This is a genomic window from Amycolatopsis sp. NPDC034160 (assembly GCF_055575355.1).
Genome location: NZ_JBVISU010000005.1, coordinates 114,483 through 170,515 on the forward strand (window position 1 = coordinate 114,483; position 56,033 = coordinate 170,515).

The 56,033-nt window shown below is 68.5% G+C and carries 55 protein-coding genes and 1 pseudogene (2 of these 56 cut by a window edge); 28 read left to right on the plus strand and 28 right to left on the minus strand.

Annotated elements, in window-relative coordinates:
• Window positions 1–842, plus strand: the 3' portion of a protein-coding gene (locus ACZ54P_RS13970) for a YihY/virulence factor BrkB family protein (RefSeq protein ID WP_465461902.1). The gene continues 148 nt to the left of window position 1, outside the view; the window shows 842 of its 990 coding nt (coding positions 149–990); its start codon lies off the left edge, out of view; its stop codon occupies window positions 840–842.
• A gap of 9 nt (window positions 843–851) precedes the next feature.
• On the opposite strand, the gene ACZ54P_RS13975 is transcribed toward ACZ54P_RS13970, so the two are convergent.
• The 4 genes from ACZ54P_RS13975 to ACZ54P_RS13990 form a co-directional block, all read right to left on the minus strand.
• On the minus strand, window positions 852–1,292 hold the full coding sequence (locus ACZ54P_RS13975; RefSeq protein ID WP_465461903.1) for a DUF4383 domain-containing protein: 441 nt from the start codon (window positions 1,290–1,292) through the stop codon (window positions 852–854).
• Between the two features lie 289 nt (window positions 1,293–1,581).
• Window positions 1,582–3,918, minus strand: coding sequence for a chitobiase/beta-hexosaminidase C-terminal domain-containing protein (locus tag ACZ54P_RS13980; protein ID WP_465461904.1), 2,337 nt, complete (start codon window positions 3,916–3,918; stop codon window positions 1,582–1,584).
• Between the two features lie 140 nt (window positions 3,919–4,058).
• Window positions 4,059–6,407 carry an ATP-binding protein gene (locus ACZ54P_RS13985; protein ID WP_465461905.1) on the minus strand — a complete coding sequence of 783 codons (2,349 nt, stop codon included), beginning with the start codon at window positions 6,405–6,407 and terminating at the stop codon, window positions 4,059–4,061.
• A 364-nt stretch (window positions 6,408–6,771) separates the two neighbouring features.
• Window positions 6,772–7,158, minus strand: coding sequence for a hypothetical protein (locus ACZ54P_RS13990; protein WP_465461906.1), 387 nt, complete (start codon window positions 7,156–7,158; stop codon window positions 6,772–6,774).
• 279 nt (window positions 7,159–7,437) lie between these two features.
• On the opposite strand from ACZ54P_RS13990, the gene ACZ54P_RS13995 reads away from it, so the two are divergent.
• The 4 genes from ACZ54P_RS13995 (at window position 7,438) to ACZ54P_RS14010 (ending at window position 10,898) form a co-directional block, all read left to right on the plus strand.
• Window positions 7,438–8,412, plus strand: a complete 975-nt coding sequence (locus tag ACZ54P_RS13995) for a tetratricopeptide repeat protein (protein ID WP_465461907.1) — start codon at window positions 7,438–7,440, stop codon at window positions 8,410–8,412.
• An 80-nt stretch (window positions 8,413–8,492) separates the two neighbouring features.
• Window positions 8,493–9,323: a peptidoglycan-binding domain-containing protein gene (locus ACZ54P_RS14000; RefSeq protein ID WP_465461908.1), complete on the plus strand. Its 831-nt coding sequence runs from the start codon at window positions 8,493–8,495 to the stop codon at window positions 9,321–9,323.
• A 121-nt stretch (window positions 9,324–9,444) separates the two neighbouring features.
• Window positions 9,445–10,068 (plus strand): cyclodeaminase/cyclohydrolase family protein, encoded by a 624-nt coding sequence (locus ACZ54P_RS14005; RefSeq protein ID WP_465461909.1) that lies wholly within the window; start codon window positions 9,445–9,447, stop codon window positions 10,066–10,068.
• A complete protein-coding gene (locus tag ACZ54P_RS14010) occupies window positions 10,065–10,898 on the plus strand; it encodes a bifunctional 5,10-methylenetetrahydrofolate dehydrogenase/5,10-methenyltetrahydrofolate cyclohydrolase (RefSeq protein ID WP_465461910.1) in 834 nt (277 codons plus the stop codon). Before ACZ54P_RS14005 ends, ACZ54P_RS14010 begins: the two co-directional genes overlap by 4 nt.
• Here ACZ54P_RS14010 and ACZ54P_RS14015 read toward each other — a convergent pair.
• A complete protein-coding gene (locus ACZ54P_RS14015; RefSeq protein ID WP_465461911.1) occupies window positions 10,879–11,472 on the minus strand; it encodes a TetR/AcrR family transcriptional regulator in 594 nt (197 codons plus the stop codon). The two genes, ACZ54P_RS14010 and ACZ54P_RS14015, sit on opposite strands and share 20 nt — an antisense overlap.
• Window positions 11,473–11,522: 50 nt before the next feature.
• On the opposite strand from ACZ54P_RS14015, the gene ACZ54P_RS14020 reads away from it, so the two are divergent.
• Window positions 11,523–12,326 carry a methyltransferase domain-containing protein gene (locus ACZ54P_RS14020; RefSeq protein ID WP_465461912.1) on the plus strand — a complete coding sequence of 268 codons (804 nt, stop codon included), beginning with the start codon at window positions 11,523–11,525 and terminating at the stop codon, window positions 12,324–12,326.
• On the opposite strand, the gene ACZ54P_RS14025 is transcribed toward ACZ54P_RS14020, so the two are convergent.
• The 3 genes from ACZ54P_RS14025 to ACZ54P_RS14035 form a co-directional block, all read right to left on the minus strand.
• Entirely contained in the window at window positions 12,307–13,533 is a 1,227-nt protein-coding gene (locus ACZ54P_RS14025; protein ID WP_465461913.1) for a right-handed parallel beta-helix repeat-containing protein, read from the minus strand. The two genes, ACZ54P_RS14020 and ACZ54P_RS14025, sit on opposite strands and share 20 nt — an antisense overlap.
• The gene (locus tag ACZ54P_RS14030) at window positions 13,530–15,851 is read right to left on the minus strand and encodes a cellulose binding domain-containing protein (RefSeq protein WP_465461914.1); all 2,322 of its coding nucleotides are present in this window, start codon (window positions 15,849–15,851) and stop codon (window positions 13,530–13,532) included. The genes ACZ54P_RS14025 and ACZ54P_RS14030 overlap by 4 nt, the downstream gene beginning before the upstream one ends.
• Before the next feature lie 250 nt (window positions 15,852–16,101).
• A complete protein-coding gene (locus tag ACZ54P_RS14035; RefSeq protein ID WP_465461915.1) occupies window positions 16,102–16,467 on the minus strand; it encodes an RNA-binding S4 domain-containing protein in 366 nt (121 codons plus the stop codon).
• A 220-nt stretch (window positions 16,468–16,687) separates the two neighbouring features.
• Between ACZ54P_RS14035 and ACZ54P_RS14040 the strand changes: the two genes are divergently transcribed.
• Window positions 16,688–18,253: a GMC oxidoreductase gene (locus ACZ54P_RS14040; RefSeq protein WP_465461916.1), complete on the plus strand. Its 1,566-nt coding sequence runs from the start codon at window positions 16,688–16,690 to the stop codon at window positions 18,251–18,253.
• A 58-nt stretch (window positions 18,254–18,311) separates the two neighbouring features.
• Here ACZ54P_RS14040 and ACZ54P_RS14045 read toward each other — a convergent pair whose 3' ends face one another.
• Entirely contained in the window at window positions 18,312–18,791 is a 480-nt protein-coding gene (locus ACZ54P_RS14045; protein ID WP_465461917.1) for a carboxymuconolactone decarboxylase family protein, read from the minus strand.
• On the minus strand, window positions 18,788–19,867 hold the full coding sequence (locus ACZ54P_RS14050; protein WP_465461918.1) for an NAD(P)H-dependent amine dehydrogenase family protein: 1,080 nt from the start codon (window positions 19,865–19,867) through the stop codon (window positions 18,788–18,790). Before ACZ54P_RS14050 ends, ACZ54P_RS14045 begins: the two co-directional genes overlap by 4 nt.
• Before the next feature lie 351 nt (window positions 19,868–20,218).
• On the opposite strand from ACZ54P_RS14050, the gene ACZ54P_RS14055 reads away from it, so the two are divergent.
• Window positions 20,219–21,367 carry a Cmx/CmrA family chloramphenicol efflux MFS transporter gene (locus tag ACZ54P_RS14055; RefSeq protein ID WP_465461919.1) on the plus strand — a complete coding sequence of 383 codons (1,149 nt, stop codon included), beginning with the start codon at window positions 20,219–20,221 and terminating at the stop codon, window positions 21,365–21,367.
• A 190-nt stretch (window positions 21,368–21,557) separates the two neighbouring features.
• Entirely contained in the window at window positions 21,558–22,070 is a 513-nt protein-coding gene (locus ACZ54P_RS14060; RefSeq protein WP_465461920.1) for a hypothetical protein, read from the plus strand.
• A gap of 142 nt (window positions 22,071–22,212) precedes the next feature.
• Here ACZ54P_RS14060 and ACZ54P_RS14065 read toward each other — a convergent pair whose 3' ends face one another.
• Window positions 22,213–22,794 carry a GNAT family N-acetyltransferase gene (locus ACZ54P_RS14065; protein ID WP_465461921.1) on the minus strand — a complete coding sequence of 194 codons (582 nt, stop codon included), beginning with the start codon at window positions 22,792–22,794 and terminating at the stop codon, window positions 22,213–22,215.
• A 53-nt stretch (window positions 22,795–22,847) separates the two neighbouring features.
• Between ACZ54P_RS14065 and ACZ54P_RS14070 the strand changes: the two genes are divergently transcribed.
• Together ACZ54P_RS14070 and ACZ54P_RS14075 are read left to right on the plus strand one after the other, a co-directional pair.
• Entirely contained in the window at window positions 22,848–23,459 is a 612-nt protein-coding gene (locus ACZ54P_RS14070) for a formylglycine-generating enzyme family protein (protein WP_465462094.1), read from the plus strand.
• An 81-nt stretch (window positions 23,460–23,540) separates the two neighbouring features.
• Window positions 23,541–23,798 (plus strand): amphi-Trp domain-containing protein, encoded by a 258-nt coding sequence (locus tag ACZ54P_RS14075; RefSeq protein WP_465461922.1) that lies wholly within the window; start codon window positions 23,541–23,543, stop codon window positions 23,796–23,798.
• An 81-nt stretch (window positions 23,799–23,879) separates the two neighbouring features.
• Here ACZ54P_RS14075 and ACZ54P_RS14080 read toward each other — a convergent pair whose 3' ends face one another.
• Window positions 23,880–24,662 (minus strand): helix-turn-helix domain-containing protein, encoded by a 783-nt coding sequence (locus tag ACZ54P_RS14080; protein WP_465461923.1) that lies wholly within the window; start codon window positions 24,660–24,662, stop codon window positions 23,880–23,882.
• A gap of 195 nt (window positions 24,663–24,857) precedes the next feature.
• On the opposite strand from ACZ54P_RS14080, the gene ACZ54P_RS14085 reads away from it, so the two are divergent.
• Window positions 24,858–25,076: a DUF397 domain-containing protein gene (locus ACZ54P_RS14085; RefSeq protein ID WP_201788841.1), complete on the plus strand. Its 219-nt coding sequence runs from the start codon at window positions 24,858–24,860 to the stop codon at window positions 25,074–25,076.
• Here the strand turns inward: ACZ54P_RS14085 and ACZ54P_RS14090 are convergent.
• Window positions 25,049–25,891, minus strand: a complete 843-nt coding sequence (locus ACZ54P_RS14090) for a helix-turn-helix domain-containing protein (RefSeq protein ID WP_465461924.1) — start codon at window positions 25,889–25,891, stop codon at window positions 25,049–25,051. The genes ACZ54P_RS14085 and ACZ54P_RS14090 overlap by 28 nt on opposite strands.
• 107 nt (window positions 25,892–25,998) lie before the next feature.
• Here ACZ54P_RS14090 and ACZ54P_RS14095 point away from each other — a divergent pair, with 107 nt between their 5' ends.
• Together ACZ54P_RS14095 and ACZ54P_RS14100 are read left to right on the plus strand one after the other, a co-directional pair.
• Window positions 25,999–26,751, plus strand: coding sequence for a hypothetical protein (locus ACZ54P_RS14095; protein WP_465461925.1), 753 nt, complete (start codon window positions 25,999–26,001; stop codon window positions 26,749–26,751).
• Window positions 26,745–27,581 carry an RDD family protein gene (locus ACZ54P_RS14100; RefSeq protein WP_465461926.1) on the plus strand — a complete coding sequence of 279 codons (837 nt, stop codon included), beginning with the start codon at window positions 26,745–26,747 and terminating at the stop codon, window positions 27,579–27,581. Before ACZ54P_RS14095 ends, ACZ54P_RS14100 begins: the two co-directional genes overlap by 7 nt.
• An 18-nt stretch (window positions 27,582–27,599) precedes the next feature.
• Here the strand turns inward: ACZ54P_RS14100 and ACZ54P_RS14105 are convergent.
• The 3 genes and pseudogenes from ACZ54P_RS14105 to ACZ54P_RS14115 form a co-directional block, all read right to left on the minus strand.
• A pseudogene (locus tag ACZ54P_RS14105) lies at window positions 27,600–27,695 on the minus strand (SDR family NAD(P)-dependent oxidoreductase); the annotation flags it as partial.
• A 50-nt stretch (window positions 27,696–27,745) separates the two neighbouring features.
• Window positions 27,746–28,603: a fructosamine kinase family protein gene (locus ACZ54P_RS14110; protein WP_465461927.1), complete on the minus strand. Its 858-nt coding sequence runs from the start codon at window positions 28,601–28,603 to the stop codon at window positions 27,746–27,748.
• A 22-nt stretch (window positions 28,604–28,625) separates the two neighbouring features.
• Window positions 28,626–29,015, minus strand: a complete 390-nt coding sequence (locus tag ACZ54P_RS14115) for a hypothetical protein (protein ID WP_465461928.1) — start codon at window positions 29,013–29,015, stop codon at window positions 28,626–28,628.
• Between the two features lie 167 nt (window positions 29,016–29,182).
• Between ACZ54P_RS14115 and ACZ54P_RS14120 the strand changes: the two genes are divergently transcribed.
• Window positions 29,183–29,938: a thioesterase II family protein gene (locus tag ACZ54P_RS14120; RefSeq protein WP_465461929.1), complete on the plus strand. Its 756-nt coding sequence runs from the start codon at window positions 29,183–29,185 to the stop codon at window positions 29,936–29,938.
• 84 nt (window positions 29,939–30,022) lie between these two features.
• On the opposite strand, the gene xylA is transcribed toward ACZ54P_RS14120, so the two are convergent.
• Window positions 30,023–31,192, minus strand: coding sequence for a xylose isomerase (gene xylA, locus ACZ54P_RS14125; RefSeq protein WP_465461930.1), 1,170 nt, complete (start codon window positions 31,190–31,192; stop codon window positions 30,023–30,025).
• 96 nt (window positions 31,193–31,288) lie between these two features.
• On the opposite strand from xylA, the gene ACZ54P_RS14130 reads away from it, so the two are divergent.
• On the plus strand, window positions 31,289–32,470 hold the full coding sequence (locus ACZ54P_RS14130) for an ROK family transcriptional regulator (protein WP_465461931.1): 1,182 nt from the start codon (window positions 31,289–31,291) through the stop codon (window positions 32,468–32,470).
• Here the strand turns inward: ACZ54P_RS14130 and ACZ54P_RS14135 are convergent.
• Window positions 32,427–32,888: a hypothetical protein gene (locus tag ACZ54P_RS14135; protein ID WP_465461932.1), complete on the minus strand. Its 462-nt coding sequence runs from the start codon at window positions 32,886–32,888 to the stop codon at window positions 32,427–32,429. The genes ACZ54P_RS14130 and ACZ54P_RS14135 overlap by 44 nt on opposite strands.
• Window positions 32,889–33,014: 126 nt before the next feature.
• Window positions 33,015–33,551 carry an Lrp/AsnC family transcriptional regulator gene (locus tag ACZ54P_RS14140; RefSeq protein ID WP_465461933.1) on the minus strand — a complete coding sequence of 179 codons (537 nt, stop codon included), beginning with the start codon at window positions 33,549–33,551 and terminating at the stop codon, window positions 33,015–33,017.
• A 77-nt stretch (window positions 33,552–33,628) separates the two neighbouring features.
• Between ACZ54P_RS14140 and pdhA the strand changes: the two genes are divergently transcribed.
• From pdhA to ACZ54P_RS14170, 6 genes are all read left to right on the plus strand, one after another.
• Window positions 33,629–34,726, plus strand: a complete 1,098-nt coding sequence (gene pdhA / locus ACZ54P_RS14145; RefSeq protein ID WP_465461934.1) for a pyruvate dehydrogenase (acetyl-transferring) E1 component subunit alpha — start codon at window positions 33,629–33,631, stop codon at window positions 34,724–34,726.
• On the plus strand, window positions 34,726–35,724 hold the full coding sequence (locus tag ACZ54P_RS14150; protein WP_465461935.1) for an alpha-ketoacid dehydrogenase subunit beta: 999 nt from the start codon (window positions 34,726–34,728) through the stop codon (window positions 35,722–35,724). Before pdhA ends, ACZ54P_RS14150 begins: the two co-directional genes overlap by 1 nt.
• Window positions 35,717–36,901, plus strand: coding sequence for a dihydrolipoamide acetyltransferase family protein (locus tag ACZ54P_RS14155; RefSeq protein ID WP_465461936.1), 1,185 nt, complete (start codon window positions 35,717–35,719; stop codon window positions 36,899–36,901). Before ACZ54P_RS14150 ends, ACZ54P_RS14155 begins: the two co-directional genes overlap by 8 nt.
• Before the next feature lie 80 nt (window positions 36,902–36,981).
• The gene (locus ACZ54P_RS14160; protein ID WP_465461937.1) at window positions 36,982–38,274 is read left to right on the plus strand and encodes an MFS transporter; all 1,293 of its coding nucleotides are present in this window, start codon (window positions 36,982–36,984) and stop codon (window positions 38,272–38,274) included.
• Window positions 38,207–38,557 carry a VOC family protein gene (locus ACZ54P_RS14165; RefSeq protein WP_465461938.1) on the plus strand — a complete coding sequence of 117 codons (351 nt, stop codon included), beginning with the start codon at window positions 38,207–38,209 and terminating at the stop codon, window positions 38,555–38,557. The genes ACZ54P_RS14160 and ACZ54P_RS14165 overlap by 68 nt, the downstream gene beginning before the upstream one ends.
• Window positions 38,558–38,632: 75 nt before the next feature.
• Complete coding sequence (locus ACZ54P_RS14170; protein ID WP_465461939.1) at window positions 38,633–39,400, plus strand: PE-PPE domain-containing protein; 768 nt, start codon at window positions 38,633–38,635, stop codon at window positions 39,398–39,400.
• A 105-nt stretch (window positions 39,401–39,505) separates the two neighbouring features.
• Here ACZ54P_RS14170 and fusA read toward each other — a convergent pair whose 3' ends face one another.
• Window positions 39,506–41,545, minus strand: a complete 2,040-nt coding sequence (gene fusA, locus ACZ54P_RS14175; protein WP_465461940.1) for an elongation factor G — start codon at window positions 41,543–41,545, stop codon at window positions 39,506–39,508.
• Between the two features lie 393 nt (window positions 41,546–41,938).
• Here fusA and ACZ54P_RS14180 point away from each other — a divergent pair, with 393 nt between their 5' ends.
• From ACZ54P_RS14180 to ACZ54P_RS14190, 3 genes are all read left to right on the plus strand, one after another.
• A complete protein-coding gene (locus ACZ54P_RS14180; protein WP_465461941.1) occupies window positions 41,939–42,958 on the plus strand; it encodes a sigma-70 family RNA polymerase sigma factor in 1,020 nt (339 codons plus the stop codon).
• Between the two features lie 69 nt (window positions 42,959–43,027).
• Window positions 43,028–44,443 carry an MFS transporter gene (locus tag ACZ54P_RS14185; protein ID WP_465461942.1) on the plus strand — a complete coding sequence of 472 codons (1,416 nt, stop codon included), beginning with the start codon at window positions 43,028–43,030 and terminating at the stop codon, window positions 44,441–44,443.
• A complete protein-coding gene (locus tag ACZ54P_RS14190; RefSeq protein ID WP_465461943.1) occupies window positions 44,440–45,210 on the plus strand; it encodes an isocitrate lyase/PEP mutase family protein in 771 nt (256 codons plus the stop codon). Before ACZ54P_RS14185 ends, ACZ54P_RS14190 begins: the two co-directional genes overlap by 4 nt.
• A 119-nt stretch (window positions 45,211–45,329) precedes the next feature.
• Here the strand turns inward: ACZ54P_RS14190 and ACZ54P_RS14195 are convergent, their stop codons facing one another.
• The gene (locus ACZ54P_RS14195) at window positions 45,330–46,478 is read right to left on the minus strand and encodes a serine hydrolase domain-containing protein (RefSeq protein ID WP_465461944.1); all 1,149 of its coding nucleotides are present in this window, start codon (window positions 46,476–46,478) and stop codon (window positions 45,330–45,332) included.
• Window positions 46,479–46,709: 231 nt separating this feature from the next.
• On the opposite strand from ACZ54P_RS14195, the gene ACZ54P_RS14200 reads away from it, so the two are divergent.
• Complete coding sequence (locus tag ACZ54P_RS14200; RefSeq protein ID WP_465461945.1) at window positions 46,710–47,204, plus strand: hypothetical protein; 495 nt, start codon at window positions 46,710–46,712, stop codon at window positions 47,202–47,204.
• Here the strand turns inward: ACZ54P_RS14200 and ACZ54P_RS14205 are convergent.
• Window positions 47,201–47,416 carry a hypothetical protein gene (locus ACZ54P_RS14205; RefSeq protein ID WP_465461946.1) on the minus strand — a complete coding sequence of 72 codons (216 nt, stop codon included), beginning with the start codon at window positions 47,414–47,416 and terminating at the stop codon, window positions 47,201–47,203. The genes ACZ54P_RS14200 and ACZ54P_RS14205 overlap by 4 nt on opposite strands.
• An 84-nt stretch (window positions 47,417–47,500) precedes the next feature.
• Here ACZ54P_RS14205 and ACZ54P_RS14210 point away from each other — a divergent pair, with 84 nt between their 5' ends.
• Together ACZ54P_RS14210 and ACZ54P_RS14215 are read left to right on the plus strand one after the other, a co-directional pair.
• A complete protein-coding gene (locus ACZ54P_RS14210; protein ID WP_465461947.1) occupies window positions 47,501–47,860 on the plus strand; it encodes a DUF5808 domain-containing protein in 360 nt (119 codons plus the stop codon).
• Between the two features lie 50 nt (window positions 47,861–47,910).
• Entirely contained in the window at window positions 47,911–48,261 is a 351-nt protein-coding gene (locus tag ACZ54P_RS14215) for a DUF5997 family protein (RefSeq protein WP_465462095.1), read from the plus strand.
• Here the strand turns inward: ACZ54P_RS14215 and ACZ54P_RS14220 are convergent.
• The 6 genes from ACZ54P_RS14220 to ACZ54P_RS14245 all read right to left on the minus strand — a co-directional run.
• Window positions 48,258–49,001, minus strand: a complete 744-nt coding sequence (locus tag ACZ54P_RS14220) for a LysR family substrate-binding domain-containing protein (protein ID WP_465461948.1) — start codon at window positions 48,999–49,001, stop codon at window positions 48,258–48,260. The genes ACZ54P_RS14215 and ACZ54P_RS14220 overlap by 4 nt on opposite strands.
• A gap of 81 nt (window positions 49,002–49,082) precedes the next feature.
• The gene (locus ACZ54P_RS14225; protein ID WP_465461949.1) at window positions 49,083–51,806 is read right to left on the minus strand and encodes an AbfB domain-containing protein; all 2,724 of its coding nucleotides are present in this window, start codon (window positions 51,804–51,806) and stop codon (window positions 49,083–49,085) included.
• A 9-nt stretch (window positions 51,807–51,815) separates the two neighbouring features.
• Window positions 51,816–52,808, minus strand: a complete 993-nt coding sequence (locus ACZ54P_RS14230; RefSeq protein ID WP_465461950.1) for an ABC transporter permease — start codon at window positions 52,806–52,808, stop codon at window positions 51,816–51,818.
• On the minus strand, window positions 52,805–53,752 hold the full coding sequence (locus ACZ54P_RS14235) for an ABC transporter permease (RefSeq protein WP_465461951.1): 948 nt from the start codon (window positions 53,750–53,752) through the stop codon (window positions 52,805–52,807). The genes ACZ54P_RS14230 and ACZ54P_RS14235 overlap by 4 nt, the downstream gene beginning before the upstream one ends.
• 34 nt (window positions 53,753–53,786) lie before the next feature.
• On the minus strand, window positions 53,787–55,265 hold the full coding sequence (locus tag ACZ54P_RS14240; protein ID WP_465461952.1) for a sugar ABC transporter ATP-binding protein: 1,479 nt from the start codon (window positions 55,263–55,265) through the stop codon (window positions 53,787–53,789).
• Window positions 55,266–55,267: 2 nt separating this feature from the next.
• Window positions 55,268–56,033: the 3' portion of an ABC transporter substrate-binding protein gene (locus tag ACZ54P_RS14245; protein ID WP_465461953.1), read on the minus strand. 302 nt of this gene lie beyond the right edge of the window; the window shows 766 of its 1,068 coding nt (coding positions 303–1,068); the start codon falls outside the window, past its right edge; its stop codon occupies window positions 55,268–55,270.

Genomic DNA, 56,033 nt, shown 5'->3' on the forward strand with positions numbered 1-56,033 from the left:
CGCTCTTTCCCGGTCTGCTCGTGCTCACCGCGCTACTGGGACTGATGGGGTCTTCCGCCACGCAAACCCTGATCGACAGCGCGGGACAGATCACCCCGGGCCTGGGCCGGGACCTCCTGCTCGGCGCGACCCGGGAGCTGTCCGGGTCGAGCGGTCTCGCCGGGCCGGCCGCGATCATGGGTCTGGCGGGCGCGCTCTGGTCCGCGTCGGGCTACCTCGGCGCGTTCATCCGGGCTTCCAACGTCATCTATTCGATGCCGGAGGGCCGCCCCGTCTGGAAACTCTGGCCGTTGCGGCTCGGCCTCACCGTCGCGCTGTTGATCATCCTCGCGCTCTGCGCGATCGGGATCGTCACGACCGGCGACGTGGCCCGGTACCTCGGCGATCTGGTGGGACTGGGCTCGACCGGCGTCCTCGTGTGGGACATCGTGAAGTGGCCGGTGATCGCCTTGCTGGCCGGTCTGGCGTTCGCGGTGCTCTACTGGGCGAGCCCCAACGTCAGGCAGCCGCGCTTCCGCTGGATGACCCCGGGCGGCTTCGTCGCGGTGCTGCTCTGGGCGGCGGCGACGGCCGGATTCGCCTTCTATGTGAGCAACTTCGGCTCGTACAACAAGATCTACGGCTCGCTGGCCGGAGTGATCGTGTTCCTGATCTGGCTGTGGATCTCGAACATCGCCGTCCTGTTCGGCGCCGAACTCGACGCCGAACTCACCCGAGGAAAGGAACGCGCGGATGGCCGTCCCGCTGCGGACGAGCCCTTCCTCCCGCCTCGCGACACCCGGGCGATGGACGACGAAGAAACGGAAGAGGTCACCGAGGCTCGTACGCGGCAGAACGACTGAGCCCGGTTTCTAACGCGTACGAGCGCCCGCGACCGGGACGACACCCAAGATGATCATGCCGATGCCGAGTACGAGGTGCAGCCAGTTGTCGGCACCGTTCACCGGCACGAAGTTGGCCGCCGAACCGTGGTCGATGAGCAGGCCGTACAGCCAAAGGACCAGATAGATCACGCCTCCGCCGACGAGGAACGACCGTGCCGCCCCCGCCGTCCTCGCCATCAGGATGCCCGCGACCCCGAACGCCACATGGACGAGATTGTGGAGGATCGAAACCTGGAAGAGGTTGAGCAACAGCGCGCCCGAGTCGTGGCCCATGCCGCCCAATTGGTCGTAGTTCGTGGTGACGCCGGGGATGAACCCGAGCACGCCGACGAGCAGGAACACCACGCCTACCGCCGCCGCGAAGAGCTGACGCGGCGAACGCGCCACCTTGGTCGGTGATGCCGTCATGTTGTTGCCTCCGAGTATCCGTTGGGACGGTGAACCGTCCTCGGGTACCCAGGCGCCCGCTCGTCATACCGCCGTCTGTGCTGTTTTCACGTGGGTTGAAATTGGAGTTTGTCTACCGAGGGGACGTATAGGTCGTTATACGGGAAGTGGTACGTGGTCGTGAGTGTCGATTCCGTGAAGGCCTCCTTCCCTACCCTGAGCGTAGGGAAGGAGGCCTTCACGGACTGCCGACACCGGACTCACCCGCCGCCTTTGCCTTAGCCCGAATCGCCACTCACGATCGGTCGGCTTACGGGTAACTGACCAGGTTGCTCGGCGTCGTCCCCGGTGGCGTCACCGCGCCGGCGTCGTTGATCACGTGGGTGATGGTCCCCTTGTAGTTCAGCGAAACCGTCACCATGTTGTGGAACCGGACGCCGGAGCGGTTCGGCACCTCGAAGGCGTGATAGAGGTTCACCGACGGATTGTCGTTGAAGAAGCAGTAGCTGCCCAGGCCCCACGCCTCGTGTGTGGTCACGTTGTCCCCCACCTTGTAGGCGGCGTACCCGTTGAGCCCGTTCGGACTCTTCCATCCCGCCTGATCCGGGACGTCGTAGGGGATCTCGTTCTGGAAGAAGATCGTCCTGCCGTTCTGGCCGTTCCAGATCACCTGGTACTTCTGGTAGTGCTCGACGAACAGGCCGGTCGCCAGCACGTTGTCACCATTGACTACCACCCCGGTGTCCCCGGTGTTGACCGTCCAGCCGTAGGTGCCCGCGTTGCCGTGGTCGGCCCGCCACGCCCAGATGTGGTCGATGATCGTGTCACGGCTGTTGACGATCAGGCTGTTCGTCGCCTTCCCCGCGATCTGACCGCCGATCCGGAAGAACACGTCCTGCAGTGTCGTCGGGTTGGCCGAGTGGTTCGCCGTCGAGCCGGCGGGGCCGACCGTGAGCAACGACTGCGAGTTGGTCGTGCCGGCGTCGAACAGCAGGCCCTTGAGCCGGACGCCGTCCACGTCGGCGACCCGCATCGCGTCGACGCCATTGTCCGGGACCAGTGTCGGGTAGCCGACGCCGAGGACGACGGTCCCCGCCTTGTTCACGTTCAGCGTCTGGTCGAGGTGGTACACGCCGGGCGTGAAGAACAGGTTGCACCCTTGAGAGAGCGCGTTGTTGATCGACGACGCCGTGTCCCCCGCCTTCACGACGTAGAACTGACTCATCGGCAGCGAGGTGCCCGGCGTGCTGCCGTTGGCCCAGCTCGGCCCGGAGGCGTTGGTGCGCAGGGAAGGCAGGAACACCCGGTATTTGCCGGAGCCATCGAGGTACAGGTACGGCACGTCGCGTGACACCGGCGTGGTGCCGAGCGTCGTCTCCGGCGGATTCGGGAACGTGTTCGCCGGGGCACCGTTCGTCCCGGAGAAGACCATGTTCCAGACGCCGCCTTCCCAGCTGCCGTAACCGCTGTCGCGGGTGTACCACTGCTGCTGCGAGATCGACGCGGTCTTACCGGAGACCTTGGTGTCGGCCGTGTAGCCGCCGCTGGCGAAGCCGTAGCTGGCCGGGAAGAGGTTCAGCCCGCCGCGGATGTCCATCCGGCGGAACGGCGCGGCCTGCGCGACGGCCCAGCGAGTCGCACCGCTGCTCGGGACCACGGCGAGGTTCTCCGCCGAGCGCCAGAAGTTCTGCAGCGCCACGCCCTTGTCCGACTCGTTGAACGCGTCGACGGTCACGTCTCCGTTGATCACCACGTCGCCCGGGTTCTGCCCGAGGCCGGCGACGGAGGTGTAGTAGCCGACGTCGTCGTGGATCCCGCTGTACACGCCGGGCTTGAACAGGTGCGCGTACCGGCGTTCGGTGAACTGCGCGGTCAGGGTGTCCTTCTGGGCGTTGAAGTCCGCGTCCAGCCGGGTCTGGATCGACTGCGCCGACATACCCGGGTCGAAGATCCGCACGTTGGGCCCGAAGTCCGGGACCTCGGACTGGACCGGGCAGGTCGCCTGCGTGGATCCGATCGTGTAGCTCGCGGACGAAACCGGAGAGTTCGCCGAGCCGGACTTCAACGCGATCGCGGAAACCGTCGAAGACGCCGAGACCGTGATCGGGCCGGAGTACACAGTGGACGCTGCCGTTGGCGTCGATCCGTCCACTGTGTACCGGATGGTCGCACCGGCGGTCGCGGTCGACAGCGTCACCGTGCGGGCGCTCGGGTAACTCCCGCCGGGTGGATCGAACGTCGGCGCGGCGACCGTCGTGCCGCTACCGCCATGGGTGTAGCTGAAGTGCGGGGTGTCGTACTGTGGCCCGTTCTTCTCGTAGGTGAACCAGTAGTCGAGCACCGTGCCGACGCTGAGCGAGCCGACGGTGTGCCGCCACGTCCCGCCGTTGTCGGTCATGCGGACGTTCTGCTGGCCCACTCCGGGCACGCCGGTGTAGTGGATGTCGACGTAACGCGCGGTCGTCGCCGGGGTGAAGGAGAACTGCGCCTGTGTCGCGTTGACGGACGCCGCGCTCTGGCTGTAGTCCTCGGCCGCGGAGGCAGTGGCGCCGCCGAGACCGGCGGCGATCAGGAGTGCGGAAAGGGCGAGGGCGAACGTGCCCCTTGCCCCTTTCCGTCGTTTGGGCTGCACAAGGATCCGATTCACGTCGTGACACCTCCGGCGTTGGAAATCCACGGGCGAAGCAATTCGTTGCGCGCCACAACAAAGTAGCTGGCCGGGAGATCTGTCCAGATCACGCTTCGGTAACAGCAGTGGTCCAAACCACGGAACTGCTCCGGACGGACCTACCGGATGCCGCCGTTCCGCCCGCCGCGCACCGCCGTCTGGGCCACCCAGGCCGCGATCTGTGCCCGGGAATCGAAGTTCAGCTTCCGCAGGATGCGCTGGACGTGTCCCTCGGCGGTCCGGCGGGAGATCACCAGCCGATCGGCGATCTCCCGGTTGGACAGGCCATCGGTGATCAGCACCGCGACCTCGTGCTCCCGGTCGGTGAGCACCGTCTCGACCTCGGCGACGGGACCGCTCTCCGCTCTCTCGGCCTCGTCGAGCGCGAGGGCGACAGCCTCTTCCAAGGTGAACTCACTGCCTCGCCGCGACAGCACCGCGTACCGGCTGTCACCGAGAGCCTCACGCGTCCGCGCTTCGCAGTCACCGTGCGGGGCGCCGAAGTACTTCGAGCCGAACATCGGGTAGCCGACGGACTGCCAGATCCGCCGCGCGCAGCCGAGCAGTGTCGCCGCTCGCTCCCACTGCCGGAGCGACGCCTCGATCCATGCGAGCACCTCGATCGACAGCACCATGCCGAGCAGATCGTTGAACGTGCGCTTGAGCCGCAGGCAATTGCGCGCGTAGCCGGTCGCCAGGTCGAACTCGCCCCGGTTCAACGCCACGAGCGCCAGTACGTAGATCGCGTAGGCGTAAGCCCATTCCTCGCCGTGCGCCGCGCCGATCGCGCGAGCCTCTTCGCACAGCGCCGCGGCCTCTTCCAGGTCACCGAGGAAGATCGACGCGATCGCCATCTCGATCCCGGCCAGCATCACGTTGCCGTTCAACTCGCCGAGCCGCCGATAGCGGGCACGGGCGTCTTCGAAGAGGTCCCTCGCGTAACCGACGTCATCGCCGACCAGCGCGTTGCATCCGAGACGGTGGATGGCGTAGGCGAGTGCCGCCTGGTCCCCCACCCGGCCCGCTTCCGTCCGGCACTCCCCCAGCAACGTCACCGCACGCGTGACGTCACCCTGCAGCGTTGAGACGTATCCGTTGACCCACAGCGCTTTCAAACGATCTTCGCCGCCGTCGGGGACCGCTTCGAGCGCGCGGTCGAGCCAGTGCCGCCCCTCCCCCAGCACACCGCAACCCGCCCAGTAGAACCACAACGTGGCAGCCAGTTTCAGACCGGCCTTGAACCCCGAGGGGGTGGCAAGGCAATAGTCGAGAGCGGCGCGCAGATTCGCGTGTTCGAGTCTGGTCCGCACGAAGATCTCAGCTTGCTTCGACCCGAACCATTCCCGCTCGCTCCGCTCGGCCTGCGCCAGGTAGTAATCCCGGTGACGGCGCAGGACCACGTCCTCGTCGCCCATGGCGTGGAGCTTCGACCTGCCGAACTGGCGAAGCGGCTCCAGCAGCCGGTATCTCGTCCGATCGCCGTCGCGTTCGACGAGCAGGACCGACTTGTCCACCAGCCCGGTCAGCTGCCCCAGCACCGATCCGGCGGACAGCCCGTCCCCCGCGCAAACGGCTTCGGCCGCGGACAGACTGAATCCACCACCGAACACCGACGCCCGCGCCCAGAGGAGCCGCTCGGCCGCTCCGCACAGGTCGTGGCTCCATTCGACCGCAGCCAGCAAGGTCTGATGCCGAGGCAGTCCGCCACGTTCTCCCTTGGCCAGCAGGTGAAAACTGTCCTCCAGCCGCGTCGCCAGCTCGTCGAGCGACAACGCGCGGACACGGACCGCGGCCAGCTCGATCGCCAGCGGTATGCCCGCGAGCATCCGGCACATCCTCGCGATCAAGTCCTGGTTGGCGTCGGTGACGGCGAAGCCCGGCTCGACGGCGGCCGCCCGTTCCGCGAGCAACGCCATCGCCGCGTAACCACGCCAACCTTCCGGGGGAAGCGGACGCAGCGGATCGGGCAGCGGCAACGGGACGACCTGCCAGAGATGCTCACCGGGGATCCCGAGTCGTTCCCTGCTGGTGGCGAGGACACGGAGCCCCGGCGCCGCCCGCAATAGCCGGTCCACCGCGGCGGCGCACGCCTCGATCAGGTGCTCACAGTTGTCCAGGATCACCAGGATCCGACGCTCCCGCAGGTGATCCGCGAGCACGTCCGTCTGGTTCCGGCCCGTGTCGTCGCGGACGCCCAGCTTCTCCAGCACGGTGTGGACCAGCAGGGCCGGGTCGGACAGATCCGCGAGTTCGACGAACCAGGCACCATCGGAGAAGGCCCGACGCAGTTCGGTGGCGGCATGGAGGGCCAGCCTTGTCTTGCCGACTCCGCCGACCCCGGTCAGGGTCACCAGCCTGGCTTTGGACAGGAGTTTTTTGACTTCGGCGACGTCCTGCTTTCGACCCACGAAACTCGTGGTCCCGGCGGGGATGTTGCCCGGCCGGCCTGCCGAGGCCGAGGTGCCCACCCTTGAACCGTACGGACGCGCTCGCCCGGGGGTCAACGACGCCGGGGGCTTGTTCGCTCGGTCAGCCCAATCAGGTGTCGAGGTGTCGTGAGCGGCTCTGGGGACTCGAGGTCGTTGAGCTTCTTGAGGACGCTGTGCAGGGGGTTCTGTAACGAGCCTCGATGATCTTGTTGAGTGCGGGTTCGGGTGAAGTGCGACATCTGCGCCAGGTCTCGGCGTCCACGGCGGAACACTGGCCGACCTGTTACCGCAAGGGCGGCGAAGCCACTTGTCGAGACCGCATTCAGTTACCTGAGGGCGCATGTTGCGTGGCGATTGGCGCAAGAGACACCGCATTTAGCCGACTAAATGCGCAGACCGGAAGTCAGCTGTCCGGCACCACGTACAACGTCGACGCGTCGCCTCCGTGCATGGCGACAAGACTGGTCCGGCACGCGAAGAGCACTTCGCGGTTCGCGACCGTGTCCGGCGGGACGCCACAGCCGTCGCAATAGAGTTCGACCGATCCCGGGAGGCTCTCGTCGACCTCGACGTCGATCGTGCGATCGCAGCGACGGCACCAGCGGTGCCCGGTGACCACGAGTACGTGCAACGGATCGGAGATGCACTGGTGCACCCAGCATCGGTGTACGTAGCAGGTGGTGCGCACGTGCGCGCTCAGCCCGTGTTCCTCCGCCACGTCTTCGGCGGCGAGGATGGCCGCCAGCCGCCGGTCGGCTAGCTCACCGTACCGATCCAGACGGCCGCCCACCCGGGGAGTCGCACTCGCATCCTCCTGGGAGACCAGCCGGAGACGGGCTCGCGAAGGCGGTGAAGCACGTAGCACCATGTAGGTCTCGACCTTTCGGCATCCACTGGAAGTCATATCAGGTTGCGCCGGTTTCCGCCTGGATGACACCCGTACAACTACCTGTCTTCATACCTCAGCGCACGTTGACGGAGAGGGCGCAAAGCTCGCGGCGACACTCGGCCCGGGTTACGCTTTGAGACCACGAATGTCGCGCTGGGGTTACGTCAGGGGTTAATGACCATGACAGATCCTGAAGCCACCGCTCGCCGCCACCTCGCTCCGGACCGGGTGGGGAAACATGATGTCGAAGCGCTGGAAGCACAGACGAAGGCGCTCCGTGCCGTCGACTACCAATGCGGGGGCGGGATGTGCCGCGACGCCGTCGTGGTGCGGATCCATCGTGGACATCGGATGCTCGCGATGTCGATCGCCGAACCGGTGCGGGCCAGGCTTTTCTCGGCCGTCGCGGATCTGCACAACCTCGCCGGGTGGGCTTGTTTCGACAGTGGTCACGTCGGTGCCGCGCAGCACCATCTCGACGTCGCCCTGGAGCTCGCCGCCGAGGCCGGAGACGCCGAATTGACCGCGAACATCCATTATCGGCGAGGCCGGATCCATCTCCATTACGGGGCGACGGACGAAGCCCTCACCCAGTTCGAGCTGGGCAGGCTCGCCGCGAGGCGGGCCGGTTCGAAGCTGGCCGCGAGCATCCTGAGCGCGAACCAAGGCTGGGCATACGCCAAGAAGGGCGACGCGAACCTCGCCGTCGGACTGATGGATCGAGCGGCTGAGGAATTCGCCGAAAAGGATGACAGCGAGCCACCCGACTGGGCGAGATTCTTCACCGAAATCGACGTTTCCGCGATGGCGGGCTCGGTCCATACCGATCTGGCCCTGCGCAAGGGCGGCCGTCATATCGGAATGGCCATCTCCACGCTCACCGACGCCGTCCGCGGATACGGTCCGGAAATGGCGCGCAGCCGTTCGCTGTGTTTGAGCATGCTGGCCACGGGACACGTTCTCGGCGGGGACGGCGACGAGGCGCTGTCCGTAGGCATCCAGGCGGTCGAAAGCGCCGAGACGCTGAGATCGGTGCGCACCAGGGACCGGCTGCGCCCGCTCGGACAGGAAGCGGCCAAACACCCCGACGACGCCGATTGCCGGGCCTTGTCCGAAGCGGTGACCCTCTTCGTCACCGGCCGGGACCAGACCTGAGAGCCGTTCGTTTGTACGGACCTTGTATTCGCGCTGATCATGCTGCCCGGACAAACTTCGGTTAGTTCAGGAGGCAGGAATTGTTGACCAAGGTAGCCGTGCTCGCGACAGCGGCCGCGTTCTCCTTCGGCGTGGCCGCCCCGGCCAGCGCCGAAGTGGCCGCGGACCTGTTGCCCGCGGCCAACATGGAAGCGGTGCTCAAGGCCGCCCAGATCGACCCGCGCCGGGCGGACAGCGCCTTGACGCCGGGTGCCAAAGACAGCGTGCTGCTCGTCGAGCAGGCGCTGTCGGCCAAGGGGCTGCTCGACCAACAGTACGTCGACGGTCACTTCGGCACGTCGACGATCACCGCGTACTCCAGCTACCAGAAGTCGCTGGGGTACACCGGGCTCGACGCCTCCGGCCTGCCGGGCAAGACCTCGCTCGAGAAGCTGGGCGAAAGCCGGTACACCGTCACCGCGGTGGTTTCGGCGGGTAGCCGCCTGACCTACCACGGCAAGACGATGAACACCCGGACCAAGGAGATGCTGGTGAAGGCCGAGGGTCTGCTCGGCAGGCAGCTCACCATCACGCAGGGCTCGTACAACCCCGGCGGTGTCGGCGCTTCGGCCGGTACGCACGACGGTGGCGGCGCGCTCGACATCGGCGTCGAGGGGATGTCCTCGACCACGCGGACCGACGTCGCGCGGAAGCTGCGTCAGGTCGGCTTCGCGGCGTGGGTCCGGACCCCGGCCCAGGGTTTCGCCTACCACATCCACGCCATCGCGCTGTCCGATCCGGACCTGTCGTCCGGCGCGCAGCATCAGGCCGGTGACTACTACCTCGGCTACAACGGCCTCGCCGGCCGCGGTTCCGACGACGGCCCCGCCGTCTCGCCGAAGCTCACCTGGGAGGAGTACCAGCGCGCGTGAGCTGGTTTCCGAAGGCCACCTTCGCCGAAGTCGATCAACGGTGAAAGGTGGCCTTCGGGCTGTCCGAGAACCCCGGGTAGGCTTCGGCGCGACGGCAAAACCAGCGGGAAGGGAACATCGCGTGGAGGCTCAACCGGTCGGTCAGTGGCTCGACGAGCTGGCTTCGAAGGCCTCGACACCCGGCGGTGGCGCGGGGGCCGCGATGAACGCCGCGGTGGGTGCCGCCCTGGTCTCCATGGTGTGCAACCTGACCATCGGCAAGCCGAAGTACGCCCAGTTCGAGGAGAGCATGACCGAGGCTCTCGGCAAGGCCGAAGACCTCCGCGGTCGCGCGCTCGGCCTCGCCGCCGACGACGCCGCCGCGTTCGACGCGGTCGTCTCCGCGTACAAGCTCCCGAAGGCCACCGACGAGGAGAAGCAGGCCCGCAGCGCCGCGATCCAGGCCGCCCTGGTCGGCGCCGCCGACGTCCCCCTGCGGACGGCCGCCCTCGCCGCCGAGGTCATCGACCTCGCCGCCTCGATCCTCGAAGGCGCCAACACCAACGTCATCTCCGACATCGCGGTCGCGGCCTCCTCCGCCAAGTCCGCGCTCGAGTCGGCCGTGGTCAACGTCGAGGTCAACCTCGCGTCGATGTCCGACGAGCAGCGGCGCAAGGAGACCGAGGCCCGCCTCGCCGAGTACACGCCCGCCGCCGGGCGCGCCGACGCCCTCGTCGCCCAGGTCCGCGAGAGGATCGCCCGATGACGCTGATCGACGGGCGCGCGATCGCCGCCGCCATCACCGCCGAGGTCACCGAGACCGCCGCCAAGCTGCGCGAGTCGGGCACCGCGCCGACACTGGCCGTGCTCGTACCGACCGACGACGACGCCACCGCCTGGTACGTGCGCTCGATCGAGCGTGCCGCGAAGAAGGTCGGCGTCGACTGCCGCGTGGTCCAGCTGGAGAAGCCGACCGGCGAGGACGTCACGCGCGAACTCGACAAGCTGTCCGCGGACCCGTCGGTGCACGGCATCATCTGCCAGACCCCGCTGCCGGAAGGCGTCACACTCGACGACGTCGGCGCGCATATCGACCCGCGCAAGGACGTCGACGGCGCCAACCCGGTCAGCCTCGGCCGCCTCACCGCGGGCCTGCCGACCTACGCCCCCGCCACCGCCGCCGCGGTGCTGGAGATCCTGAAGCGCGAGCAGGTCGCCCTGTCCGGCGCCCAGGTCGCCGTCGTGGGCCGCTCGACCGTGGTCGGCAAGCCCGCCGCGCTGCTGTTGCTCGGCGAGAACGCGACGGTGACCGTCTGCCACTCGCGTACCAAGGACCTCGCCGCGGTCACCAAGACCGCCGACGTCCTGGTCGTCGCGGTCGGCCGCGCGCACTTCATCGGCGCCGACCACGTCAAGCCCGGCGCCGTGGTGATCGACGTCGGCACCAACCCGACGCCCGAAGGCGGACTCGTCGGCGATGTCGACCAGGCCGCGGTCGAGGAGCTCGCGGGCTCGATCACGCCGGTCCCCGGCGGCGTCGGCCCGGTCACGACCTCGCTGCTGCTGCGGCACACCGTCACCGCCGCGCAGTCCTGATCCCAGAGCCGACGACGGCGGCCACCGTCTTCCGCACCTGCTCCGCCTCGGGGGCGGCGCCGGTGCGGTCGGCGAACAGTAGATGCGTGGCACCGATGAGCGTCGCCGCGAGCGTGTCGACGTCGGCGTCTTCGGCGATCCTGCCCTTTTCGCGTTCCGCCTCGAGGTAGCCGGCGATCATCACGGCCGCCTGGGTCAGCACCGGGACCCCGGCCGGCCACTCGCGGCGCAACCGGGCGCGCAGCTCGTCGCGGAAGATCACGAGCGGGACGATCGCGACCGCGACCGACTCGAACACCGCTGTGAGCGCCTCCGCCAGGTTGTCGACGACCGTTCCGGTACCGACGGCCTGGCGAAGGCTTTCTTCGTCCAACTTCTCGATCCGATCCAGCACGAACTCGGCGAGGAACGCGTCGAAGTCGTCGAAATGCCGGTGCAGCACGCCTTTGGCGCAGTTCGCCTCCGTGGTGACCGCGCGGCTGGTGAGCCCGCTCGGCCCGTCACGGAGAAGGACCCGCTCGGCGGCGTCGAACAGCTGCGCGCGCACGGCGCGCAGGGCTATCCCGGTCGGCATACGGCTCCCTTGCGTTGACGAGTGGGCAACTGCCCACTTATGGTGGGCGCATGCCCACTCTACCGTCGGAACGCGAGCCTCACCGCCATCGACAGGCCGCCGAATCCTTCGGCGTCGACGTCGAACGCTACGACCGGACCCGGCCCGCCTATCCCCCGGAACTCATCGACCACCTCGTCGCGGCCGCCCCCGGCCGGGAAACCCTCGACATCGGTATCGGCACCGGGATCGACGCGCGTCAGTTCCAGGCGGCGGGCTGCCGGGTACTGGGCGTGGAACCGGATCCGCGCATGGCCGACTTCGCGCGCCTGAGCGGGATAAACGTCGAAGTCGGCACCTTCGAGGCTTGGGAGCCTGCCGGACGTCGCTTCGATCTGCTCGTTTCCGGGCAGGCCTGGCATTGGGTGGATCCGGCCGCGGGTGCAGTCAAGGCCGCGGAAGTCCTGCGGCCCGGCGGGCTTTGGGCCGCGTTCTGGCATGTTCCCGAACCGCCGTCGCGAGTCGGAGACGCGTTGATGGACGCGTACCGGCGGCACGTCCCCGACGCTCCCGACGCGCTCAAGAACGTGCCGAAACAGTCCTCCGACGCGTACGACCAGCTCATCACCAAGATCACCGATGGCCTGCGCGAGGCGGGCGGGTTCGGCGAGCCGGAGCAACGGCGGTATGACTGGGAAAAGGAATACACTCGGGACGAATGGCTCGACCAGCTTCCGACCTTCGGCTCACTCACCTGGGTCGAACCCGCCCTGCGGCAGGAGATCCTCGCTGAGGTCGGTGCGGTGATCGACGGGATGGGCGGCCGGTTCACCACGCGCTACACCACGATGGCGATCACCGCCGTACGGGCGTGACCGGGATGTTGGTCAGGCCGTTCACCGCCCTCGAGACGGTGTTGGACGCGTAGACGACGTTGGGCCGTTCCGAGCACTTCGACGTCGACGTGATCTTGATCGCGTACTGGCCGACGCCGCCGAGATCGGACTTGTTGCCCCGCCACACGTTCCCGCACCCGTTCGGGAACGACGGAGTGGTCGCGGGGTTGTGCGTCTCGTAGCCGTTCGCGAACGTCCCCGGCGAGGCGAACGTGCCGGTGTTGTCCTCGATGACGTAACCGGTTCCCTTGACGTCGACCCACGAGTCGGCCGAGTTCTGCCCGGAGATCCCTTGCCCGTCGAAGGTGTTGCCCCGGATGACGCCGTCGGCGGTACCTTCCTTGACGTCGATGAGTTCCGCCGCGACGTACGGTCCGATGTGGTTGTTCAGCACCTGGATCCGGTCGCCGCGGTCGACACCGCCGGAGTTCCCGTGGCACGCCCAGTTCGAGTTCGCCGAACCGAGGTAGACACCCTCACCGTAACCAGGCTGTACAAGACCGGTGTGGCTGATCGCCGAGTCGCGGATGACGCTGTCGGCCGAGGAGCGGCGGAAGTGGACGCCTTCCTCGTCGATCCGGTGCACCCGGACACCGTCGATCACCGTGTGGTGGGAATCGTCCGCGACGATGCCCTTCTTCGACTCCTGCACGGTGAAACCCTTGAGGTGCCAATAAGGAGCGTCGTACAGCCAAAACCCGTATCCAGAGTCCCAGCCCGCCGTCGGCGCCGGGCATGAGGGCGCCTCCCCCGACGGGCCGTCGTTGATCAGGACGGCCGTGGCAGGCCCGGTCACCGTAATGGGCGCGCCCGCCGTTCCGGGCTTCGTGGCCACGAAGGAACCACGGTAAGTTCCGGCGGCCAGCCGGATGGTCTGCCCGGGGCTCGCGGCCGCCAGCGCCGCCTGGAGTTCCACCGCGGTTCTGACGTCGACCACGTCACCCGCCGGGGCACTGGTCGTCCTGGTCGTCCCACTCGTGGAGGTCGGCAGGCCGAGGCCACTGGTGGTGACGCCGAAGTTCGCCGTACCGCCCGGTTTGACGGTGACGTTGGCGATCTTGTAGTGCTGGAACTCGACCGTCCACTGTGTACTGGGCGCGACTGCCTCCGCGGTGACGACGGCGCCGAGCAGGCCTGCCGCCGACACCGTGGCCGCGAGCGCGGCGAGAAGTCGTTTCCTCGTCATCCGGTGCCTCCGCATTTCGTTCCGGCGATCGTGCAGTCGACCGGGAGCCCCTGGCCGGCGGTGTTGAATCCGAACGTCGCCGTGCCGCCGGGTTCGACGGTTCCGTTGTGCGCAGCGTTCCCGAACCGGTAGTGCCGGCCGGACTTGGTCAGCACCGAACTCCAGGAACCACTGACCGTGGTCCCGACGGGCAGGTCGAACTCGACCGCCCAGGACCCCACCGCGGCTGAACAGCCGTTGGTGATGGTGAATCCGCCGCCGTAACCGCTGTCCCACACCGATTTCCGGCCGAACGCCGCCGTCAGGCAACCACCAGGGCCGGGAGGGGCGCTGGTCGTGGTGGACGTCGGCGTGGCGGTCTGGCCCGTCGACGACGACGGCGGAGATCCGTCGACGGACTTCAGGAACAGCGACGTGGCGGGGTCGGTCTTGGTCGCGTCGACCCCGTGCCCGCCGGTGTAGTCCCGCTGCTCGTTCTTCGCCCAGTCCGCGATCGGGGTGCCCCCGAGGTCGAGGTGTTTGTACCTGGTGCCGTCCCAGCCGAAGACGTAGACGCGATGCCGATCGCCGTAGAAGTCGTTATACGGGCCGCCGTCCGCGAGTTGTTTGGCCATGGCGTTGTTGAAGAACACGTTGCGGTAGCCGGAACCGCCCGACCATTTGACGGCCTTCTTGCCGGCACCCCACCAGATCGGGAACCAGTTCGAGTCGTCGGGACCACCGCCGCCCTCCTCACCGCAGTTGGCCCGGCAGTTGCCGGAGCGGTGCGCGTAGGGGACCTTGACCGTGTTGAGTTCGAAGAGGTTGTTGCGTTCCCAGCCACCGTGCAGGTTCAGGTCGGAGTCGAACGAGTTGCCGACCACGACGTTGCCCGAGGCGGACCACTGGAAGGTGAAGTGCCGCAACAGGGTCGAAGTGTTCCCGGCGTAGAGCGAGTCCCACACCCGGGAACCGCGGAAGTACCCGTTTCCACCCTTGCCCTTGTTCCAGGAGCCGTTGAGTTCGTTGTCGACGATTTGGAGGTTCTTGGCCTCCTCCGTGACGATCGGATGCGACCCCGTCATGTCCGCGCGGACACCGCGGACCCACGAGTTCGCCGACCACTTGAACACGATGCCGTGCATCTCCGCGGCGGGCGCCATGTTCCCGTAGTTGTTGGTCGCCTCCGCGGGGTTCAGCCCGGGCATGACCTGCGTGAACCCGAGGTTCTCGAACCCGACGCCGAGCACCGGATCGACCAGCGGAGCCGCCTTCGAGTCGTAGGTGACACCGTCGATCGGGGCCGAACCGTCCGAAGTGGAATTCACCGGCACGTCGTACTCGAGCGGTTTGTCCAGGGTGATGGTGCGCGCGGTCGTGTCGAGCGCCGTGATCGTGAAGATCTGCTGACGCATGTGCATGTTCAGCAGCGGCAACGTGGTCGGTGTCGCCTGCTGCTGTTCGTAGAACTTCTGCGAGTTCGCCGCCCGGATGTTGACCAGGTTCCCGGCGGCGAGCGAGGTCAAGGCACCACTGTTCGCCAGGTGGACGACCCGGTCCCCCATGCGCGCGGCGAAGGCGGTGTCACCGGCCTTGCCACGCAGCTTCACCCCGGCCTTCCAGTGGACGTTGACCGTGCCCTCGAAGATGTCCTTCCGATTGGCGGGCGCCGAGGCGTGGTCACTCGCGTAGGCCGTGTGCACTCCCCTGGATTGGACACGGAACAGCCCGCGGCCGGGCCACAACCAGCCGCCCTTGCCCGCGCCCGAGGTCATTCCGTCCTCGTCCCAGTCGGAACCGTCCGGCGTGAGGGTGTCGTAGAGCGTGTTCGCGTCGGGCCGGTACCCGAACTTCGTCGCGTCCTTGCCCGCCCCGCGCAGGATCAGGTAGTCGGCGTCGACGTGGATCTCGTGCGTGATATCGAACCGTCCGGCCGGGAAGGTGATCGTGCTCAGCTTGGTGTAACTCCCCGACGGCGAGCACGCGCTCTTGATCCCGTCGATCGCCGCCTGGATCCCGTTCGTGTCGTCGGCGCCGTCGTCGGGCTTGACGTTGTACTGGCTCGCCAGTTCCGCCGCGGTGACCTGGCAGGTGGCGTTCGGATTCACCTCGGCGGCGCCCGGCAGCACGGCGCCGCCCCGGTACCCCGCTTTGGACCAGTCATAAAGTCCGGCGACCGGCGCCCGGCGGTTGGCCGCGCCGACATCGAGGCCGGTCAGCGCCCCCGCCCCCGGCGCGGCGTCCGCGGCGCCGGGTGGCACCTGCAGGAGTGCGGCGGTGGCGACCACGGCGGCGACCGCCGGTAGGACGGCACGACGAAGAGGACTTTTTCGGGACACCCGAAACCTCCGTGACGGACTGACGGAAGGTGTTGCGGCGTGTACACCCGGACCCCGTCTTTATAGTTCACGTCGCTGTCACCCGTCAACGGATGTGAATATCGTCCACGTATGTGAACGTCGCGACGACCGGTGTCCTCAAGGGACATATCTTGCGACCGGGGATGCCTCTCTGCCGGTTACGCGCGGGGTCGTGAGCGACCCGAATCACTCACGCCCTGACGCGAAACCGCGCATAACGGACGCTGCGTCAGCCCTCGCCGGTCCGGAACCGGTCCAGGACCCGGCGCTCGCGTTTCGTCGGGCGTCCCGCTCCTCGCTCTCGCCGCGCCACCGGCACGGCGGACTCGGGCGGCGGCGGAGGCGTCCGATCGATGAAACAGGTCGCGGCGTCGGCGGCACCGACACGTTTCTGGATCACCCGCGTCACTTCCAAGATCCGCGTGGTGTCGTTGACCCGGGCTCGCACCTCGTCGCCCGCCACGACCGTGGTCGCGGGTTTGGCGGGTTTGCCGTTCACGCGGACATGGCCGCCACGGCACGCGGCGGCGGCGTCCGGGCGCGTCTTGGTCAGCCGGACCGCCCACAGCCAGCGATCAACTCGAGTGGACTCCACAGCCGTACATAGTGGCGCATCCGCCGCCTCGATGCCCGCCTACCTGGCCGTAGCACCCGGAAAAGAACTCCCACCTTTATTGCCACCCGACTGAGCCAGAGGTATAACTTGTTCTAAATACCTCAACGGTGAGGAAGATCACGTGAGCGACGAACCCATGCGGAGCAGCGCTTCTGGACAATTATCCCGCCGCGTATTCATAACAGGAACTAGTTCTATCTTGGGAGCCGCGGCCCTGAGTGGGACCGCCTTCGCCTCTTCCGGGAAGAGACCGGCGGCGGAACGCTCGATCACCGACGCCGCGCAAATCCCGGCACTCGTCATCGGTTCCGGATACGGCGGCTGCGTCGCCGCGCTCCGGCTCGCCGAAGCGGGTGTCGACGTCCATCTCGTCGAACTCGGCAAGGCGTGGGACGCCCCGGGCACGGACGGCAAGATCTTCGCCAACACCACCACCCCGGACTACCGCTCCTTCTGGCTGCGGACGAGGACCAAGCAGCCGTTGAGCAACTTCCTCGGTTTCCCGCTGGACAAGGACGTCCCGCGCCACACCGGGATCCTCGACGCCGAGGAGTTCAGCGGCATCACCGTCTACCAGGGCCGTGGCGTCGGCGGCGGCTCACTGGTCAACGGCGGGATGGCCGTCACACCGAAACGGGAGAACTTCGGCTCGGTGCTGCCGACGGTGAACGCCGACGAGATGTACGGCGTCTATTACCCGCGCGCCAACGCGGGCCTGGGCGTCGCCACGATCGACCAGAACTGGTTCGAGACCGCCGAGTGCTACCAGTACGCGCGAGTCGGCCGGAAGCACGCCCAACGCTCGGGATTCCCGTTCCTGTTCGTCCCGGACGTGTACGACTGGGACTACATGAAGAAGGAGCAGGCGGGCACGGTGCCGAGATCCGCGCTGGCCGGGGAGATCCTCTACGGCAACAACGCGGGCAAGAAATCGTTGCAGCAGACCTATCTTCCGCGAATCAAGGCGACCGGCCGGGTGACGATCTCCTCGCTGCACCGCGTCACCTCGGTCACCCCCGCGTCCGGCGGCGGATACACCGTGGTGATGGAGCAACTCGACACCGGCGGCGCGGTGACCGCGACGAAATCCGTGACGGCGGGCAAGGTGTTCTTCGCCGCGGGCAGTGTCGGCACGAGCAAGCTGCTGGTCAAACTCCGGGCGACCGGGGCGCTTCCCGACCTCAGCCCCGAGGTCGGGAAGGGCTGGGGCGACAACGGGAACGTCATGTGCGGCCGGGCCAACCACATGTGGGACGCCACGGGCGCGCTGCAGTCGTCGATCCCGACCGCCGGCATCGACAACTGGGCGGCGGGCGGCGCGTTCGCCGAGGTCGCGCCGCTGCCGACCGGTATCGAGACCTACGCGTCGTTCTACCTGTCCATCACCAAGAATCCCCACCGGGCGACGTTCTCCTGGAACGCGGGCGCGAACAAGGTCGACCTCGACTGGCAGTCCGCTTGGAAACAACCTTCGATCACCATGGCCAAGTCGATCTTCGACAAGATCAATTCCAAGGAGGGGACGATCTACCGCACCGATCTGTTCGGCACGTACAAGATCTGGGGCGATCATCTCACCTACCACCCGCTCGGCGGCGCGGTACTGGGCAAGGCGACCGACAATTACGGCAGGCTGCACGGATATCCGGGGCTTTACGTGATCGACGGCGCGCTGATTCCCGGTAATACTACCGTCAACCCGTTCGTCACCATCACCGCGCTGGCGGAACGGAACATCGAAAAGATCGTCGCCACCGATTTGTGACGACGATCGAACAAGGTTTTTCCGAGAATGAGCCGGGGTCGCCACCCCGGCTCATTCTTCAGATTTTCGGCAGCACGCAGACGGTGTCGATCCCCAGAACGTGGTTCAGTCGCCCGAACGCCAGCCAGGAACCGATGCTCATGCTCAGTTCCACGATTTCCCGCTGGCTGTAGTGCTCGCCCATCCGCTTCCAGAATTCCTCGTCGATGCCGTGGTGGTCGAGCGCGTACCGCTCGGCGTACTCGGCGGCTAGCCTGGTGCGTTCGTCGAACGCCTCGGTGGTGCGCCACGCGGTGACCGCGTCGGCGAACTCCTCCTCGACCTTCACCCCGTCCCGTTCGGTCCGCCAGTCCAGGCAGAAGACACACCCGTTGAGCTGCGCGATCCGCAGCCGTGCCGCCTCGAACTCCCGGAGCCCCAGCGTGGTGTGCGCATAGACCGCGAGCGAGAAGTTCGACGCCGCGGCGCCGATACCGGGCACCATCTCGCCCCAGACGTAGCCGATCGGGTCCTTGCCCTCGGGAATGTCGATGTTCAACGCGCGCTCCTTCCGAGCTTGCCGGTGGCCGGTCGCAACGGGACGTCGAGGGCGTCGTAGAGCCCGGGTTTGGCGTCCACGAGCCAGTCGATGGCGCCGACCAGCCTGCCGACCGCGGTCGCGTTGCCGCCGGCGGACCGGTTCTCCCCCTCGTCGATGGCCTCGACCGAGACCTCGATCCTGGGGCGGCCTTCGATGATCACCCGGTGCGCCCCATCGCCGGTGGGCGGCGTCGGCCAGTCCGGCGCGCACGACGCGTGGATCCGGGTCACGTGCTCGATGACGATGCGGGGCTCGCCGTCCACGATGCCCTGTACCTCGAACCGGACCGCGCCCTGTGTACCCGCCTCGAACTCACCCATCGCCCGCGTGGTCACGGTCTTTTCGAGCGGACGGCGGTCCAGCGTCTCGCGGATCTCGTCGAGCTCCACACCGAGCCCTCGGGCGATCAGCCGCACCTGCCCGCCCCACACCATCGTCGGGACCGACGGCGCCAGCATCGGCGGCTGGTAGTCCATCGGCTGCCCCATGCCGACCAGGTAACGGACCGAATCCGGCTGGTCGTAGGTGGAGTAGTCGAAGATCTCCTGGCAGCGGACGACGTCCACGGTGGTGCCGAGCCCGCTGATCAGCAGCGGCAGGATGTCGTTGCCCCAGCCGGGATCGACGCCGGAGACGAACAGCGAACCACCGCCGTCGGCGATCGCCGCGAGCACGGGTCCACGCAGTTCTTCGGGCGCGTTGCGCTGGTCGTACAACGCGTAGAGCGCGGGTGTCACCACCACCGCCCCCGCCCGGATCGCGCGGACGATGTCGGCGAGCGCGTCGGCGGGCCGGATGTCACCGGACGCCGCGTACACCACCGCTCGCGGGCCCGCCGCCAAAACCGCTTCGACGTCATCGGTCGCCGCCACACCCAGTTCGCCGTCGACACCGGCGAGCGCGGCCGCGTCGCGGCCGACCTTCGCGGGATCGTGCACGAGCACCCCCGCGAGTTCCAACGCCGGATGCGCGTCGACGGCCCGGATGGCGGCGCGGCCGATGTTGCCTGTACCCCAGACAACCGTGGGAATCATGAGGTCGAGGTTAACCTCGGCTTCATTTCCAAGGGCAACGAAAGCGTTCCGGTACGCGGAACGGACGTCGTTTCTCCGGTCATCGGGACAGGCGTTCGGCCATTTGCCTCCCTCGCCGGACGACAATCGGGTTGAGGGCCGCCGACGGCGATGTGTAGTGTGCGCTCTCGTGACGAGCCCCGAGTCGGACAGAACCCCGCCGCCGGTCATCCGGCGGCGAGTCGTCGTGTCCGGCCGTTAGGCGCCGGACCTCTCGCTTCCCGGTGACCGGAGCGCTGTTCCGTGCGCCCGGCCGGGTTTTCCTGCCCCGCGCACGGCTTCTCCTGTTCACCTTTTCTTGGGAGTCGTCCGTTGCCCCTGTTCGTCTATGTCCTCGGCCTTGCCGTCTTCGCGCAAGGCACCTCCGAATTCATGGCCTCCGGGCTCGTCCCGGGGATCGCCGGTGACCTGTCGGTCCCGGTGGGCGCGGCCGCCGCGCTGACGTCGGCTTACGCCGTCGGAATGATCGTCGGCGCGCCTGCCATGGCCGTGCTCAGCGCACGATGGCCCCGACGGCGCGCGCTGGCCGGTTTCCTGACCGCTTTTGTCGTGGTACACGTCGTCGGCGCGCTCACGACGAGTTTTCCGGTGCTGTTCGGTACCAGGGTCGTCGCGGCGGTCGTCAACGCCGGATTTCTCGCCGTCGCCATGCCCGTCGCGGCCGCCCTGGCACCGGAGGGAAAGCAAGCGCGCGCGACCGCGGTCCTGCTCGCGGGCGTGACCCTGTCGTGCGTCGTCGGCGTACCAGTCGGATCCGTGCTGGGTGAGCTCGCGGGCTGGCGCTCGGCGTTCTGGGCGGTCGCCGCGTTGTGCCTGCCCGCGCTGACGCTGGTGTTCCGTTCGGCGCCTGCCGACGCGGCGGGCCTGCCCGAAATCTCGATCAGGCGCGAAGCACGCGAGCTGAAAACACGTCCGGTGCGGCAGGCGATGCTCCTCGCGGCCTTGGTCAACGGCGCGACCTTCGCGACGTTCGCCTTCCTCGCGGTGATCGCGACGGATGTCGCTCACCTGCCCGCCGGAGCGGTCTCCGGTTTGCTGGCCGCGTTCGGCGTCGGCGCGTTCATCGGGGTCGCCGTGGCGGGCCGCATCGGTGACGGCGAACTGCGGCGTGGTCTGGTACTGGCGTTGTGCACCTTGCCTGCCGGTTGGGCTGTACTGGCGGCGACCAGCGCGCACCCGGTCGTCCTGTTCACGCTGACGACCGTCCAAGGTGGACTGTCGTTCGGCTGCGGGTCGGCGTTCGTGGCCAGGGTCATGCACGTGGCACCCGGTGCGCCGACCCTCGGTGGCTCGTTCGCCACGGTCGCGCTCAACGCGGGCGCGTTCCTGGGACCGGTGCTCGCCGGCTTCGTCACCGAAGCGTCAGAGGATCACCGCCACGCCATCTGGATCAGCGCGGCGATCGCCGCCGTGGCGATCGTTCCGACACTGTCGGTTCGACGGGTGAAGGTGCGCGGCTAGAAGGGCCAGGGTCGTTGTCATGCATGCCTGGACGACTTGGTTCCGCAGCACGGTAGGCACACAGCGTCACGCTCCACCGGTTTTCGAGCGCCTGCAGACCTGCCTCGGTCACTCAATCCGGTATGACACAGCCGGAAGGCTCAGCACCCTCCCGTCTACGGGTACCCGACGACGAACGAAGGAGGAGAAGATGCCCGATAACGAGCTTCCAGGGTTTCTGATCATCGGCTTGATCTTCATCGTCGCGGACGGCCAGATCCTCTATCGCGGCGCTCGGCGCTATCTGCGGCCACGAGAGGGCGGTGAGGGAACCGGATCGGCGGCGTGGATGGTGGTCACCGTCTTCCACCTGGTTTCCATCGGCGTGTTGGCCCTGCTTTCGGTCGTAGGACCCGGCTGGTCGGGATCGATGGCCGCGCTGGTGGGCCGGTTGGGCGTCTTCCTGTTGCTCATGGCCGTGGCACACGTGCTCACCCTGTCCGTGCTCGCCCGCCAGCGGCAGGACGACGTCGTCGAGGCCCACTTCCACGAGCGCGAGGCCGAACGTACCGTGTCTCCGAACAGGCCCGAGTCCGAACGCGGGGCCAGGCAGACGCCGACGGACGCGATCTGGCAGTCGCCCGTCACGCCGGTGCCCGGACAAGAGGGGCAGCATCCCCACGTGAGCCCGGATATCGGCGACCACGGGCCATACCGGGCATGAGATCGGAACCCACGATGAAGTGGAAAGCCTGGTGACCGTGGGCCGGGCCTGCTCACAAGACTCTCCTTCCGTTCGGCCAGTAGCCCGGTCACCCGGTCTCGCGGTGGGCACACACGGGTGAACGAGATCCGCGGGACACGCCCTAGTCGCTTCGGAGCCGCGCGTGCAGGTGGACGTCGTGCCAGCCGTCGGCGTGCAGCATCGAAGAGCGCAAAGTCCCTTCGAGGCCGTACCCGGCCTTGCCCGCGACCCGGCACGAGGCGGCGTTCTCGGTGGAATGCAGGAGGGACAACCGGTTCAAGCGGACGGTTTCGAACGCCCAGCGTGTCAACGCCGCCACCCCACCGCCCGCGATCCCGGCGCCGCGCGCGGACGGGAGAATCCAATAGGACAACTGAGCCGAGGCCTCGAAGAGCGAGACAGTACGGAGGCCGACTTGCCCGATCGCCCGGTCGTCGCGGGCATCGACCACCGCCCAGCTCGCATCCGTCTCCTCCACCCAGCGCTGTGCCCAACCCGCGATCCAGGTACGTGCCTCGTCCGCTCCATCGACGCGGCGGACATGCCAACGCTGGATGGCAGGGCAGGCGAAGGCCGCTTCGACGGCCTCGGCGTCGTCAGCGCACCAGGGACGCAACACGAGCCTGTCGTCGACGATCAGACACGGCTGCTTGACGGCCCGGAAGGCGCCGGCCGGCAGGGCGGGCTCGATGAGCAGAGGCACGCGACCATCATCGCGCACCGGTGTCCGTCCGTCTGGGTAACATCGGCCGGACCATAGAGATGATCACCGTCCCGGCCGGCGAAGTCACCCTTTCGGACCGGCGGACGCAGCGAAAGTGGACGGTCGACGTCGCGTCGTTCCGGCTCGCGCCGGTACCGGTCACCCAGGAGTTTTACACGGGTGAGGCAGGGAAGCTCCCCGTCACCGGTGTCTCGTGGCTGGACGCCGTCCGGTTTTGCAACACCCTGTCCGAACGCGAGGGTCTTGTCCCGGCGTACGACCTGGATTCCCTGTCCTGGAACCCGTCCGCGGACGGCTATCGCCTGCCGTCGGAGGCGGAATGGGAGCACGCCTGCCGTGCCGGCACGACCGGGCCCCGCTACGGCCCGCTCGACGAAATCGCCTGGTATCGCGAGAACTCGGCGGAGTCGGTGCACGACGTCGGCGGAAAGGCGCCCAACGCGTGGGGACTGTACGACATGCTCGGCAACGTCTGGGAATGGTGCTGGGACATCTACGACGCCGAGGTGTACGGCGAGTACCGGGTTCTTCGGGGCGGCGGCTGGTTCGACGAACAGTGGAGCTGCCGCGCGTCGGTGCGGCGCCGCAGCCACCCGACTTTCCGCGTCGATGACGTCGGTTTCCGCCTCGCCCGGACACGGTGACCCCAGCGGCGGCACGCGGGGATCACACGATTGAATGACGCCACGGACACCCGGCCGGGGTGTCGGACCCTGGAGGCAACCGTGACCGCACCCCGAGATGTCGAACGCGTCTATTCCACCGCCGACGTCGTCGCCAAACTGCGGCGGCTCGCCGACGCGCTGGAGTCCGAGACCTCGTTCCGCATCCAGATCGCCGGAGAACGGTTCCGCGTCCCCGCCCGCGCGCAATTCTCGATCGAGCACGAGCGCGGTGACGGCGAGGAAGAGGTCGAGTTCCAGCTGAAGTGGAAGATCGAAGACAACGAAGGTGACGAGGACGCTGAAGGTACCGTCGTCTGAGAAGCGCCCGAGGGAGCATCGCTGCTTCTCGTGAGTGGTAATGACGGTTAGAACCGTCATTACCACTCACGAGGCGACCGGCTAGTCGGTGTTCACGGCGACGAGTTCCATCCAGAAGTCGGGCGCGTACTTGGCGATCTTCGAGAACTCCATCTTGCCGGCGGGGCAGGCCCGTTTCGACGTGTCGATGATGTCGTTGCTCCAGTGCACGATCGCCCACACGCACCGGCCGTCTTTCATATGGTCGGTCACCCAGATCTCCAGGTAGTCGCCGCATTCGCGATACCAGATCGATCCGGCGGTGTCGTCGCGGTGGTCGCGGACGTCGGTGCTGCGTTGCGGGCAGGGCCCGAGCGCGTCGGCCGGGTTCGGCCGTCCGACGTTGACCCGCAGGTCGGGTTCGTAGGTGAGGATCGTCCACGGCCACACCCCGGCGACGGCGGTCGCGACCAGCACACCCGTGACCGCACCGATCACGAGCAGGAGAAGCCGGTGCCCGATGCCCGGACGACGCGACACCGCCTTCGGCTGCCGGACGGGATCACCGAAAGCCAGTTCGACGACATCGCCGCCGTCCGCCGTCTCGGCGGTCGTCCTGGCGAGGACACCTTGTAAACCCTTCACCATTTCCTCGGTTTGGCCCAGACCGAGAAGAATGGCGCGCAACTCGCCTTGAGTCGGCGGCTCCCGTCTGCCGTTCTCGATTTCCGAAATTCGTTCACGCCTGATCCTGAGCCCGTGTTTCGCCGCGCGGCCCGCGACGTTGTCCTGGGTGAGGCGCCGTTCGTCCCGGAGCCGTTTGATCAGTGCGCCGAGCTCTTCGACACCGGCGATGTCACCGGAATCGCCGCTCCGGGCTTCCATAGCGCTCCCCTGCCCCTCAGCGCTGTGCGACCGTGCAGACGTAGGTTAGCGACATCCGGGTGGACCGTCGCTCCGGGCCGCGTTTTCGCAGGTCGACACGGCGTGCGCTGTCGCGACAAAATTCCCCGACGTCGCGACGGCACGGTATTCCACGCTCTTTCCTCATCCGGCGAAACAATTGAGGAAGGAACTACTGTGACCCACGATCTCACCGGCGCGGCATGGTTCAAGAGCAGTCGCTGCGGAGGCGGCCCGACCTGTGTGGAGGTCGCCTTCCTGGAAACGGGGGTCGGCGTCCGGGACGCCAAGGACCCCGGACCCGCGTTCGTCGTCGCTCCTGGGAACTGGTCGGCTTTCGTCCGCCATTGTTCCGAGACGCCGGACGGTCAGGAATGCGACCCCGCGACCTCGTGAATCAGGGCGACCGATTCCGATGACGACAGCGCCAGTGCCTGGACCCGCTCGAACGCCGAGACGTACTGCGCCACGCGGTCGGGCTCCTGGGTCAGCCGTCCTTCGGTCAGGTCGTCGGTGTAAACGATCTTCGGGTCTTCGGGCCGCGGGAAGCCGAGGATGATGAACCCCCCGGCCTGGGCGGGATGCATTCCGGCGGACGAGGGCAGGACCCGCACGGTGACGTGCGGGTCCTCGCCGGCCTTGGCCAGGTGCCGCAACTGCGCGGCCATCAGGCCCGGCTCGGCCACAGGACGGCGGAGCACGCTCTCGTCGACGACGACCGACAGATGCGGCGGGTTCTCCCGGCGGAGAAGCGCTTGGCGGTCCATCCGCAGGCCGACGCGGCGCTCGGCGATCTCGGGCGTGGACCCGGCCGCGAGGGACAGCGCGTGCGCGTACTCGCGGGTCTGAAGCAGGCCGGGTATCCATTGTGGCTGGTACTCGCCGATTTCGGCGGCCTCGTCCTCATAGCCGAGATAGAGGTTGTAGCCGTCGTAGATGACGCCTTCGAGTTCCTGCCTCTTGCCGCGCTGCCGCGACACCGCGAGCATCGCCGCCCGCCGGGCACCGGTCACCTCGTAGAAGTCCAGCAGTTCGCGCAGGTCCAGCGGGCGGACGGCGACCTGGCCGGTCTCGATGCGGCTGATCTTCGCGGCCGAGCACTCCAGCCGCGCGGCGGCCTCGTCGAGCGTCCTGCCCGCGTGTTCCCGGAGATGCCGGAGTTCGCCACCGAACCGGCGGCGGTCTTCCACCGCCTCAGACGTCCCTGCCACCCGAACTCCCATCGAAGCAAAAACTACACAATGCAACTCTTGCACTACGTGATGCCAGTCACTACCGTCTCTTTGCGGACTGCAATTCTTGCACGAGGGGACTGATCATGGCCGAATGGCTGGACAAGGTGATCGAGGAAGGCGTCCCGGAGGTGGTCGAGAACCGTCTGGGCAGACGGCTCCTCTACGCCGTCTTCTGGCTGACCACGGTGGTCCTCGCCTTCTGGTTCCTCAGCACCGGGGTCGTCTACGGAGCCTTCGTGATCGGTGCTCCGCTGGCACTGCTTCTGACGACCCGGCTCCGCGGACTGGGCACGGTCCCCCGCACGATGCTGGTGATCGCCGGGCTCGCGGCACTGGTGCCCACGTTCTTCCTCGGCAAGTACAAGGCCGCCGAGGACGGCCACACCGGGTTGATCCTCGTCGGCTTCCTCGTCTTCCTGGCCTGGGGAGCGGCCTACCCGGCGATGCTCGACAAATTCGACGAGCGCTTCCACCTGTCCCAGTACCCGAAGCAATCCCGGCCGCGCAAGCTCCGGAAGAGCGACCGGCACGAACTCGCGATGCTTCGCGTTCTCCTGGTCAAGCTCGCCATGGCGACCCTCGCCATGCTCGTCGCCGACGCCACGACTGTCGCGGTGCTCTGCCTGATCGCCCTCCTGCTCCGCAGCCACTGGTCCGCGGCTATCGCCGGCCTGGCCTGCCTGCTCGAGACCGTGGTGGAGATCAAGGGACTCAGCCTGACCTTCAAGTTCGATCTCGTGGCGATCGCGGCGGGTCTGCTGGCGGCGTCACTGTGGTGGGACGCGGTCCGCAATCCGTTGTGGGACAGGCGAGTCCAACTGGAGGGACGATGGTGATCCAGCAACCCGGGAACCTGGTCCCGCCTCCTCGCCCGCTGCCGTCGTCGACGGCGGCCCGCCGCTGGGGCGCGCGCTGGATCGACTGGCTCGTGCCATGGCTGGTCACCTCGCCACTGTGGTTCTTGACCGCCGAGCGGATCCAGACCGAGGCGACCAAACACGGCTTCACCTTGGCGGGCAAGGGACTCTTCAAGACCGTATTCGGCGAATGGGGCGGCCTCGGGGACGCCGCCGGTGACGAGGTCGCCGATCTTTGGGGCGACGTCGTCCTGCTGATCACCCTGACCTTGACCGTTCAGGTCCTGCTGATCATGGTGTACGAAGTGCTCCTCGTGCGTGCCTGGGGGCGCACACTGGGCAAGGCGGCCTTCACGCTGACGGTGCGCCGCACCGACGGCGGCCGCCTCACCTTCGGCCAGATCTGCGCCCGCTCCGCCCTCACCGTGTTCGTCCCTGGGTTCGGCTGGGTACTGCTGATCACCGCGATCCTCCAGCTCAGTGTGCTGCTCGGGCTGGCGGGAACCGCGCTCCTGATCTTCTCGGCCGTGGAATGCGGTCTCCTGCGGATGTCACCGGACGGCAAAACCAGCTGGCACGACCGGAAGATCGGTTCGGTCGTGGTTTCCAAGACCGGGACGGAACAACTCCGGCAGGCGCGGGAGTTCCAGCAGCGTGCCTTGGACGGCGGGATGACCTTCGCCCGGCAGGCCTGGGAGGCGCCACAGGTCCAGCAGTTCTCCCAGCAGGCTCAGGCGACCTTCCAGCAGATGCGCGAACGCGGACGCCAGGCGATACGGCGCGACGACGAGCAGAACCGGGGGCCGTGAGGTCAGACGATGCCGCCGTTGGCCGCCGCCGTAGCCGACGACGACCGCGAATCCGTCGGACGCGAGCCGCTCGGCGGTCTCCCGGCCGATGCCCCGCGACCCACCGGTGACGATCGCTACGCGTGCCTTGCTCGGCGAATGGCTCGACCGCGTCGCGCGGTGAACTACCGGCCGACCGCCCTCGCGGCCGCGACCGCCTGCCCGGCATAGGACCGTCCGAAGAGGACGGTGTGCACGAGCAGCGGGAACAACTGGTGTGCCCCGGTCCGTTCGGTCCAGCCGTCGGCCAGCGGCGCGACCTCCTGATACGCGGCCAGCACGCGGTCCAGCAGCGGGCACCCGAACAGTCGCAGCATGGCCAGATCGGTCTCGCGATGACCGCCGTGCGCGGCGGGGTCGATGAGCGAAGCCTCGACGGCACCCCACAGCACGTTTCCGTTCCACAGATCGCCGTGCAGGCGGGCGGGCGGCTCCGCGGGTCCGGCCACCTCCGGAAGTAGCACGCAGGCCCGCTCGATCACCGCGGCTTCGGCACCGTCCAACGTGCCCTCGTCGACCGCGCGGCGGAGATACGGCAGGACCCGGTATTCGGCGTACCACCGCGGCCAGTCCTCCCCCGGCGCGTTCACCATCCGGGCCAGTCCGATCCACGCGTCGGCAGGCCCGCCCGGCGGCGGCGCGCCGAACTGGGGAGCACCGGACGCGTGCAACGCCGCCAGTCCCCGCCCGAGCCGCTCCGCCGCGTGATGCGTCGGACGTCCCCCGCCGACCAGTTCGGTCACCAGCCATTCGTCGTCGTGGCCGCGAACCTCGGGCACGCGGACCGCGCCCGCCTCACCCAGCCACCGCAGTCCCGCGGCCTCCGCGAGCGCCGCGCCGGGGGCATGGCCCCGTTTGACGACGACAGTGTCGCCGCTGTCCAGCACGACCTCGGTCACCGCACCCGCCAGCCCACGTTGCTCGGCGACGGCTCGTCCGGTGATCCTCGCCGCCGCCTCGGCAGGCGTCGAAACCTGGGTCATGTCCGCAACCTACCGGGAACGATCAGGCCGCGCGCTGACGCGAAGCGATCACCGAGCGCCCGCGCGCCGCCGCCAGGCTGGCCCGGCAAGCGGCGATCAGCCGGGTCGACGCGGCGCTTTCGCCCTGACCACAGCGGGGGCAGGACATCGCGACCGCACCGGACAGCTCGTCGACGGAAACGGTCAGCGCGGTCGCGCAGGAGCGGCACCAGCGGTGCCGGGTGACCGGGTTGACGTGGAGCGGGGAGGCGACGCACTGGTGGATCCAGCGGCCGTGCACGTGGCAGGTCAGGCGATCGTCCGGGGACAGGCGGCCGACGTCTTCCGCGTCGTCCTCCAACGCCAGCACAACCGGCAGGGTGCGGCTCACCGGGTTCGGCCGCGGGGTCAGGGCCAGTGTCGTGGTGTTCATCGCTTTCTCCTTCCGGCTCTTATACAAGACGTCGAACGAGGGGCGCCAGATACGACACGTCCGGGCGACCATTCTCGAAGACGCGTATACCTCCCCGGCCGGGTGAATTGATCTTGCTCGACCGGAAACTGTCACCCCCTTCGGGAATGACGCGTATCTTTCGGATCATGCCGACCGCACTCATCCCACTGTCCACAGCAGACAGTCGCGGCCCGCGCTACCTGCTGCTCCCGCCCGCGGGCGGCACGCTCCGCGCGTTCGGCCCGCTCGCCGGGCAGGCGAGGGCGGATGTCTGGGGCGTGGAATATCCCGGGCATGGGGATCAACTCGCGGAGGCTCCCGCAACGTCCCTCGAAGACCTCGGCGCGCAGTTGGCGCAGGAGATGACGCGAGACTGGTTCTCCCGCACCGTCGTGATCGGTTTCGGCATGGGCGCCTTCGTCGCCTTGGAAACGGCTCAGCGTCTCGGCGCCGCCCCCAGCGCGTTCATCGTCGCGGACGCGTGCGCCCCGCAACGTCGCTCGCCGGACATGCACGCCAAGACGGCCGCTTCGGCCATGGGGCGGGTCTTCGGCCGCAGCGGGCTCACCCCGGTCGCGGGCTACCGCGATGCGCCGGAACGCTGGGAATACGCGCTGGACCTGCTGCTCGGCGACCTCCAGTTGCTCAACGCCTACCGCGGGCCGGCGCGGACCCGGCTATCGTGCCCGATCGCGGCGATGCGAGGCAGCGACGATCCCGCGTTCGCTTCGGGCGACGACGCCACGGGCGGCTGGCGGGTGTGGACATCTGGTCCGTTCGTGGGCCGCGTCGTCCCCGGCGGGCATCTCGGTGTGCTCGAAACCGGCAGGGAGGCCGAGTTCTGGGCTCGGATCCACCGGCTGAAAGCGGCCTTCCTCGACGTCGAACCGGAAGTCGCCTGAGCCGGACCACAACGCCGTGAAGGCCTCCTTTCCTACTTTGAGGGTAGGAAAGGAGGCCTTCACGGACTTGTCACCCGCCGCGCCTCAGCGCGCCCCGGTGAGGTGTTCGAGCGCCAACTGGGACAGGCGGACGAAGCCATAACCGCGTTCCGCGGCCTTGTCCGGATCGAAGTCCTCGAACGCCGACCGGTCGGCCAGCAGGTCCGCGGCCGTTTCGCCTTCGTTGAGCGTCGGCGTCGCCAGTTCCGGGACGAGGGCGTCCTGCAGCGCCGCCTGCACTTCGGGGTCGGCGCGGAAGGCGCGGGCGCGTTCGGCGAAGAGCAGATAGCTGGCCATGTTGGCCGCGGCGCTCGCCCAGACCCCGTCCATGTTCTCCGTGCGCAGCGGCTTGTAGTCAAAGTGGCGCGGCCCGTCGTAGCCGCCGTGCTCCAGCAGGTCGACGAGGAAGAACGACGACAGGACGTCGCCGTGGCCGAAGACGAGGTCCTGGTCGAACCGCGGGCCGCGCTGGCCGTTGAGGTCGATGTGGAACAGCTTGCCCTGCCACAGCGCCTGGCCGATGCCATGGACGATGTTGAGCCCGGCCATCTGCTCGTGCCCGACCTCCGGGTTCACGCCGACGATTTCGTGGTTCTGCAGCGTGGAAATGAACGCGAGTGCGTGGCCGACGGTCGGCAGCAGGATGTCGCCGCGCGGCTCGTTCGGCTTCGGTTCGAGCGCGAGCCGAAGCCCGTAACCCTGGTCGATGACGTACTGGGCGAGGAAGTCGATGCCCTCGCGGTAGCGGTCCATCGCCGCGCGGACGTCCTTCGCGGCGTCGGTCTCGCTGCCTTCGCGACCGCCCCAGAGCACGAACGTCGACGCGCCGAGTTCGGCGGCGAGGTCGAGGTTCCGCAGCACCTTCCGCAGGGCGTAGCGGCGGACGTCGCGATCGTTGCTGGTCAGGCCGCCGTCCTTGAAGACGGGGTGACCGAACAGGTTCGTGGTCACCATCGGGACGACGAGGCCGGTTTCGGCGAGCGCGGCCTGGAACCGCTTCAGGTGCCGGGAGCGCTCCGCGTCGTCCGAGCCGAACGGGATGAGGTCGTCGTCGTGGAAGGTGATCCCCCAGGCCCCCAGGTCGGACAGGCGATGCACGGCGTCGACCGGGTCGAGCGGGCCGCGCGTGGCCGAACCGAACATGTCGTTCGCCTGCCAGCCCACGGTCCACAGCCCGAAGCTGAATTTGTCCTCACGCGTCGGTGCCTGGGTCATCTCGCCTCCACTAATTAGTTTGATGCCTGAACTTATCGACGCGCACCCCGGCGGGTCAAGGCTTTCGTTCAGGCATCGAACGAATACAATCGCGCGATGATCGGCACGCGTCCCGCGGGACAGCACACCGTGCGACAGCACAACGCCGCCCTCGTCCTCGGCGCGATCGCCGACGGCCCGGGAACCTCACGGGCGGGCCTCTCCGCCACCACCGGGCTCACGAAGGCCACGGTGTCGAGCGTGGTCGACCGCCTGATCGCCGCGGATCTCGTGGCCGAAGGCGAACCGGAACGACGCGTCGGCCCAGGACGGCGCGGCACCGTCGTCTCCCTCTCCCCCACCGGGCCGCACGGGCTCGGCATCGAGATCGGCGTCGACTACCTGGCCTCCTGTCTGGTCGATTTGACCGGCACCGTCCGGGCCGAGGAGGTCAGGTACGCCGACAACCGGACACCGCGCGTTTTCCAGCGCGTATCGGCGTTCCTGCGCAAGGCACGGAAGCAGGCGGAGGCGCTCGGAGTACCTGTCGGAGGCGTCGGCATCGCGGTGCCGGGAGTGGTCGAGTCCGCCAGCGGGCTCGTGCGCCTCGCCCCCAACCTGGGCTGGCGCGACGTCGACCTCGCGGATCGGCTCGGCGAGACCTTCACCGTCGCCAACGAAGCCAACTTCGCCGCACTCGCCGAACTCTGGCACGGCACGGCGTTGCCGGATTTCGTCCACGTGTCCGGCGAGATCGGGATCGGCGCGGGAATCGTGCTGGATCGCGCGCTGTTCGAGGGGGTGCGCGGCGCCGGTGGCGAGATCGGCCATCTCCCGGTGGCTCCCGACGGTCCGCCGTGCTCCTGTGGGGCGAACGGCTGCCTGGAACGGATGGCAGGCCAAGAGGAGATCCTCCGGCTCGCGGGCGCGGAGACGGTGGACGACCTGATCTCCGCACTGGAGTCCGGAGACGACGCGGCCGGAGCCGCCGTCGCCACCGCCGCGGGACATCTCGGCATCGGACTGTCCACTGTGGTCAATCTGATGGACGTCCCGGCGGTGGTGCTAGGCGGAACCTACGCGCGGCTCGAGCCTTGGCTGCGTGAGCCACTCCTCGCCGAACTGGAACGCCGTGTGCCCAGCACGGCCTGGTCGCCGGTGCGCGTCGTCCGTTCGGCGCTCGGCACGGGAGCCGCCGTACGCGGCGCGGCCGGCTCGGTCATCCGCGGCGTCCTCGCGGATCCCGAGCACTATCTCACGACTCACTGGCCATCCGGTCAGGACGCTCGGGCCCGGTGATCCCGGGCAGCAACGGCTCGATCGCCCGCGCCCGCTGCTCGATGTCGGGACGCTCGGCTCGACGCGCGTAGGCGATGAGGGCTTCGCGGTCCGCGCGCGGAAGCCACCCCTGCTCGCATCCCGTTTCCAGTCGCACGAGGTGCTGCACCAGCTCGGCGGACTCAGCGCCGAAGTCCCGCATGCGGCGCGTAAGCAGCTCGGCCGCGGCGAGGTAGCCGTTGTGCCAAGCGTGGACCGCCAGCAGCTGCGCCGTCGCCGCGAGGATGTCGCCGAGGTGGAACCCGCCCTCCGCGGCGAGATGCCCGGCGAGCCGGAAACTGCGTCTGCCCTCGCCGACGGGCCCCTCCTCGCGAATCGCTTCGAGCAACGCCCCCACCTGCCGCGTCAGGTAGTCCTGACCCGCGCTCTCCACCGTCACCGCACTCCTCCACCCGGTCGCCGCGATCGTAGGGAGGTGTCAATGGCGAGGGCGCCGGATACATCGAATGCCGAACCGTTATCACCCGATTGGGCCTGCCGAGGCGCCAAAAATGCATTTAGAGGACTAAATGCGTGGCGCCAAGCCTGGCTGCTCTTCGAAGATCAGCCAGGTCCGCGTGGACCGCACGCCGTCCAGTGCCTGCAGGCGTTCCAGGACCACATCCCGTAGCGACGCGTTGTCCGGCGTCCGCACCAGCAGCAGGATGTCGAAGTCGCCGCCGACGAGCGACACGTGCTCGACGTACGGGATCTCCCCCAACTCCGCCGACATCGTGCGCCACGACGTCTGCTCGACGGTGATCAGGATGTACGCGCTCGTTCCGAGCCCAGCCCGACGCGGGTCGATCTTCGCGCCGAAGCCGGTGATCACACCTTCGGACATCAGCCGGTCGAGTCTCGCGTAGGCGTTGGTGCGCGAGATGTGCAGCCGTTCCGCCAGCGCGCGGACGGCGAGCCTGCCGTCGGCCGACAGGGCGGCGAGGATGGCGCGGTCGATGTCGTCGAGGGCAAGGACCGTTCGTCCCGGATCCGGCCCGTGAGCCGCGCCACTGGTGGACGCTTGGCTTGACTGAACCGATCCTGCGGACAGTTTGTCGCTCATTTCGCCTGCCTCTTGAACACGGGGACGCCGGAAACCACGATCTCAGCATCATATGTCTGTGAAAGGTGGTGCTGCGCATGTCGCGGGAGACCCCTGCCGCCGCGTTGCTGCCGTCCGAAGTCCCGGTGCGGTTCCTCGCCGAGGACGGCACGCGCGTCGACGAGCACGGCGGCTACTCGGAGCCGCCCGCCGATCGGCTCGTCGAGGCCTACCGGCTGATGGTGCTCGGCCGCCGGTTCGACGTCCAGGCGACCGCGCTGACCAAACAAGGCCGTCTGGCGGTCTACCCGTCCAGCGCCGGCCAGGAGGCCTGCCAGGTCGCGAGCGCGCTCGCCCTTTCCGACGCCGACTGGCTCTTCCCCACCTACCGCGATTCGGTCGCGTTGGTAGCCCGTGGGCTCGACCCGGGCGAGGTCCTAACGCTGCTTCGCGGTGACGCGCACTGCGGCTACGACCCCACCGTGACCCGGGTCGCGCCGCAGTGCACGCCGCTGGCCACCCAGACGTTGCACGCGGCCGGGCTCGCGCACGCGATGCGGCGCCGTGGTGAGGACGCCGTCGCGGTCGCGCTCATCGGCGACGGCGCCACGAGCGAGGGCGACTTCCACGAGGCACTCAACTTCGCGGCCGTGTTCAAGGCACCGGTCGTCTTCTTCGTGCAGAACAACGGCTTCGCGATCTCGGTGCCGTTCGAGAAGCAGAGTGCCGCGCCCGCACTGGCCTACAAGGGCGTCGGCTACGGCGTCCGGTCCGAGCAGGTCGACGGCAACGACGCCCTCGCGGTGCTCGCGGTGCTGGACGACGCCGTCGCGCACGCACGCTCCGGTCGCGGGCCGGTCCTGGTCGAGGCGCACACCTATCGGATCGACGCGCACACCAACGCCGACGACGCCACCCGTTACCGCGACGCGGCCGAGGTCGAGAAGTGGCGCGCCGCCGACCCGGTCCGCCGCCTGGAGACCTACCTGACGAACGAGGACCTGCTGTCCGAAAAGGACATCGAACGGTTCCGCGCCGAAGCCGAGACCTTCGCCGCCGGGGTGCGCGACACGCTCAACGCCGACGTCGAACCGGACCCGCTCTCGTTGTTCGAGCACGTTTACGCCGAGCCGACCCGCCACCTGGTCGCCCAGCGCGCACAGGTCGCCGCCGAACTCGAAGCAGTGGAGGCCTGATGAACGAGATCTCGATGGCCCAGGCGCTCAACGCCGCCCTGCGCGACGCCGTCAAGGACGACGACCGCGTGCTCATCTTCGGTGAGGACGTCGGCCCGCTCGGCGGCGTCTTCCGGGTGACCGACGGCATCACCGCCGACTTCGGCGAGGAGCGCTGCTTCGACACGCCACTGGCCGAATCCGGCATAGTCGGCTTCGCGGTCGGGATGGCGATGGGCGGCTTCCGCCCGGTCGTCGAAATGCAGTTCGACGCCTTCGCCTACCCCGCCTTCGAGCAGATCACCTCGCATGTGGCGAAGCTGCGGAACCGCACCCGGGGCGCGCTTTCCCTGCCGATGGTCATCCGGATCCCTTACGCGGGCGGGATCGGCGGCGTCGAGCACCACTGTGATTCGAGCGAGGCCTACTACACCCACACGCCCGGACTGCGTGTCGTCACGCCCGGCACACCGCAGGATGCCTACGACCTCCTGCGCGACGCGATCGACTCACCGGATCCGGTGATCTTCCTCGAACCCAAATGCCGCTACTGGGCGAAGGAATCCGTGTCCTTCACCCGCGGCAACGCCCCGATGGACCGCGCGGTCGTCCGCCGGGCGGGCAAGGACGTCACGCTGATCGCGTACGGCCCGATGGTCGCCACCGCGCTGGAGACCGCGGAGGCGGCGACCGCCGAAGGCTGGGACGTCGAGGTCGTCGATCTCAGGTCGCTGAACCCGTTCGACGACGAGACCGTCACCGCCTCGGTGCGCCGGACCGGGCGCGCGGTCGTCGTCCACGAGGCCGCCGGCTTCGGCGGCTACGGCGCCGAAGTGGTCGCCCGCGTCACCGAGCAGTGCTTCCACCAGCTGCACGCACCCGTCCTGCGCGTCACCGGGCTCGACATCCCTTATCCCCCGCCGAAACTGGAACGTCATCAGCTTCCGGACGTCGACCGGATCCTGGACACCATCGCCCGGCTGCAGTGGCACGACGAACCGGTGGTGGCCGGTGCCTGACTTCCTGCTCCCGGACCTCGGCGAAGGGCTGACCGAGGCGTCGATCGTCAACTGGCTGGTCGCGGAGGGCGACACCGTCGGCGTCGACCAGCCCGTCGTCGAGGTCGAGACCGCGAAGGCCGCGGTCGAGGTGCCGGTGCCGTTCGCCGGCGTGGTCACCCGCCTCCACGGCGAGCCCGGCCAATCGCTGCCGGTCGGGGCTCCCCTGCTCAGCATCGGTCCCGGATTCACCGAACCCGGCGTCACGACCGCGAGCGAAGGCAGCGGCAACGTCCTCATCGGCTACGGCACGACCACGACGACGAGGCGCCGCCGGACGCGCACCGTCGTCGCCACCCCCGAGAAGCCGTCGAAAGCGCCGGGCGTGATCTCGCCGTTCGTCCGCAAGATGGCCGCGGATCACAAGATCGACCTGGCGAAGCTGGCCGGCAGCGGTCCTGGCGGCATCATCCGGCGCGCCGACGTCGAAGCGGCGATCACCGTCCCCGAGCGGAGGGACGGTGAAACGCGGATCCCGCTGACCGGCGTCCGCAAGGCGGTCGCCGACAAGCTGACGACCTCGCGGCGGCAGATTCCCGAGGCGACGGTCTGGGTCGACGTCGACGCGACCGAACTCGTCGCGGCACGGAAGTCGCTTAACGCCTCGGCGCCGGATCGTCCCGTGAGCCTCCTCGGCCTCATCGCCCGGTTCGCCGTCGCGGGTCTGCGGAGGTATCCCGAGCTGAACTCACGCGTCGAGGGCGACGAAATCGTGCAGTTGCGGGACATCAACCTCGGTTTCGCCGCACAAACCGACCGCGGTCTCGTCGTGCCGGTCGTCCGCGACGCCGGATCACTGTCCACAAGGGACCTTTCGGCGGCGATCCGCGAACGGACCACCCAGGCACGGGAAGGCAAACCCAGTCCGGCGGGCGGCACGTTCACGGTCAACAACTACGGTGTGTTCGGGGTGGACGGTTCCGCCGCGATCATCAATCACCCGGAAGCGGCGATCCTCGGCATCGGCCGGATCATCGACCGCGCCTGGGTGGTCGACGGCGCACTCGTCGCCAGAAAGATCTGCGAGCTGACACTGGCGTTCGACCATCGGGTGTGCGATGGCGGCACCGCCGGCGGTTTCCTACGGTTCGTCGCCGACTGCGTCGAGTCGCCGGTCACCGCACTCGGAGATCTGTAGCGACCTCCACAACTCCCGGTTGTGGGCCGCCCACGAGTCGTTGTTCGACTTCCGAGCCACGGCTTGCTTTGATCACGCGAATGGGCGGCAGGTCGCTGGGGCGACGATTCGGCTGGTTTTGGGCGGCGTACGCGGCCAGCGCCTTCGGCACGAGGTTCGCGTTCGACGCGTTCAGCCTGATCGCCATCGTGGCGCTGGGCGCGGGCACCACCGAGGTCTCCCTGCTGGCGGCCGCCGGTCTGGTCGTGGGCGCCGTGGTCGCGCTGCCGCTCGGCCCCTGGGTCGAGTTCCGTCGCAAACGGCCGGTGATGATCGCGATGGACCTCCTCCGCTGCGCGGCGCTGCTGACCGTCCCAGTGGCGTACGCGCTGGGGTTGCTCGGCTTCGGCCAGCTTCTCGTCGTTTCCATCGTCGTCGCGGCGGCCGACATCACGTTCCTGGCCGCCAGTGGCGCTTTCCTGAAAACGCTGCTGCCGCAGGAGGACCTGCTGGTCGCGAACGCCCGATTCGAATCGACGACCTGGACGGCGACCGTGCTCGGCCCGCCGTTCGGCGGTTTCGCCGTCGGCCTGTTCGGGCCGGTGGTCACGATCGCCGCCGACGCGGTCAGCTATCTACTCTCGGCACTGGGTATCCGAGCGATCGGCGGTTCGGAACCGCCACCACCCGCGAAGCCCGAAGGGCCTCGGCTGACCGGCCGCGACCTGGGGGAAGGCTGGCGGTTCATCCTCACCCACCCGTTGCTGCGGCCGCTGTTCGTCAACACGATCGTGGTCAACGGCCTGATCATGGCGACCGCGCCGCTGATGGCCGTCCTGATGCTCGGGCAGCTCGGCTTCGCTCCGTGGGAGTACGCGGTCGCCTTCGCCGTGCCCTGTCTCGGCGGGCTGATCGGGGCGAGACTCTCCCGGAGCGTGGTCGCCCGGCACGGCCGGAGCCGTGTCCTCTTCGTCGCCGGTTGGCTGCGGGTCTGCTGGCCCGTCGGACTGGTCTTCATCCAGCCGGGGGTTCCCGGCCTGGTCCTGGTCATCGTCGTCGAACTCTGCCTGATCACCTGTATCGGCGTGTTCAACCCGGTGCTCGCCACCACCAGGCTCGAACAGGTGCCCCTCGACCGTGCGGCGCGCACGCTGTCGGCCTGGTCGATCGCCGGCAAGCTCACCACCGCGGGCCTGACCGCGCTCTGGGGCCTGCTCGCCGCGTTCACCGGCCCGCGCGCCGCGGTCGGGATCGCCGGAGCGCTCATGCTCGGGACGCCGCTCCTGCTCCCCCGAAACCGTCGGAGGGCTGTGCCAGTATCGCCGCATGACGATCAAGAGAGTGGTCACCGACCTCGAAACGAAGTCGCTCGAACAGACGAAAGCGTTCTATGAGCGAGTGCTCGGCTTCGAAGTGGTGATGGACCACGGCTGGATCGTGACGCTGGCCGATCCGGACCGGCCCGAGGTCCAGCTGAGCCTGATGACCCACGACGAGACGGCGCCCGTCGTCCCGGCCGCTTCGATTCAGGTCGACGACGTCGACGCGGCGTACGAGGAAGCGAAGGCGGCAGGCGCCGAGATCGTGCACGAACTGACTGACGAACCATGGGGGGTGCGGCGGTTCTTCATGCGTGACCCCGACGGCCACGTGATCAATGTGCTGGCCCATCGCTGAGGTCGTTTCATCAGAATTTCATGACGCGTCCCTAGCGTTCGAACACGCACCGTAATCGAACGAAAGGGACGATGCATGAAGAAACTCAGGGGGGTCCTGGCGGCGGCCGCGCTGGCCGCCGGGCTGATCGGCGTCACCGCGCCGTCGGCCCAGGCCGACCAGGCGCACTACTACATCCTCATCGGCGGCACCTGCGACGGCGCCGCGACCGTGTACGACGACGCTTGGCTGCGGGGCGGGATCCGGAAGGTGGTCCACTACCCGGCCGGGGCGGCCGGAGCACCGAACTGCGACCAGACGCCGATGGACCAGAGCGTCGCGCGCGGGCACGAAGAAGCCCGTCGTGTCGTCCAGAGCTCATTCGACGAGAACCCCGGCGCGGAATTCACCGTCGTCGGCTACTCGCAGGGCGCGCTGGTCGCGAACCTGGTGCTGAACGACATCGCCGACGGGAAACTGGGCGTGGACAAGTCGCGGTTCAGCGCGAAGATCTTCGCCGACCCGATGCAGCCCGTCGGTCCGCCGGGACGCGGGATCAGCGCGGTACTGCCGCCGGGAACAGGGGCTCCGTCGCCATTCGGCGGTTACGTGTCGTTCGGGCCGGGGCGCACCGATTTCGGCGGCATCCCGTTCATCCGCTACTGCATCGAGACCGACGGGGTCTGCCACTTCGACACCATCGAAGCGCCGGGCGGGTACTTCGCCCAGCACCTGTGTTACCAGTGGGCCCGCCCCACCGATCACCGCTCGATCATGGAGGACACGATCGCGGACGGCGTGTACACCAACGGTTCGCACGCCTTGCCGCGGCAGAACTGCCGTCCGCCGTGGCCTTCGGCGTGATCGGCTGAAGACGGCTGTCACCCGGTGCCCGATCACCGGATGACAGCGGTTCGGGCGATGGCCCGCCCACAGCGTCGTGGGCGGGCCATCGTCGATCTGCGCGGCTTACCGGACCGGCAGCCCCGCCGGTGCCGGGGCGTGGCCGATCGGCCGGGCGGTGAACGTGCCCCGGCCCTGGGTCCGGCTACGCAGCCGCGTCGCGTAGCCGAACAGTTCGGCCAGCGGCACGGTCGCGGTGACCACGGTCGTTCCCGCGCGCACCGCCGAACCCAGCACCCGGCCACGCCGAGCGGCCAGGTCACCGAGCACCACGCCGACGGCGCTTTCGGGCACGGTGACGGTCACTTCGGCGACCGGCTCCAGCAGCGTCATCGCACCGGCACGCAACGCGTCCCGGAGCGCGAACCGCCCGGCCGTCCGGAACGCCATCTCCGACGAGTCCTTCGAGTGGGTGGCCCCGTCGGTCAGCGTGACGCGGACGCCGGTCACCGGGTGCCCGCCGAGCGGGCCTTCCGCCAGCGCGTCACGGCAACCGGCCTCGACCGCACGGACGTACTCGCGCGGCACCCGGCCACCGACCACAGTGGACCGGAACTCGAATTCCCCTTCCGCCAAGGGTTCCGTGTCGATGACGACGTGGGCGAACTGCCCGGCGCCGCCGTCCTGTTTGACGTGCCGGTACACGAAGCCGGAAACGCCGCGGGCGACCGTCTCGCGGTAGGCGACCCGAGGCCGTCCGACGGCGACGTCCAGCCCGTGGTCGCGCCGGATCTTCTCCACCGCCACCTCCAGGTGCAGTTCACCCATACCCGACAACAGGGTCTGGCCGGTCTCACGGTCGGTCCGGAGAACCAGCGACGGATCCTCCTCGACCAGCCGCGCCAGCGCCGACATCAGCCGCTCCGTGTCGGTTCCCGTCCGTGCCTCGACGGCGACCGAAACGACCGGATCGGCCGCGACGGGCGGCTCGAGCAGGAGCGGAGCCGACGGCGCGCACAGCGTCGCTCCGGCACGGGCCGCCTTCAGCCCGACCACCGCGACGATGTCGCCCGCGACGGCACTGTCCACCCTGGTGTGCCGGTTCGCCTGGACCCGCAGGATCCGGCCGACGCGTTCGCCGCGCCCGCTGCCCACGTCCATCACCGCCTCCGAAGTCCGGATCGTGCCCGAATACACCCGCAGGTACGTCAACCGCCCGGTGGCGGTCGAGGTCACCTTGAAGACCAGCGCCGCGAACGGTGCCGACGGATCGGCTGGCCGTTCCTGGGCCGTGCCTTCGTACTCGCCTCGGACCGGCGGGACATCCGACGGCGCGGGCAGGTACGCCACCACGGCTTCCAGCAACGGCTCCACTCCGCGGTTGCGGTAGGCCGAACCGCACAGCACCACGAGACCGTCCCCGGTGCGCGTCAGCTCGCGCAACGCCGAGACCAGCGTCTCCGTCGAGACCGTCGACGATTCGCAGAACTCCTGCAGCGCGACCGGGTGAAGCTCCGCCACGCCCTCGTCGAGCAGGCGGCGACGCCGGTTCGCTTCGTCCACAAGGGACTCCGGAACCGGACCTTCCTCGGCCTTCTCGGCGCCATCGGCCCAGATGAGCGACCGCATCCGCAGCAGGTCGACGACGCCCACGAAGCCGTCTTCGGCGCCGATCGGCAATTGGACCACCAGCGGACGCGGATGCAGCCGCTCCCGGATGGACTCGACGGCCGTGTCCAGGTCGGCGCCCGCGCGGTCGAGTTTGTTGACGAACGCGATGCGCGGCACGCCGTGCCGGTCGGCCTGGCGCCACACCGATTCGCTCTGCGGTTCGACCCCGGCCACGCCGTCGAACACCGCGATGGCGCCGTCGAGGACGCGAAGCGACCGTTCGACCTCGTCGGAGAAGTCGACGTGGCCGGGGGTGTCGATCAGGTTGACGCGATGGCCGTCCCACGAACAGCTGACGGCGGCGGCGAAGATCGTGATGCCACGGTCTCGCTCCTGGGAATCGAAGTCGGTCACGGTCGTGCCGTCGTGGACCTCACCCCGTTTGTAGGTGGTGCCGGTGACGTACAGGATCCGTTCGGTGAGGGTGGTCTTGCCCGCGTCGACATGGGCGAGGATGCCCAGATTACGGACGGCGGACAGGGGGACGGTGCGCATGGCACGGGCCTTTCGAAGTGATCTCCGGAGCTCGGACTGCGCGATTCCGGCGAACGCGGGCAGGCGCCCTCGCCGTTGCGGGGCAACGGGAAGCGGGCGCGCGAAAAAGTCAGGCGTTCACCAAAAGGGCCGGTGCTAGCCGCGCGGCAGGCACCGGACGCGCGGAGACGCGAGGATCACCTCGTACCGAGCCGAGGGGACGACGACGGCGTTGTGATGACGCACGGTCCTGTCCTTCCTCGCCGGGATGATTCGTGGCGAGTGTAGCCACCGCGATGGGGATGGCATACGGGTTTTTCGCGGATCCAGAGGAAACTGGGCGAGGACCGACCAGTTTCCGGCGGCGGCGGTGTCCACCTCTTCGAGAGACACCATCAGGAGGAAGGAGCCGGTATGCGGGCGGACGAACTGCTGACCCTGGCGAAGACCGGCGACGGCGCGGCGTTCCGCGACCTCGTCGCGCCGTACCGCCGTGAGCTGCAGGTGCACTGCTACCGCATTCTGGGCTCCGTACAGGACGCCGAGGACCTGCTGCAAGAGACGTTGCTGGCCGCGTGGCGCGGGATCGACGCCTACGAAGAACGCGCGTCCGTGCGGACCTGGCTATACCGGATCGCGACCAACCGCTGCCTCAACGCGCTGCGGGCGGGCGGCCGCCGCCCGCACGACTACGCGGCCTACCGGCCGGAGGTACCGTTGCCAGAGCCATCGCGCCGCCGCCCGGAACCCAGCTGGCTGGAGCCCTATCCCGATCTCCTGCTCGACGAGATCGCCGATCAGGTGCCCGGCCCGGAGGCACGCTACGAGGCCAGGGAGTCGATCTCGCTCGCGTTCTTGGCCGCGCTGCAACAACTGCCGCCCCAACAGCGGGCGGTACTCGTGCTGCGGGATGTCCTCGGGTTCCGCGCCGCCGAGGTGGCGGGGATACTCGACACCACCGAGAACGCCGTGACCAGCGCGCTGAACCGGGCGCGTACGGCGCAGGCCAAGGAGATGCCGGACGACGGACGGGAGACCGCTCCCCTACCGGATTCGCCGCGAGAACGCCGGATCGTCGACGAGTTCGCCCGCGCCTTCGAGACCGGCGACGTCGAGGCCATCGTGGCACTGCTGACCGACGACGCCTGGTTGACCATGCCGCCACTCCCCCTGGAGTACCAGGGCCCGGACGCGGTCGGGCACTTCCTGGCGACCGTCGCGCTTCGCGACGATCGCCGGTACTCGCTGATCCCGACCCGCGCGAACGGCCAGCCCGCCTTCGGCTGCTACGTCCGCGACCCGAGGACGCCGATCTGCCACGCGCACGGCGTGCTCGTGCTGGAACTCGCGGGCGACCGGGTCACCGCGGTGACCCGGTTCCTCGACAACTCACTGCTCGCGGCGTTCGGGCTTCCCCGCTCGCTGCGCGACTGACCTTTCCCGCCCCCATGGCCACGCCCCGACGGGCGTGTGCCCCGTCATGCCCGGAAACAAGGAGAAATCTTGACCCCCAAGCAGGCGTGGGTGCTGGCGCTCGCCGCACTGGCGTCGTTCATGATGGCGCTGGACAGCCAGGTCGTGACGACGGCGCTGACCACGATCCGCCGGGATCTCTCGGCCTCGATCGAACAACTCGAATGGACCGTCAACGCCTACAACCTGAGTTTCGCGGTCCTGCTGCTGACCGGGGCGGCACTCGGTGACCGGTTCGGCCGCCGCCGCATGTTCGTCACCGGCCTCACGGTGTTCACGCTCGCCTCGGCGGGCTGCGCGATGTCGACGGACATCGGCACGCTGATCATCGCGCGAACGGTGCAGGGCGTCGGCGCGGCGATGGTGCTACCGCTGTCACTCACCCTGATCAGCGCGATCTTCCCGCCCGAAAAGCGCGGTAAGGCGATGGGACTGTATCTGGGCCTCACCGGGCTGGCGACGTTCAGTGGGCCGTTCATCGGCGGCGTGATCGCCGAGGGACTGGCCTGGCAGTGGATCTTCTGGCTCAACCTGCCGATCGGCGTCGCCGCCGTCCTGCTGACACTTCGGCGCGTCGACGAGAGCGCCGGCCCGAACAACCGGTTGGACCAGGGCGGCGTTGTCCTGATGACGCTGGGCTCGCTCGGCATCGTGTGGGGTCTGGTCCGGGGCAACCTCGCCGGCTGGGGCAGTGCCGAGGTCCTTGGCGCGCTGACGCTCGGTGTCCTGCTGGTGATCGCCTTTGTATTCTGGGAACGCCAAAGTGAAGCACCGATGCTGCCGATGCGGTTCTTCCGGCTGAGGGCCTTCTCCACGGCCAACGCGGCGAACTTCTGTGTCTTCGCCTCGCTGTACGGCACGTTGTTCTTCCTGCCGCAGTATTTCCAGACCGCACAGGGTCTCGGGCCGTTCGAGGCGGGGCTGCGACTCATGCCGTGGACCGCGACCCTGATGATCTGCGCTCCCCTCGCGGGCAAACTCGCCGACAAGTACAGCGCGCGCACGTTCGTGGCCACCGGGCTGCTGCTCCAGACCATCGGCATGGGATGGATCGTCCTGGTCGCCGGACCAGGCACGAGCTACGCGACCCTGCTGCCCGGACTGATCGTCAGCGGTGTCGGCATCACCTCGGCCATGCCCGCCGCGCAGCGCTCGGTCGTCGGCGCCGTGCGGCCGCCCGAAATCGGGCAGGCGTCCGGCGCGTTCATGATGGTGCGGATCTTCGGCGGCGTGTTCGGGGTGGCGGTGGCAGTCGCCGTCTTCACCGGCGCCGGAGCTCACGTGTCGCCAGAGGAATTCGGTGGCGGTTTCACCGCGGCGATGAGCACTGTCGTCGCCTTCGCCTTCACCGGCGTGCTGGTCGCCTTGGGCATACCGGGCAGGCGACCGACCGAAGCACCGGGGGCACCCGCCCTGTCCGGTACCGATCGAGGAGGAAACCGATGACCGACCTGAACGCTCGCGCCGCAACGCTCCGTGGCCTGCACAGCGGGGAGTTGCTCGTGCTGCCCAACGTCTGGGACGCGGCGAGCGCCGAGGTCGTGGCGGAGGCAGGCTTCCCCGCGATCGCCACCGCCAGTGCCGCCGTGTCGGCGATGCTCGGCTACCCCGACGGCGAAGGCGCGCCGTGGCAGGAGATGTTCGCGGCGGCGGGCCGGGTCGCCCGCGCGGTCTCCTTGCCGGTCACCGTGGACGCGGAGGCGGGCTACGGCCTGGCACCGCGGGAATTCGTGGACCGGCTGCTGGAGACCGGTGCCGTCGGCTGCAACCTCGAGGACACCGATCACTCCTCGGGCAGGCTGGCCGACGCGGACGAGCACGCCCAGCGACTCGCGGACATCCGCGCCGCGGCGACGGACGCCGGCGTCCCGATCGTCGTCAACGCCCGGGTCGACGCGTTCTTGGGTGACCGCGGGATTCCGGAGCCGGACAGACTCGCCGAGGCCATCCTGCGAGGCAGGCTCTACCGGGACGCCGGAGCCGACTGCGTGTACCCGATCGGCGTACGACGGCGGGACGATATCGCCGCGTCGGTCGCCGAACTGGCGTGCCCGGTGAACGGCAATGTCGGAGATGAACTGGATCTGGCCACGCTCCGGGAACTCGGCGTGGCGCGGGTTTCGTACGGCCCCCGGTTCTATCGCGCGGCCTTGGCGGGGTTCACGGAGGCCATCGCGAAGCTCTGCTCGTGGCCTGCGGCCTTGTCCGAGTGAAGTACATGATGGCCCCCTTCCTTGCGCCTGGCGCAAGGAAGGGGGCCATCATGTACTGGGGACTTCACTGCACGGCCGCTGACGACCCTGCCGGGCACTGTCCGCACTGGTCAACTCGGTCACTTGCAGAACGCGGTGTCCACCGTGGCCATCACGGCCGCGCCGCCGCGCTCGGCGTCGCCGAAGGTCCCCGGCATCGCGGTCACGGCCAGTCCGACGGTCCGGCCGTCTTCGGTGGCCCCGCCCCGGGTCTCGAACCCGTGGATGTCCCCGCCGTGGCCCCAGTACACGCCGCCGCAGCTGAGCGGGTTGCTCACCAGGCCGAGGCCGTAGCGGCTTCCCGGGAACAGCGGGGCGTCGACCGTCTTCCGCATCTCGGCGAGCTGCTCGCGTGGAAGCAACTTCCCTTCCAGAAGTACGCGGAAGAACTTCGCGAGGTCGCTCGGCGTCGAGATCAGCTGACCCGCGGCACCGCCCCAGGATGGGTCCATCTCGGTCGCGTCGACCACCTTGCCGGTGACGGCACTGCCGATCGCGTAACCCTGCGGGTGCCGCCCTTGGATGGTCTGGTCGCCGACCTGCGGCCAATAGGTGTGCTCCAGGCCCGCCTTCCTGATGACGCGTTCGGTGATCTGTTCCTGCACGGGGCGTCCGGTCACCTTCTCGATCAGCATGCCCGCCAGCAGGTAGCCGGTGTTGCTGTACTCCCATTGGGTGCCCGGAGCGAATTTCGCCGGATGGGCCAGTGCCGCGGCGAGCAGCTCGTGCGGCTGGAAGAACCTGTGCCGCAGCGTCTCGAACTCCTGCACCCCGATGTGCGCGGTGTAGTTCGGGAGCCCGCTGGTGTGCTGCAGCAGCTGCCGGATGGTGATCTTGGAGGCGTCGATGCCCTCCCCGCGCACGAGTCCCGGCAGGTACTTCTCGATCGGCGCGTCCAGTTCCACCTTGCCCTCCGCCACCAGTTGCAAGACAGCGACCGCGGTGAACGTCTTGGTGTTGCTGCCCGCCCGGACGGAACCGTCACGCGGGACGGGGACCTGACGCTCGATCCGTGAGGAGCCCGCGACCAGCGACGTCGTGCGACCGCGGTGGGTCACCGATGCCAGCGCCGCGGGGAACTTCTCCTGGCTCACCAACGCGTCGAGGCTCTTCCGCAGCTCAGGCTCACGGGGCGGGGCCGCCTCCGCCGCCGTGGCCCACGCGGTACCCAGCAGCCCCGTTACCGTCAGGACCACAACTCCCTTGCGTACCGTGGTCTTGCTCGTCATTCGCGCTCCTTCGTCGACCGGATCAGTACTGACGACGATGGTCGATCCAGGCGCGAAGATCAGGAGTGCGGTCTACCAGATTTCGGGTAGCGCTGGCGCTACCCCTGCTTCTCGACTGCCGAACAAAACTTTTTCGGTCCAGAATTCGTCCCACCATTGTCCGCGCGGGATCCGGCTGGTTAAGGTTCAGTTCGGTAAGTGGACTAGACCACCTGAGGCCGGGAGGCGACGATGCCCCTCGACGAGCAGCAGACCTGGGCGATGCTGCGCGAGCTCGACGAACCCGGCCACTGGGAGGTGCCGCACGACTTCGACGGACCCGCCGAACGGGCCCGGTTCGGGCAACTCGCCGAACGGCTCGGTCGGCGCTTCGACTGCGTCTGCGAAGTCGACCGGCACGTCCAAGACGCCAGTCACCTCGGCAGGATCGTGATCCCGGCGAGTGCGACCTCGGCACAGGACCATCTGACCGTCACGGTCAGCAACTTCGGCGGCCTCGTCGCGGTGACACTGGGAAACCCGGGCAGTTACGACGAGGACGAGGAACGACAGTTCTTCCCCGCGGCGGAACGAAGACGGATCGAAGACGAACTGGAAGCACTCGGCTACCTGCCCGTCTCCGAACATCCGCTCTGGACGAAGTACACCGGGATCAGCGGTTTCGACACCCTCTATCCCCCGGACCGGCCACCGTCGTGGTGGGACCGGTTCTTCGACTACCTCTAGGCGCTGACCGGCGAAAGCGCGTCGGCGATCTCGGCCGCGTTCGTCACACTGATCAGCAACTCGTCGAAGTTCAGCCCGGAGGCCGCCCGACGGGACGATGGCTGGTACGCCGGGACCCGGCAGGCGGTCGTCGCCGACACCTCGCGGCACGCCGCCCCCGTGCGTCCACAGTGGATTCTCCTGGCGCCGGCCGCCGGAATCTCGATGCTCACCCCGGTCATAGGCCTGGTCGTGGGTGCGGAGGACTACTCCACCGGCTGCGCCACCACGACCCTGCTCGTCGTTTCGCTGCGGCTTTGGGGTGTCTTCGAGACGACCGCGCCGATCACGATCGTCGGCTATCTGCCGCTGGCCGCCGCCTTCCTCGCTGGATCGTCTTCGGCATCCGGACCGGCGACGCCGGGCACCGGCTGTACCCGGTGGGCAAGGAGCCGGAAACCCGGCACGAGCAGCGCGATGACGACCGCTACTGGCACGCGGCCGGGATGGTCTACCTGAACCGGAACGACCCGGCGCTGCTGGTGCACCGGCGGGTCGGCACGTACTGGACGCTCAACCTCGGGCATCCGATCGCCTGGGTGGTCCTCGCCGCGGTCGCCGTGCTCAGTGTGCTCGCCGGGCTCGGCGTCGTCACGCTGCCCGCGAAGGGCGCCTGATCACAGGGCGTTACCCTGAGGCAATGACGTCGCACAAGACCCCTCAAACGATGAAGCCCGCGACAGCGGCGAAGAAGCTGGGTGTTTACCTGGAGGCCACCCCGGCTGAGTTCCAGGAGGGTGTCGTCTCCCGCGACGAACTGAACGCGTTGCAGGCCGAGCCGCCCGAGTGGCTGCGCGAGCTTCGCCGCAACGGGCCGCACCCGCGCCCGGTCATCGCGGCGAAGCTGGGCATCTCCATCAGTGGCCTGGCGCGAGGCGGGATCACCGAGGCCCTCACCACCGAGCAGATCGAAGAGATCAAGACCGCCGCCCCGGAGTGGCTGAAGCGGGAGCGCGAGACCCACGCCGAGGTCCGCAAGGAAGAGGCGCGCGTCAAGGCCGCTCGCAGCGAGAGCTAGCCGCGGCGGCGGCGCTTCCCGCCTTTGGGTGCCCCGCGCTTCCCAGGCTGCGGCTTCCGTCCGGCGGTCTGGGGGCGCTTGCTCTTCGCCGGGGCCTGCTTTTCCTGCTTCTGCTTTTCCGGCGTCTGCGGCCGGCCCCGGGTGCTGTTGACCGTCCGGCCCCGGACGATCCCGATGAACTGTTCCATCAGGTCGGTGGTCTCGTCCTCCGGCCAGGACAACGCGACGCCGGATTCGGGTGTGCCGGAGATCGGGCGATAGGTCAGGTCGCGGCGGTGATGCAGCCGCGCGAGGGACTGCGGGACGACGAGGAGCCCGACCCCGGCGGCGACCAGTTCGATGGCGTCCGCCGTCGTCGCGGGGCGTTCCAGCGCGGGCTTCCCCGGCGGCCGTTCCCAGTCCAGCGTGTCGTCGAGCGGGTGCAGCACGACGTCGTCGGCGATGTCGTCGATGGAAACCTCGTCCGCGGCCGCGACCAGGTGATCCTTGGGGACGACGACGACCGTGCTCTCGGTGTAGAGCGGAATCGCGTGCAGGCCGGTGCGATCGATCGGGAGCCTCAGCAGGACGGCGTCCACCTCGCGGTCCCGGACCAGCGCGGCGGCTTCGGCGGCGGTCGTCTGGACGAGGTCGAGCGGGACGCCGGGCGACCGCTCGTTCCAGATCCGGACCCACTTCGAGGGCGTCACGCCGGGGACGTACGCGAGCTTGAAGGAAAGAGGTACGTCCGGGCCGGTCATGCGGGCAAGGTTACCGGGCGTGCTTCTCGGTCTCGTGAGTGGTAATGACGGTTCTAACCGTCATTACCACTCACGAGGCGGTTACGGAGCCCAGGCCGCCGAGACCGCCCACGTCACGTCCTGGTCGTACGAGACCGGGTTGTCGAACGGGTGGCCGCCGCCGCTGGTGGCGACGAAGACCTCCTCGGCGTAGTGCCGCATGTTCGTGCCCAGTTCGTTGACCGACGCCAACCGCACTCCCCCGGCCCCCGGCTGGGCGCAGAACGTCGCGTCCTTCCGGAACAGGTCGGTGTTGTCACCTCCGCCGAGGCGGACCCGGAAGTCCGCGTGCCGCAGGAATTGGCCCGGATAGTTCCGCGCCTCCAGCGAGTAGCACGACGGATCCGCGAGGCCGCGCCGCACGACGAAGGTGGCGTCCGCCTTCAGCAGCGCCGCACTCGACGCGTTCACCACGTCCGTCCGCGCGAGGCCGTCACGGTGCCGCAGGTAGCGGTCGGTGAAGCCCGGCGTGGTCACCCGGAACGAGCGTGCCTGGTCCAGCGGCAGGTCGGCGCCGCTGCGCCACAGCGGGATCGAGGCCGCCCACGTCGTGTCGGCCGCGAAGCTCACCGGGGTGTCCCACGGGTTCGCCCCGCCGCTGCGCGCGAGATAAACGTTCTCGGCGTAGTGACGGAGGTACGCGCCGCGCTGGTTGAACGACTCCAGCGCCGTGCCGCCCGCGCCCTCCCGCGCGCAGAACGTGGCGTCCGTGGCGAACAAGGCCGAGCCGTCGTTCGCGTCCTTCCGGATCCGCGACGCCGCGTGCCGGAGGAAGTGCCCGGGATAGTTCCGCGATTCGAACGACAGGCACGACGCGTCCGCGAGCCCCGGCCGGGCCCAGAACGTCGCGTCCTTCTTGCCGACGTCCGCGCTGCCCTCGCCCAAGACGTCGGTCCTGGCGAAGTCGTCCTGGTGCCGCAAGTACCGGTCGGTGTATCCGGCGGTGGTGACCCGCAGCGACACGAGTTCGCCCCGGCCCACCTCCGTGCCCTTGGCGATGGCGAGCACCTTCTGGTTGATCTCGCGCACCCGCGCCCCGGACATCTTCAGCACGCGGCGGTCGTAGGTGTGGAAACCGTTGACCTCGTTCTCGACGTCGTACGGCTCGGTGTAGACCGACGCGGAAAGCCCGCGCCCGTGGACGAACCGCCCGACCTGCTTGGTGATCTCCACGTACCGATTCGTCAGCGAAGTCTCGTCCGGATACAGCGCGCCGTACGCGAAGCCCTTGCCAGGTTCCCATTCGTGGCCTGCCACCTGTCTGCCGAGGCCGCCGTACTCGCCCAGCACCGCGACCCGCCGCGCGTCCGGCGGTCTCGTCCCGGTGGAGACCTGGTACGCGTGGTCGTCGATCACGTCCCCGTTGCCCGGATCAGGATCGGACACGCAGCAATTCGATCCGGAGTTGTGGTTGACCAACCGCGTGTCGTCGATCGAGCGGACCAGGTCCACGATGCGACCGGCGTCGTACTCGCCCCAGCCTTCGTTGAACGGCACCCACTGGACGATCGAGGTGATGCCCTTGTGCTGTTCGATCATCCGCCGCAGTTCGGACTCGAAGTTCGCGTGTCCGTTGGGGACTTCGTCGATCGAGTCGAGCGACGGCATGTCCTGCCAGACCATCAGCCCGAGCCGGTCGGCGTGATAGAACCACCGCGCGGGTTCGACCTTGATGTGCTTGCGGACCATGTTGAAGCCCAGCGCCTTCTGGCGTTCGAGGTCGAACCGCAGTGCCTCGTCGGTCGGCGCGGTGTAGATGCCGTCCGGCCAGTAACCCTGGTCCAGCGTGCCCAGCTGGAACACGAACTTCCCGTTGAGCAACGGGCGCATCACGCCGCCCACCATCGCCTTGCCGAGCGAGCGCATCCCGAAGTAACCCGTGACGACGTCGCCTCCCGGCAGCCGTACCCGCAGGTCGTAGAGGAACGGGTCGTCCGGTGACCACAGCCGCGCGTTCGGCACGGGGACCCGGATGTGCGACCCCACCGTCCCGCTCGCGGTGCCGACCACCTGCCCGCCCGAGAGGACTTCCGCGGTCGCCTGCTGCCCGGGAGTGCCTTGGACGACGAGGTCGAGCGCGCCGGCCGGGACGTCGGGTGTGGTGTCGAGCCGGGTGATGTGTTCGGCGCTGACCGGTTCCAGCCAGACGGTCTGCCAGATGCCCGACGCCGCCGTGTAGAAGATGCCGCTGGGGGTCTTCCGCTGCTTTCCGACCGGGTACCGGCTGCCGTCGACCGGCGACGCGACGCCGACGACGATCTCGTTCTCCCCCGCCTTCAGCGCCGGAGTGATGTCGAACGAGAACGCGTCGAAGCCGCCGGTGTGGCTGCCGATCGACGTCCCGTTGACCCAGACCCTGGTCTCCCAGGTGACCGCGCCGAAGTTGAGCTTCACCCGTCGTCCGTCCCATGTGGACGGAACGGTGAAGGTACGGCGGTAGAACATGTTGTCCTCATGCCGTTTGATCCCCGAAAGCATCGACTCGATCGGGTAAGGCACGAGGACGTTCTCGCTCAGCGGTCTGCCGATCGGTGGCGAGTTCAGGTTCGGTGCTCCGGTGAAGCCCCAGGTTCCGTTGAGGTTGAGCCATTCCGAACGCACCAGCTGCGGACGCGGGTACTCCGGCAGCGCGTTCGACGGCGAGACCTGGTCCGTCCACGGGGTGGGGAGCGGGACGGGAGCGGCTTGGGCGACGGGAACGAGTGTCGTGGCGGCGGCCAGCAGGCCGGCCACGACACTCAGGACGCGCGCCGTTCTTCGGTGCATGCGATCTCCCTATCTCCGGGCGGTCGTGCGCGCCAGCGACCGTTGCAACACAACGACCACCAGCAGGAACGCACCGCTGACCACCGATTGGTAGTTGCTGTCGAGAGTTCCTATCTGGTTGATGACGTTCTGGATGACCGTTCGGATGCCCACGCCGATGACCGTTCCGAAAATCGTGCCCATCCCACCGGTCAGGAGGGTGCCCCCGATGACGACGACGGAGATGGCGTCCAGTTCGAGACCGACCCCGATCACCGTGACGCCGGATTGCAGGTAAGCGGCGGTGAGCGCGCCCGCGAGGCCGGAAAGGACGCCGCTCATCACGTAGACGGTGACCTTGGTGCGCGCCACCGGCAGTCCCATCAGCTTCGCGGACTGCTCCGAGCCGCCGGTGGCGAACACCGACTGCCCGAACCGCGTCCGCCGCAGCACCAGGCCACCGACCAGGCAAAGCGCCACCGCGATGAACACCGGGTAGCCGAAGCCGAAGAGGGTGCCGCGGCCGAGTTCGACGAACGCCTCGCCGTCGGAGATCTTGTACGTCGTCGCGCCCTCGCTGGTGATCGCGAGCAGCAGCCCTCGGGCGAACAGCAGGGACGCCAGCGTGACGATGAACGGTGCCATCCCGGTTTTCGCGACCAGGAGCCCGTTGATCAACCCGATGAGCCCGCACACCGCCAGCGGCAGCAGCAGTGCCACGAGGAAACCCCATTGCGATCCATAGGCGGCGAGGACCCCGCCGAGCGCGTAGACCGAGCCCACCGACAGGTCGATCCCGCCGGTGATGATCACGAACGTCATCCCGAGCGCGATGATCGCGAGGAACGAGCTCTGCAACGCGATGTCCCGCAAGTTGTCCAAGCTGCCGAAACGCGGGAACAGCAGCCACGCGACGGCGACCATGAGCACCAGCGCGATCGCCGCGCCTTGTTTCTGCAGCACTCCGGCCATCAGCTCGCGCCGGGTGGAGTCCTGAGCGGCCATCGTGGGCGCCGCGGTCATCGGCTGCTCCGTTCCCGTGCGACGTAGACCGCGCCGACGATGATCGCGGCCTGGACCATCTGCGCGGTCGAATCCGGCAGGTTGTGCTTGATGAGCGTGGCGCGGACCAGCTGCATGAGCAGCACCCCCATCACCGTCCCGAAGATGCGGACGCGCCCGCCGGTCAGCGGGGTGCCGCCGACGACGACCGCGGTGATCGCGGACAGTTCCATCAGCAGTCCGGCGTCCGCGGGGTCACCGGCGCCGAGCCGGGCGGTCGAGAGCACCCCGGCCAGTGCGGCGAGCAGGCCGCAGAGCGCGTAGACGCCGATGAGGACGCGATCGACCGGCAGCCCGGCGAGCACACTGGCCCGCCGGTTGCCGCCGATCGCGACCAGCCGCCTGCCGAACGCCGTCTTCCCGACCAAGGCCGCCACCAGCACGGCCAAGACCGCCGCGATGAGCACGCTGACCGGGATCCCGAGCACCTCGCCGGTGCCGAGCGCGAGGAACACCTCGTCGTGCACCTGGATGAGCTGTCCATCCGCGAGCACGAGCGCGAGTCCACGCCCGCCCACGAGTAAGGCCAGGGTGGCGACGATCGGCTGAATCCCGACTTTGGCCACGAGAACGCCGTTGAACGCGCCCGCCGCCAGACCCGCCGCGAGGGCGATGGCGACGGCGGGCAGCGTCCCGTACCCGAGGTAGAGCGGGACGAGCGCGGCCGACAGCGCCATCACCGCGCCCACCGACAGGTCGACGCCCTCGGTGCCGATCACCAGCGCCATCCCGAGCGCGACCACCAGCACCGGCGCGGCCTGGATGAGCTGGGTGCGGAAGTTGCCGACGGTCAGGAAGTTCGCCGTGAACGCGATGTTGAACAGCACCAGCGCGACGACGGCGACGTACACGCCGTACTCCTGCAGCCAGCGGGCGACGCGGGTCCGGTCCACCGTCTCCGTCATGGTGCTTCCCGCATCCTCTGTTCTTCGCTGGGTACTAGTCATTCGCGTCCCCGCCCGAAGCGATCACGGCCAGCACGTGGTCATGGGTCAGCTGCTCCCCCGCGAGTTCCCCGACCACCGCGCCGTCTTTCAGCACGACCAGGCGGTCGGCGCCATCGAGGAGTTCCTCCATCTCCGAGGAGATCAGCAGGACGGCCAGTCCTTCTCGGGCCAGTTCGTCGATCAGTGCCTGTACCTCCGCCTTGGCACCGACGTCGATACCGCGTGTCGGCTCGTCGAGCAGCAGCACCTTGGGTTCGGTGCACAGCCACCGGGCCAGCAGCACCTTCTGCTGGTTGCCGCCGGAGAGTTCGGCGACCTTCTGATCAGGACCGGACACTTTGATGCGCAGCCGTTTCACGAACGTGTCGACGATCCGGTCCTGCCGGGCGCGGCTGACCAGGCCGAAGCGGGACAGCTTCGGCAACGCGGCGAGGACGATGTTCTCCCGCACCGAAAGATGCGGGATGATGCCCTCGGTCTTGCGGTCTTCGGCGAGCATGCTCACTCCCGCCCGCATCGCCGCCGCCACATTCCCTCGTGCGACCGGCTTTCCGCCCACGAGGACGGTGCCACCGGACAGCGGCAGGTCGCCGACGATGGCCCGCGCGGTCTCGGTCCGGCCGGAGCCGAGCAGCCCGGCCAGTCCGACGATCTCGCCTGGCCTGATCGACACCGAGACGTCCGCCAGCCGGTTGCCGCTGGTCAGGTTCTCCGCGCGCAGCACGGGTTCCCGGCCGGCCTCGTGGTCACCCTCGAAGGCGGTCGCGCCGTGTGAGCGGATGTCGCCGACGCTGCGGCCGAGCATCATCGACACCAGTTCCAGCCGTGGCAGCTCCGCGAGCGGCCCCGTGTGGACCCGCTTGCCGTCCCGCAGCACGGTCACGCGGTCGCAGATCCGGTACAGCTCGTCCATCCGGTGACTGACGTACACGATCGCGATCCCGCGTTCGTGCAGCCTGCCGATGACCTCGAACAGCGTCTCGACCTCACGCGGCTCCAAGGAGGACGTCGGCTCGTCCATGATCACGACGTCGGCGTCGACCGACACCGCGCGCGCCAGCGCGACCATCTGCTGGGCGCCCACCCCGAGTGTCCCGAGTGGACGGCGGACATCGGTGTCGATGCCGTAGTCCTTCAGCAGGGTCGCCGCGTCGGCGTTCATCCGCGTCCAGTCCACCAGCCCGAACCGCTTCCTCGGCTCGCGGCCGAGGTACACGTTGCTCGCCACGCTCATCAGCGGGATGAGGTTGACCTCCTGGTAGATCGTGGAGATCGCGCCCCGCGCGTGGACGACGCCGGAGTCCGGCCGGTGCACGCCGGTGAGCACCTTGATCAGCGTCGACTTGCCGGCGCCGTTCTCCCCCACGAGCGCGTGCACCTCGCCCGGCCGGAGCGCGAACGACACGTCGTCGAGCGCGCGCACGCCGGCGAACGTCTTCGTCACACCTTCGACCTCGAGAACCGGTTCCATCGTCAGTACGCGTTCGGAAGCTTCTGCGCGGCGTTCGCCGAGTCGTACTGGTCATCGGAGATCACCACGGTCGGCGGGATCTCCTTGCCGGCGGCGAAATCCTGCAGCGTGGAGAAGGCGAGCGGGCCGAAGCGCGGGTTGGACTCGATCACCGCGTTGTAGCTGCCGTCGGCGATCAGCTGGACGGCGTTGCGGGTGCCGTCGATCGAGACGATCTTGACGTCCTTGCCCGGCGTCTTGCCGGCGGCCTTGAGCGCGGTGACCGCGCCGATGCCCATCTCGTCGTTCTCGGCGTAGACGGCGGTGATCTCGGGGTTGCTCTGGATGAGTTGTTCCATCACGGCCTGCCCCTTGGAGCGGTCGAATTCACCGGTCTGCTCGGCGACGATCGAGATCCCCGGCGTCGAGGCGATCTCGTCCTTGAAACCCTTGGTGCGGTCGGTGGTCACGTTGTTGCCGGAGGCGCCGAGCAGGATCGCGACCTTGCCGGTGCCCCCGGTCGCCTTCACCATCTCCTGCGCCGCGCGCTTGCCCTGTTCGACGAAGTTCGAGCCAATGAAGGTCAGGTAGTCGGAGCACGGTTGCGAGGTCACCTTGCGGTCGATCGTGATGACCGGGACCTTCTTGGCCTTCGCCGCGTCGAGAGCGGGTTGCAGGCCATCGGAGTTCAACGGCGCCACGATGAGCAGTTGCGCGCCCCGGTCCAGCAGCGACTTGATGTCGCTGACCTGCTTGTTGAGATCGCTCTGCGCGTTGGTGACCAGGAGT

Coding starts and splice junctions, on each gene's coding strand:
- ACZ54P_RS13975 (WP_465461903.1), bottom strand. CDS start 1,292: ATGACGGCATCACCGACCAAGGTGGCGCGTTCGCCGCGTCAGCTCTTC.
- ACZ54P_RS13995 (WP_465461907.1), top strand. CDS start 7,438: ATGACAGATCCTGAAGCCACCGCTCGCCGCCACCTCGCTCCGGACCGG.
- ACZ54P_RS14010 (WP_465461910.1), top strand. CDS start 10,065: ATGACGCTGATCGACGGGCGCGCGATCGCCGCCGCCATCACCGCCGAG.
- ACZ54P_RS14015 (WP_465461911.1), bottom strand. CDS start 11,472: ATGCCGACCGGGATAGCCCTGCGCGCCGTGCGCGCGCAGCTGTTCGAC.
- ACZ54P_RS14020 (WP_465461912.1), top strand. CDS start 11,523: ATGCCCACTCTACCGTCGGAACGCGAGCCTCACCGCCATCGACAGGCC.
- ACZ54P_RS14025 (WP_465461913.1), bottom strand. CDS start 13,533: ATGACGAGGAAACGACTTCTCGCCGCGCTCGCGGCCACGGTGTCGGCG.
- ACZ54P_RS14050 (WP_465461918.1), bottom strand. CDS start 19,867: ATGATTCCCACGGTTGTCTGGGGTACAGGCAACATCGGCCGCGCCGCC.
- ACZ54P_RS14060 (WP_465461920.1), top strand. CDS start 21,558: ATGCCCGATAACGAGCTTCCAGGGTTTCTGATCATCGGCTTGATCTTC.
- ACZ54P_RS14080 (WP_465461923.1), bottom strand. CDS start 24,662: ATGGAAGCCCGGAGCGGCGATTCCGGTGACATCGCCGGTGTCGAAGAG.
- ACZ54P_RS14095 (WP_465461925.1), top strand. CDS start 25,999: ATGGCCGAATGGCTGGACAAGGTGATCGAGGAAGGCGTCCCGGAGGTG.
- ACZ54P_RS14100 (WP_465461926.1), top strand. CDS start 26,745: ATGGTGATCCAGCAACCCGGGAACCTGGTCCCGCCTCCTCGCCCGCTG.
- ACZ54P_RS14110 (WP_465461927.1), bottom strand. CDS start 28,603: ATGACCCAGGTTTCGACGCCTGCCGAGGCGGCGGCGAGGATCACCGGA.
- ACZ54P_RS14115 (WP_465461928.1), bottom strand. CDS start 29,015: ATGAACACCACGACACTGGCCCTGACCCCGCGGCCGAACCCGGTGAGC.
- ACZ54P_RS14120 (WP_465461929.1), top strand. CDS start 29,183: ATGCCGACCGCACTCATCCCACTGTCCACAGCAGACAGTCGCGGCCCG.
- xylA (WP_465461930.1), bottom strand. CDS start 31,192: ATGACCCAGGCACCGACGCGTGAGGACAAATTCAGCTTCGGGCTGTGG.
- ACZ54P_RS14130 (WP_465461931.1), top strand. CDS start 31,289: ATGATCGGCACGCGTCCCGCGGGACAGCACACCGTGCGACAGCACAAC.
- ACZ54P_RS14140 (WP_465461933.1), bottom strand. CDS start 33,551: ATGAGCGACAAACTGTCCGCAGGATCGGTTCAGTCAAGCCAAGCGTCC.
- pdhA (WP_465461934.1), top strand. CDS start 33,629: ATGTCGCGGGAGACCCCTGCCGCCGCGTTGCTGCCGTCCGAAGTCCCG.
- ACZ54P_RS14150 (WP_465461935.1), top strand. CDS start 34,726: ATGAACGAGATCTCGATGGCCCAGGCGCTCAACGCCGCCCTGCGCGAC.
- ACZ54P_RS14160 (WP_465461937.1), top strand. CDS start 36,982: ATGGGCGGCAGGTCGCTGGGGCGACGATTCGGCTGGTTTTGGGCGGCG.
- ACZ54P_RS14165 (WP_465461938.1), top strand. CDS start 38,207: ATGACGATCAAGAGAGTGGTCACCGACCTCGAAACGAAGTCGCTCGAA.
- ACZ54P_RS14170 (WP_465461939.1), top strand. CDS start 38,633: ATGAAGAAACTCAGGGGGGTCCTGGCGGCGGCCGCGCTGGCCGCCGGG.
- fusA (WP_465461940.1), bottom strand. CDS start 41,545: ATGCGCACCGTCCCCCTGTCCGCCGTCCGTAATCTGGGCATCCTCGCC.
- ACZ54P_RS14180 (WP_465461941.1), top strand. CDS start 41,939: ATGCGGGCGGACGAACTGCTGACCCTGGCGAAGACCGGCGACGGCGCG.
- ACZ54P_RS14190 (WP_465461943.1), top strand. CDS start 44,440: ATGACCGACCTGAACGCTCGCGCCGCAACGCTCCGTGGCCTGCACAGC.
- ACZ54P_RS14195 (WP_465461944.1), bottom strand. CDS start 46,478: ATGACGAGCAAGACCACGGTACGCAAGGGAGTTGTGGTCCTGACGGTA.
- ACZ54P_RS14200 (WP_465461945.1), top strand. CDS start 46,710: ATGCCCCTCGACGAGCAGCAGACCTGGGCGATGCTGCGCGAGCTCGAC.
- ACZ54P_RS14215 (WP_465462095.1), top strand. CDS start 47,911: ATGAAGCCCGCGACAGCGGCGAAGAAGCTGGGTGTTTACCTGGAGGCC.
- ACZ54P_RS14220 (WP_465461948.1), bottom strand. CDS start 49,001: ATGACCGGCCCGGACGTACCTCTTTCCTTCAAGCTCGCGTACGTCCCC.
- ACZ54P_RS14225 (WP_465461949.1), bottom strand. CDS start 51,806: ATGCACCGAAGAACGGCGCGCGTCCTGAGTGTCGTGGCCGGCCTGCTG.
- ACZ54P_RS14230 (WP_465461950.1), bottom strand. CDS start 52,808: ATGACCGCGGCGCCCACGATGGCCGCTCAGGACTCCACCCGGCGCGAG.
- ACZ54P_RS14235 (WP_465461951.1), bottom strand. CDS start 53,752: ATGACGGAGACGGTGGACCGGACCCGCGTCGCCCGCTGGCTGCAGGAG.
- ACZ54P_RS14240 (WP_465461952.1), bottom strand. CDS start 55,265: ATGGAACCGGTTCTCGAGGTCGAAGGTGTGACGAAGACGTTCGCCGGC.